Here is a 56,859-nt window from a genome sequence, read left to right as displayed (position 1 = left end):
AAGGTGCTGGCGACGGTGGCGAGGCCACCGCCCGCGACGATCCAGTGGAGGAGGCCGGGGGCCGTGCCGTCGGTCTTCACCGGGGCCTGGGTGCCGGACTCTTCGGGGGACTTGGTGAGGTCGGTCGTCATCACGATCACGCCCTGTCCGCGACGCGCTGCCCGATGAGACCTTGTGGTCTGAACAGGAGCACGAGGATGAGGAGGGAGAAGACCCAGATGTCCTTCCAGGCACCGCCGCCGAACTGCGCCATCCCGGGGATGTGCTCGACGTAGGCGATGGAGAGGGTTTCCGCGAGACCGAGGACCACGCCGCCGATCATGGCGCCGTAGATGTTGCCGATTCCGCCGAGGACGGCGGCGGTGAAGGCCTTGAGTCCGAGCAGGAAGCCCATCTCGAAGCGGATCTGGCCCTTGTCGAGGCCCTCCGCGACGGCGGCGACCGCGGCGAACGCGGCACCGATGGCGAAGGCCATCACGATGATGCGGTCGGTGTTGATGCCCATCAGCTTCGCGGTGTCCGGGTCCTGCGCCGTGGCCTGCATGGCGCGTCCGCTGCGGCTCTTCTGGACGAAGAGGCCGAGGGCGAGCATGCACGCGGGCGCGGCGACGAGCACGAAGGCGTCGGCGCGGGAGATGGCCAGGTTCTCGAAGATCTCGAAGCTTCCGCCCTTGAACTCGGGGAAGCTGACCGGGCTCTTGGCTCCGGGGTAGAAGCCCCAGACGAGCTGCTGGAGCACGATCGACAGGCCGATCGCCGTGATCAGGGGAGCGAGGCGTGGAGCGCCGCGCAGGGGACGGTAGGCGAAGCGTTCGGCAGCGGTGGCGACGGCCACGGAGACCACCGCGCCACCTATCAGCATCACGGGAATCGCGATCACGAGGGCGGTGCCCTCGGGCAGGATCGTGTACGCCGTGAGGGCGCCGAAGCCCCCGATCATGAAGATCTCGCCATGGGCGAAGTTGATGAGCTGGACGATGCCGTAGACCATCGTGTAACCGATGGCGATGAGGCCGTAAAGGGCCCCCAGGGCAAGGCCGTCGGCCAGCTGTTGCGGCAGTTCGTTCACCGCAGGGCCTCCGATGAGCGTGTCGGATATGACACCGCGCGAGGGCGCTGTTTGCGCCCTCGCGCGGCTTGGTTCATTTGGTGCAGGTGCGGGGCAGTGCGGGGGTCAGTCCTTGAAGGTCTCGGACTTCACGTCGACCCAGGCGCCGTTCTTGACCTGGTAGACGGTGAGCTGCTTGTTCGTGGTGTCGCCGTACTGGTCGAACGAGACCTTGCCGGTCACACCCTCGAAGGAGACGCTGGCCATGGCCTCGGTGACCTTGGCGCGGGCGTCGTCCGGCAGCTTGCCGTTGTTGGCGGCGACGACGGCCTTGACGGCCTGGATGATGGACCAGGCGGCGTCGTAGGAGTAGCCGCCGTAGGCCGCGTACGGGTCCTTGTAGCCGGCCGCGTTGTAGTCCGCGATGAACTTCTTGGCGGTCGGGAGCTTCTCGACCGGGAAGCCGACCGAGGTGGCCAGGTCACCGTCGTTGGCCTCGCCGGAGGCCTTGATGAACTGCGGGTCGTAGATGCCGTCGCCACCCATGGTGGGGATCTTGGCGCCGGCCTTCTTGACCTGGTCGGAGAGCAGACCGCCCTCGGGGTACTGACCGCCGAAGTAGACGGAGTCGGCGCCCGAGCCCTTGATCTTGTTGGCGGTGGAGGAGAAGTCGGTCTCCTTCACGGTGACGGAGTCCTGGCCGACGACGGTGCCGCCGAGGCGCTTGAACTCGTCCGAGAAGATCGCGGCGAGGCCGGCGCCGTAGGTCTGCTTGTCGTTGACGACGAAGACCTTGCGCTTGCCGGCGTCCTTGAAGAGGTAGTTCGCGGCGAACTTGCCCTGGACGACGTCCGTGGTGGCGGTACGGAAGTACGTCTTGAACGGACGCTTGAACTCGCCCTTGCCCCAGTTGTCACCCTGCGAGAGCGAGGGGTTCGTGTTGGCCGGGGAGACCTGGGTCAGGTTGGCCTTGTCGAAGTCCGCCTGCATGGACTGGGAGACGCCGGAGTTCAGCGGGCCGACGACGCCGAGGACGTCCTTGATGCCGACGAGCTTGGTGGCGTTGGCCTTGCCGGTGGCCGGGACGGCCTGGTCGTCGAGGGCCTCGATCTTGAAGGTGACGCCCGGGACCTCTTTGTTCTTGTTGGCGGTCTGGACCGCCAGGTCCACGGAGTTCTTGATGCCCTGGCCCAGCGCGGAGAGCGAACCGGTGAGCGGTGCGTCGACGCCGATGACGACGGTGGTGCCGCCGCCGGAGTTGTTGTCGCTGCCACCCTTGTCGTCGCGCGAACCGCAGGCGGTGAGCGTGAGTGCTCCCGTGGTGATCACGGTGGTGAGGATGAGCAAGGAACGGTGTCGCACGATGAATCCTTTCCCTGGCGCGGCCCCCTCGAGCTGAGGTGGTGCCGTGAAGCGTGGAGCTGGAGGTGCCGTTTGTGAATGCCGGGCCGTACTGGGGATGACTGGGTGATGCAGGGCCGTGCAGTGGACGCGCCCGGCGGCGCGGTGACTGGCGGTGACTCTAAGCGCAGGTGAGGGAGGTGGGGAGCGAGGAGGTCAGGATGTGACTGTCTTGTTATCGCGAAGGGGAGAGGAGGTGGACAGGGGGTGGGCAAATGGGGGCATATCGGTCAGCAACACGGTGTTCACATAGTGAGAACATGCAGTTCCGCTAAGGGGCTTGAGCAGATCACACTCCTGTCGGCCCACGGGTGAGGGTCTCCGGATATCGGACAGTCACCCAAACGTCAGCGGACGGAACGCTGAGTGCGCCGCTCCGCCTGTTCCTCGCTCGGCCGTCACGGAGTGTTACTGCGGCTGCTTCCAGTTCTCCGAACTCCCGGTCGCGCCGTTCGCCGACGCGCACCGTCTTCGGGTCTCCCGGTCGGCGAATGCCGACGCGGCCTCGCGGCTCTCGAGGCGCTCCTGGTCGCGCGCGCTCGCGAGGACCTCGTCGTGGATCTTCAACTGCTCGTTGGAGAGCCCCTTCTGCTCCCAGTCGAGCCCCGCCCACTTGCTTCCCTTGAGCGCTTCTTTCACCCAGTACGCGATGAGGTCGGTGCAGATGTCCACCGCTGTCCTGGCCTGCGGCGGCGGCGGGTCGCGGCGGTCGTCCGAGCAGCCGGGCAGGGTGGCCAGAACGCCGAAGGCCAGGACCGCGACGAGCGCGGTCCTGGCCGGAGCGTACGGCGGGAAGCCCATGCCCGGGACGCTAGGGGATCGCGTGCGCGGGCACAACAGGGGGGCTGGTTACGGCAGTTGGACGAACGGCGCGAGGAAGGAGCGGGCGCCGGGGGTGTCGAGCCGGTACACCACGTTCGTGGCGTAGCAGGGCGAGTCACCCGTGATCGTGGTGGCGACCAGGGTCCGCCGGCCGGCCAGCGTGGCGAAGTTCGGTCCGCCCGAATCGCCGTAGCAGGCACCGCCGTTGCCCTGTGGCGCGGTCATGGCGAGCCGGATCCACGCGTCGTTGAGCGCGTTGAACGTGACGGGTGCCTTGAGCCGGACGCCGCCGCCCGGGTGGGTGTGGCCCCCCGGCCCGCGGCGCGCCTCCTCGGTGCCGTATCCGGCGACGACGAAGGAGGTGTCGTTCAGCCCCTGCGGGCCGAGCGCGGAGAGCGCGCCGGCCGCGGGCAGGGACGCCGGCGTGAACGACCAGCGCTTCTTCATCGCGGCGCCGGGCAGCTCGATCACGGAGATGTCGTGGGTGTCGGAGGCCGGGCCGGGGTAGGTCGGGTGGTTGTGCGCGGTGCCCTCGACGGCCACGGCCTTCGCCACGGCGGTCGGGTCGCCCGGGTGCTCGGCGCCGGCCTTGTCCAGGCCGCCCTGCACGTCCTGGTCGAGGGAGACGTAGAACCGCACGTTCTCCGGCCAGTCGGTGGTGCAGTGCGCGGCGGTCAGGAAGGTGTCCGCGTCGATCATGGTGCCGGAACAGACCCAGTCGACCCGGTCGGGCGTGCCAGGGTCGCCGTCGTTGTCCCAGGTCGCGACCAGGGCGCCGACCTCGGTGCGCTCGGGCGCGGGGGTCGCGTTGTACGAGTTGATCGCTGCGGACGGGATCGCGGTGGCGAGAACGGCAGCGCAGGCCGCGGCGGTGAGTGCGGTCGCCACGGTCGTGGTGCGTACGGCGGTCACGAAGAACCCCTCGGTGTGTGAGTGGAACGGGTGTTCTCCTGTGGGGGAGGCTCGACAGTGAAGCGGGTGCCGGTCGCCGGGGCAAGAGGGCCTGAGGTGGCGGGTGGTGGGGGCTTGATCGCATGCCTGCTCAGGCGGCATTCTGCGTCCGCCGGCTGGGATCGCGCCCTGCGGTGCGCCGTTCGGAAGCCGACGTTCCGTCTCCGGAGACCGGTATTTGACGCCTGGGCCCGAGGCGGGGGCCGAGCGGGGGGATTCGTGCCGGTATCGACGCCCGCCCCCGGGCTCCGGACCCCGGTGTGGGGGCCCGCCGCCTGGGGCGCCGATGGTGACTCTGTGTATGTCACGGCACGGCGCGGCCCGGGACGGATCGCCGTCCCGGGCCGGATGTGGTGATGGGGTGGAGCCGCCTGCGATCAGGCCGCGCCGCCGGCCACGCCGGCGTCCGGGAGGTTCCCCGCGTCCTTGGCCGTGATCTCTCGGAGCATGCAGGTCAGCCGCGCCGAGCAGACTCGCTTGCCCTGCTCGTCGGTGATCACGATGTCGTACGTCGCCGTGGAGCGTCCACGGTGGACGGGCGTCGCGACGCCCGTCACCAGGCCGCTGCGGGCCCCGCGGTGGTGGGTGCAGTTCAGGTCCACGCCGACCGCGATCTTGGAGACTCCGCCGTGCAGCATCGAGCCGATCGAGCCGAGGGTCTCGGCGAGGACCGCGGAGGCGCCGCCGTGCAGCAGACCGTACGGCTGGGTGTTGCCCTCCACCGGCATCGTGCCGACGACCTTCTCCGCCGAGGCCTCGACGATCTGCACGCCCATGCGGTTGCCGAGATGCCCGGCCGAGAAGAGGGCGGGAAGATCGACACCGAGCGAGGCGTACTCGTCGATGACCTCCTGCGGGAACTTCACGTGCTGCTGCTCGCCCATCGGCCCGGCTCCGTTCGTCTTCGTACGGCTGCTGATCCAGTGATTCGGTGATCCACTGTGCTCTGATCCGCCTGAGCAAACGCTTAGGCGGACTGCGATTGTTCCAGACGCACGATGACGGACTTGCTGGCGGGGGTGTTGCTGACGTCCGCCGTGGACTCCAGGGGCACCAGGACGTTCGTCTCCGGGTAGTACGCCGCCGCGCAGCCCCGGGCCGTCGGATAGTGCACCACCCGGAAGCCGGGCGCCCGCCGCTCGCTGCCGTCCTTCCACTCGCTGACCAGATCCGTGTACGACCCGTCGGCGAGCCCGAGGGCCGCCGCGTCCTCCGGATTGACCAGGACGACCCGGCGGCCTCCCTTGATGCCGCGGTAGCGGTCGTCGAGGCCGTAGATCGTGGTGTTGTACTGGTCGTGCGAGCGCAGGGTCTGCAGCAGCAGCCGGCCCTCCGGCACCGTCGGGTACTCGACGGGCGCGGCGGTGAAGTTGGCCTTGCCCGTCGCGGTGGGGAAGCGGCGCTCGTCGCGCGGGGCGTGCGGGAGCGCGAAGCCGCCCGGGTCCGCGGCGAGACGGGCGTTGAAGTTCTCGAAGCCGGGCACCACGCGCGCGATGCGGTCACGGATCGTGGCGTAGTCCTTCTCGAACTCCTCCCACGGGGTGGCGGAGGCGGCACCGAGCACGGCCCGCGCCATCCGGGCCACGATCGCCGGCTCGGAGAGCAGATGCGGGCTCGCGGGCGGCAGATTGCCGCGCGAGGCGTGCACGAGGCTCATGGAGTCCTCGACCGTCACGAACTGCTTGCCGCTCGCCTGCACGTCCTTGTCGGTGCGGCCGAGCGTCGGGAGGATCAGCGCACGCGTGCCGGTGACCGCGTGCGAGCGGTTCAGCTTCGTCGACACGTGGACCGTCAGCCGGGCCCGGCGCATCGCGGCCTCGGTGACCTCCGTGTCCGGGGTGGCCCCGACGAAGTTGCCGCCCATGGCGAAGAAGACCTTCGCCTCTCCGTCGCGCAGCGCCTGGATCGACCGCACCACGTCGAAGCCGTGGTGGCGCGGCGAGACGATCCCGAACTCCTTGTCCAGGGCGTCCAGGAAGGCGGGCGCGGGCCGCTCGAAGATGCCCATGGTGCGGTCGCCCTGCACGTTCGAGTGGCCGCGGACCGGGCAGACACCCGCGCCCGGCCGGCCGATGTTGCCGCGCAGGAGAAGGAAGTTGACCACTTCGCGGATGGTCGGCACGGAGTGCTTGTGCTGGGTGAGGCCCATCGCCCAGCAGACGATGGTCCGCTCGGAGGCGAGGACCATCTCCAGGGCGCGCTCGATCTCGGCGCGGGTCAGCCCGGTCGCCGCGAGGGTCTCGTCCCAGTCCGCCGCGCGGGCGGCCGCGGCGAACTCCTCGTACCCGTGCGTGTGCTCCCGTACGAACTCCTCGTCGACCGCTCCGTCCGTCTCGAGGACCAGCTTGTTGAGGAGGCGGAAGAGCGCCTGGTCGCCGCCGATGCGGATCTGGAGGAAGAGGTCGTTGAGCGCGGCGCCCCTGAGCATGCCCTGCGGGGTCTGCGGGTTCTTGAACCGCTCCAGGCCGGCCTCCGGCAGTGGGTTCACCGAGATGATCTTCGCGCCCGCGGTCTTGGCCTTCTCCAGGGCGGAGAGCATCCGGGGGTGGTTCGTCCCCGGGTTCTGGCCCGCGACGACGATCAGGTCCGCCTGGTGAAGATCGTCCAGGGAGACGCTGCCCTTGCCGATCCCGATGGTCTCGTTGAGCGCCGAACCGGACGACTCGTGGCACATGTTGGAGCAGTCCGGCAGGTTGTTCGTGCCGAACTCGCGGGCGAAGAGCTGGAGCAGGAACGCGGCCTCGTTGCTCGTCCGCCCCGAGGTGTAGAAGAGCGCCTCGTCGGGGGAGGAGAGGGCGGTCAGCTCCTCGGCGATGATCGAGAACGCCCGCTCCCAGGTCACCGCCTCGTACCGCTCCGCGCCTTCGGGCAGATACATCGGCTGCGTGATGCGGCCCTGCTGTCCCAGCCAGTACCCGCTGCGGGTCGCCAGGTCCGCCACCGGGTGGGCGGCGAAGAAGTCGGGCGTCACCCGGCGCAGCGTCGCCTCCTCGGCGACCGCCTTCGCCCCGTTCTCGCAGAACTCCGCCACATGCCGCTTGTCGGCCTCCGGCCAGGCACAGCCCGGGCAGTCGAAGCCGTCTTTCTGATTGACCTTGAGCAGGGTCTGCGCGGTGCGCCGCACGCCCATCTGCGCCTGGGCGATCTTGAGGGTGTGCGCGACGGCGGGGAGCCCGGCGGCGGCGTGCTGGGGCGGCGCGACCTGCGGTGCGTCCTGGACCGGGTCGCCTGCGGGGGGCTTGCTGACCATCGCGCTCTCCCTTGAGCGGTCATCGTGTGTCGTACACCTCCGATCCTGTCACGCGTCACGGACAGTCCGTCCCGTCGGTCTCCGTGGGAGGGAATGTCAGTGGTCCGTGGCAGGATCGTCCCCGTGGCTGAGACAGCATCGAAGAAGACCCAAGACAACCGTCCGCGCCTGCTCCTCATGGACGGGCACTCACTGGCGTACCGGGCGTTCTTCGCGCTGCCCGCGGAGAACTTCACGACCGCGACCGGTCAGCCGACCAACGCCATCTACGGCTTCGCGTCGATGCTGGCGAACACGCTCCGCGACGAGGCGCCCACGCACTTCGCCGTCGCGTTCGACGTGTCCCGCAAGACCTGGCGCTCCGAGGAGTTCCCCGAGTACAAGGCGAACCGCTCCAAGACCCCGGACGAGTTCAAGGGGCAGGTGGAGCTGATCGGCGAGCTGCTGGACGCGATGCACGCGCAGCGGTTCGCGATCGACGGCTTCGAGGCCGACGACGTCATCGCCACGCTCGCCACCCAGGCCGAGGCCGAGGGCTTCGAGGTCCTGATCGTCACCGGCGACCGCGACTCCTTCCAGCTGATCACCGACCACGTGACCGTGCTGTACCCGACCAAGGGTGTCTCCGAGCTGACCCGCTTCACGCCGGAGAAGGTCGAGGAGAAGTACGGCCTCACCCCGCAGCAGTACCCGGACTTCGCCGCGCTGCGCGGCGACCCGTCGGACAACCTGCCCGGCATCCCCGGCGTCGGCGAGAAGACCGCGGCGAAGTGGATCAACCAGTTCGGCTCGTTCGCCGAGCTGGTGGAGCGCGTCGACGAGGTCAAGGGCAAGGCCGGCCAGAACCTCCGCGACCACCTGGAGTCGGTCAAGCTCAACCGCGTCCTCACCGAGATGGTGCGGGACGTCGAGCTGCCGAGGACCGTCCAGGACCTGGAGCGCGCGCCGTACGACCGCACGGCCGTCGCGCTGGTCCTCGACACCCTGGAGATCCGCAACCCCTCGCTGCGCGAGCGGCTCCTCGCCGTCGACCCGGGCGCCGGAGAGGAGCAGGCCCCCGCCCCCGCCGCCGGCGTGGAGCTGGACGGCACCGTCCTCGGCGCCGGCGAGCTCGCGCCCTGGCTCGCCGAGCACGGCACCCAGCCGCTGGGCGTGGCCACGGTCGACAGCTGGGCCCTGGGCACCGGCAGCGTCAGTGAGGTCGCGCTGGCCGCCGCCGGAGGCGCCGCGGCCTGGTTCGACACCACCCAGCTCGACGAGGCCGACGAGCAGGCCTTCGCCGCCTGGATCGCGGACCCGGACCGGCCCAAGGTCCTGCACAACGCCAAGGGCGCGATGCGGGTCTTCCCCGAGCACGGCTGGAGCGTCGCCGGCGTCACCATGGACACCGCGCTCGCCGCCTATCTGGTCAAGCCGGGCCGCCGCTCCTTCGCGCTCGACGCGCTCTCCGTCGAGTACCTCCACCGTGAGCTCGCCCCGGCGGCCGCCGCCGACGGGCAGCTCGCCTTCGGTGCCGACGACACCGCCGAGGCCGAGGCCCTGATGACCCAGGCCCGGGCGGTGCTCGACCTCGGCGCCGCCTTCGAGGAGAAGCTCGGCGAGGTCGGCGCCCGCGACCTCCTGCACCAGGTGGAGCTGCCGACGTCCGTGCTCCTCGCCCGCCTCGAGCGGCACGGCATCGCTGCCGACCGGGCCCATCTGGAGGCCATGGAGCAGCAGTTCGCCGGAGCCGTGCAGCAGGCGGTGAAGGAGGCGCACGCCTCGGTGGGCCACGAGTTCAACCTCGGCTCGCCCAAGCAGCTCCAGGAGGTGTTCTTCGGTGAGCTGAACCTGCCGAAGACGAAGAAGACCAAGACCGGGTACACGACGGACGCGGACGCGCTGGCCTGGCTGGCCGCCCAGACCGAGCACGAGCTGCCGGTGATCATGCTCCGCCACCGCGAGCAGGCCCGGCTGCGCTCCACGGTCGAGGGTCTGATCAAGACGATCGCCGCGGACGGCCGCATCCACACCACCTTCAGCCAGACGGTGGCCGCGACGGGACGGCTCTCGTCCACCGACCCGAACCTGCAGAACGTGCCGGTGCGCACCGACGAGGGACGGGCGATCCGGCACGGCTTCGTCGTCGGCGAGGGCTTCGAGGCCCTGATGACGGCGGACTACAGCCAGATCGAGCTGCGGGTCATGGCCCACCTGTCCGAGGACGAGGGCCTCATCGAGGCGTTCACCTCCGGAGAGGACCTGCACACCACGGTCGCCTCGCAGGTCTTCGGCGTCGAGCGGTCCGCCGTCGACGCCGAGATGCGGCGCAAGATCAAGGCCATGTCGTACGGCCTGGCGTACGGGCTCTCGGCCTTCGGCCTCTCCCAGCAGCTGAACATCGAGGCGGGTGAGGCGCGTGCCCTGATGGACACGTACTTCGAGCGCTTCGGCGGGGTGCGCGACTATCTCCGCCGGGTCGTCGACGAGGCGCGCGCCACGGGGTACACGGAGACGATGCTGGGCCGCCGCCGCTACCTCCCGGACCTGAACAGCGACAACCGCCAGCGCCGTGAGGCCGCCGAGCGGATGGCGCTCAACGCCCCGATCCAGGGCACCGCGGCGGACATCGTGAAGGTCGCGATGCTCAACGTCGACCGGGCGCTGACGGAGGCGGGTCTCGCCTCCCGGATGCTCCTGCAGGTCCACGACGAAATCGTCCTGGAGCTGGCCCCCGGCGAGCGTGAGCAGGTCGAGTCCCTGGTCCGCCGCGAGATGTCCACGGCGGTCACCCTCCGCGCCCCGCTCGACGTCTCGGTCGGCGTGGGCCCGGACTGGGAGTCCGCGGCGCACTGACATCCCCACGCCCCCACGGTCACGACCGTGGGGGCCGACCGCGGGTCGGCGGCCGGACTACCGGCTCGCGCCGGCCCGCGTCGATGTCTCCGCCGTCGCCAGGGGCGGCGGAGGCGTCCTGCGCAGCCGCATCCCCGCCCCGTACAGCACCAGGCCGACGGCGAGGCCCGCGCCGCCCCCGAAGCAGGCCGTCGGAATGATGTCCAGGGGCGTCTCGATCCGGCCCCAGTACGCGTACCAGCGCACGCAGCGGTGCACCACTCCGGCCAGGACGCACACGCCGAGTAGCCCGCCCGCGAGCAGGCGCCCGCGCCGGCCGAGGACGGGTACGGCCGGGGGCGGCGCCGTGTCCCCGGAGGTCGCGCGCAGCGCCCGTACCGTGAACCACACCAGCAGGACGAGCGCGAGGGCCGAACCCCCGTACTGGAGATAGAGATAGACCGGGAAGCCGGCCACGATCTCGGCGAGGAACGGAATCGCCCGCGTCCCCCACCGGTCGAGATGGGTGAAGGCGTCCCACACCACATGGGTCGTGGCGCCGAGCGCCGCCGACAGCAGGAACCACGCGGCCAGCGGCACCATCGGCCGTCCCCGCCAGGAGCGGCCGCGGACGAACCCGTACACCCGCCCCCGCCATCGCTCCGGCAGCAGCGCCACCAGCGGCTCACGCACCATCAGCCACACCGCCACCAGCGCGGCGGTGATCAGCACATCGACCGTCACGATGCCCGGTGCGGAGTGCGTGACGTCGCCGAAGACCATCGCGTCGGGGATCGCGGTTGCCGCGAAGTAGGTCATGTCGGGCGAGAACGAGCCCGCCACCAGTGCGGACGCGACCAGCGGTCCGCGTGCGGTGCCGTCGCGGCGGATGCCCGGCAGCACCGCGGCGGCATGACTCAGCGTGAACGGCATCGGAACATCCCCCTCAGGATCCGTGCCGGCCACCGGGCGTCCCCTCGGCCGGCGGTCGGCGATCACGCCCAGTATGCGGGAGCGATCGTGAAGAGATGATGGACGGCCAAGAGGTGACGAAAGCGTGAAACACGGTCAGGGCTCGGTGTGCCGGGGCCCGTAGGTGTCATAGGGTCTCCTGAGTCCACGCGCGGGGAGCGCGGTGCAGTCGAGGGGGAGGGACCAGAACGTATGGCAGCGCAATTCGGCCGCCGGCTGCGCAGGGGAGCCACCAGTGGTGCCGTCGTGGCCGCGGCGGTGGCGGCGCTGGCCGCCTCGCAGGCGCCCGGCGTGACCCCACCGCCCTCGGACAACGCGAGCGGCGACCGGCCCGTCGGCACCGGTGAGACACCGGCGTCGCCCGACGGCACGGCGACCGGCGATTCCCCGTACTACACCGACCTGCCGCCGCTGAACACGCCCAACAAGCCCGGCACCTCCATAGACCTGCCCGTCATCACCGGTCCCGCCGAGGCGGGCATCCCCGCCTCCGTGCTCGCCGCCTACAAGCGGGCGGAGGAGTCGATACGGTCCAGCGACCCCGCCTGCAACCTTCCGTGGCAACTGCTCGCAGGCATCGGCAAGGTCGAGTCGGGACAGGCGCGCGGCGGCCGTGTCGACGCCAACGGCACCACGAACTCGCCGATTCTCGGCCCGGTCCTCAACGGTGTCGGCTTCGCCAACATCTCGGACACCGACAACGGTGCCTTCGACGGCGACTCGACGCACGACCGCGCGGTCGGCCCGATGCAGTTCATCCCCTCCACCTGGGCGACCTGGGGTCAGGACGCCAACGGCGACGGCCGCAAGGACCCCAACAACATCTACGACGCCGCCCAGGCCGCCGGTCTCTACCTCTGCGCCAACAACCGCGACCTCGCGGTCAAGGCCGACCTGGACCGGGCGATCCTCAGCTACAACCGCTCGACCGAGTACCTGCACACGGTGCTCTCCTGGTTCGAGTACTACAAGCGCGGGACCCACCAGGTGCCGGACGGCACCGGGCAGTTGCCGACGGACCGCAGCGACACCCCCCGCACCACCACGCCCCGGCCGACGCAGACGCCGAACGCGCCGGTCACCCCCTCGCCGTCCCCTTCGACGGGCACGCCCCGGCCGACCCCGTCCAAGCCCGGCACCACGACGCCGGCCAAGCCGCCCGTCGACCCCCCGGCGAGCGCGAAGGTGACGCGGATCAAGGACGCCGGCACGGGCGCCCTGACGGCCACCGCCGGCGGCGTCTTCGCCGTCCGACCGGGCGTCCTCGCGCTCGACTCGGCCGGCAAGCCGGTCGCGGGGCTCGGCGTGCGGTTCGAGATCGTCGGCTCCACGGACGCCAACCTCGGCGGAGTGGCCAAGAGCGTGACCGTGACCACCGACGCGTCGGGCAAGGCCGTCGCGCCGCCCGTCCGGGCCGGCGAGCAGCCGGGCACGTTCACGGTCCGGGCCACAGTCGTGGGCCGCACCCTGGCACCCGTCGAGTTCTCCGCGACCGTCACCGAGCGGAAGGCCGACACCCTGGTCCGCGGCGACGCCGAGGAGTTGACCACCACCGCCGGTGAGCAGTTCGCCGACCGCGTCCTGGTGAAGGCCACCCTCGACGGCGCCGCCGCCTCCTCCGTCGCACTCACCGCCACCATGATCACCTCGGCGGACGACCCGCAGACGAACACGAAGGGCCCGTACTTCAAGGACGCCGACGGCAACCCGCTGCGCACGCTCACGGGCCTGAAGACGGACGCGAACGGTCTGCTCACGCTCCCCGACATCTACGCGGACGGCGAGGCCGGCACCTTCCTGCTGCGCCTGACCGCGCCCGGAGGCGGCACCGTGACCATCGAACTCAAGGTCACCGCCCCGGCCCCCGAGCCGACCCCGACGCCGTCGCCGAGCGGCTCGACCGAGGCCACGCCGACGCCCTGACCCGGCATCGGCCGCCGATCCCGCACGACCCCGCCGCCCCACCGTCCGCCCGGACGGTGGGGCGGCGCTCTGTGTTCTGAGTGCAACGTGTTCTCATCTCGCGGTCGCGTTGCTACGGTGCCCCAGCCCTGACGCCGCATCAGATCGAGCACCGGGAGGCCGACCATGCGCGCCCTCGTAGCCGCCGCCATAGGGCTGGTCCCAGTCCTCCTCGTCATCCTCCTCGTCTCGGTGCTCGACCTGCCGCCCGACGGACCCACCTCGCCCAAGCCCCTCCTCACCGCCGACCCCGGCCCCAAGAAGTAGGAGGAGCCAGTCCATGCGCCGCCGAGCCAGCCTCGTCCTGCTCTCCTTCGCCGTCTTCCTCGCCGCGATGGCGCCCACCCTGCGGTGGTACGTCTTCCCCCGCGTGGTGAAGATCCCGCCGAACCAGTACCAGGAGGTGGTGCTGGAGGCGAAGCCCGCCACCCTCGTCGACTACTCCACCCTCACGGCCAAGGAGGTCGAGAAACTCACGATCATCCAGACCCTCAAGGGCAACGTGGAGGAGTCGAAGCGGATCGAGCGCGACGCCGGCCGGGACGTCGTCGTGTGGGACGCGCTCAGCTACATCACCGGCCCCGACGGCAAGATGGTCTCCCAGATCCCCGAGCGCTACATCTTCGACGCCCACACCCAGGACCCGGTCAACGCCACCGGCTCGATGGTCGACGGCGACGCCGTCCGGCGCGAGGGCATCGAGTTCAAGTGGCCCTTCCTCACCGAGAAGCGGGACTACCAGTACTACGACGCCCGGTCCCGCACCTCGGCACCCATCCACTACAAGGGCACCCGTACCTTCCGCGGGATGGAGGTCTACTACTTCGAGCAGACCATCCCCTGGACCAAGGTCCCCATGCCCAAGACGATGCCCGTCAAGGGCATCACCCCCGAGATGATCGCCCAGTCGGGCATGTCCATCTGGTACACCACCAAGCGGATGTTCTGGGTCGAACCCGTCACCGGCGCTCCCATCAATGGCGAGGAGATCCACAAGGAGGAGCTCCGCAACGACAAGACCGCATGGAAGGTCACCGCCTTCGCCGGTCATGTGAAGATGCGCGAGGACTACATCCGGTCCACCGTCGAACTCGTCAAGACCAACCGGACGATGGTCCTGCTCGTCACCTCCTATCTGCCGTGGACCTTCGTCACCCTGGCCCTCGCCCTGCTCGCCCTCGCCCTCTGGCTGGAGGCCCGCGGCCGGCGCCCGGCCCCCGCTGCCGCTACCCCTCCCTCCTGAGCCGCGCGCTGGTGTGCCGGGTCGGCTCCGCCGTGGCGGGGTCCTCCGGCCACGGGTGCTTGGGATAGCGCCCGCGCAGCTCCGCCCGCACCGAGCGGTAGCCGTCCCGCCAGAACGAGGCCAGATCGGCGGTGACGGCCGCCGGGCGACCGGCGGGGGAGAGAAGATGGACCACGACCGGGGTGCCCGCCACCTCCGGCGTCTCGGCCAGACCGAACATCTCCTGCAACTTCACCGCGAGGACCGGCTGTTCGCCGCCGTAGTCGACCCGTATCCGGGAGCCGCTCGGGACCTCGATCCGCTCGGGCGCCAGCTCGCCGAGCCGGCCCGCCTCGCCCGTCGCCCAGGGCAGCAGCCGCTGCAGCGCCTGGCCCGCGTCGATCCTGCCCAGATCGGCCCGTCGCCGCGCCCGGGACAACTCCGGCTCCAGCCACTCCTCGGCCCGGTCGAGCAGGGACTCCTCCGTCACCTGCGGCCACGGGTCGCCCAGAACCCGGTGCAGAAAGCCGAGACGCTGCCTCAGCTCCTCCGACTCCCGGCTCCACCGCAGCAGCCCGAGCCCCTCGCGCCGCAGCCCGTCGAGCAGCGCCTCCCGTACGAGCGCGGGGTCGGCGCCGTCCCTGAGGGGTCGCGCGGTGAGCTCGACGGCGCCGAGTCGGGACACGGACCGGGCGACCACGTCCCCGTCCTCCCAGTGGACCTCCTCGCCCGCCTCCAGCAGATGCCCGGCGGCGGCCCGCGCCACGCCCTCGTCCACGACGGCCGCCAGCCGCACCCGGGCCGTGGCGCTCCGCACCGGCCGGTCCGCCACGGCCACGGCCACCCACGGAGCGCTGCGCAGCCCCGACCCCTCGGCGAACTCGGCGCCCGTCCCCGACACCATCAGGAACCCACCGCCCTCCCGGGCCCTGGCCACCCGCTCGGGGAACGCGAGCGCCGTCACCAGACCGGCCACCGCGTCGTCCCCGCCGCCCGTCAGGGCCCCGCCGACGCCGGGGCCCGGCCCACCCGGTGCTTCCTCGGCGGCCGACCGCTCCAGCCGCCGGGCCTCCGCCTTCCACCGCGCCCCGTACGCGTCACCGCCCCGCCGCGCCGCACGCCAGGCCGCCGCCAGATCGTCGCCGTACTCCCGGGGCGGCTCCTCGCTCAGCAGCGCCACCACCTCGGCCGCCCGCCGGACGCCCACCTCGGGCGCACCGTCAAGGAGCGCCCGGGCCAGTCGCGGATGGACCCCGAGCCGTGACATCCGTATGCCCCGCTCCGTGGCCCGGCCCTCGTCGTCCACCGCTCCGGCCGCCGTCAGCGCGGCGCGGGCCGCCGCCATCGCCCCGGCCGGCGGGGCGTCCAGGAGGGCGAGCCCCTGCGCCGTCGGATCGCCCCAGCACGCCGTCCGCAGGGCGAACGAGGCCAGATCCGCGATCTCGATCTCGGGGGAGGGAAAGCGCGAGCGGCGCCCGTCGTCCGCCTCCGCCCAACAGCGGTACACGATGCCGAACGCCTCCCGGCCGGACCGCCCGGAGCGCTGCGTGGCACCCGCGATCGACACCGGCACCGTGGCGAGAGACCCGAGCCCCCGGGCGTGGTCCATCCGCGGCTCCCGGGCCAGGCCCGAGTCCACGACGACGCGTACCCCCGGCACGGTGAGGCTCGACTCCGCCACCGAGGTCGCGAGAATCACCCTCCGTCGCCCGCCTGGCTCCGCCCCACGCAGCACCGCGTCCTGCACCGCCGCCGGGGCCCGCCCGTGCAGCTGGAGCACCTCGGCGTCGAGGTCCGCCAGCATCCCCGCCGTCCGGGCGATCTCTCCCGTGCCGGGCAGGAAGCAGAGGACATCGCCCTCGTGGCGCTCACAGGCCAGCCGGGCCGTCGCCGCCACATGACGCAGCAGGGACGGGTCCACCCAGGTGCCGTGCGCCGGACGGATCCCGGCCGGCGGTGCGGCGAAATGGACGCGGTACCCGTGTCCCTCTCCCTTTCCCCGGACGATCGGCGCCGGACCACCGCCGTCCAGGACCGTGAGGAGCTGCGCCCATGCCTCGGCGTCACTGGTGGCGGAGGCGGCGATCACCTTCAGCTCCGGCCGCAGCGTCGCCCGGACGTCCACCAGGAACGCCATCGCCGTGTCCGCGTCCAGATGGCGCTCGTGGCACTCGTCGAGCAGCACCACGTCCACGCCCGCCAGCTCCGGATCACGCTGGAGCCGCTGGAGCAGCACGCCCGTGGTCACCACCTCGACGCGGGTCGCGGGGCCGGCCCTGCGCTCGCCGCGGACCGAGAAGCCGACGGCCTCGCCGACCTCCTGGCCCAGCAGCCACGCCATCCGCCGCGCCGCCGCCCGGACCGCCATACGGCGCGGCTCGGCCACCAGCACCCGCCGCCGCGGGCCGTCCCCTATGAGCCCCGCGAGCGTGAGGGGCACCAGCGTCGTCTTGCCGGTGCCGGGAGGCGCGTACAGCACCGCCGTGCCGCGCTCCTCGAGCGCGGTCAGCAGCTCGGGGACAGCATGGCGGACGGGGAGACGGTCGAGTGCGTCGTGTCGGATCACGCACTCAGTTTCGTACGTCGTCCCCGGTGGCGTGCCCGGCCGTCCACAGCCCCCGTCCTTTCATATGACTAACGGGCCGCTCGGGCGAGGGGTTGCTCGACCGATGGGCCGCTCGACCGACGGGCTGCTCGACCGGCGGGCCGCTCGCGCCGTCAGTCCCTCTCGCACACGAAGATCGCCGTGCCCGGGATCAGATTCCCCCGCAGCGGAGACCAGCCGCCCCACTCCTGGCTGTTCCAGGCCGGCCACTCCGGCTCCACCAGATCCACCAGCCGGAAGCCGCCGGCCACCACGTCCCTCACCCGGTCGCCGATCGTCCGGTGGTGCTCCACGTAGACGGCCCGCCCCTGCTCGTCCTGCTCCACATAAGGAGTGCGGTCGAAATAGGAGGACGCGACCGACAGTCCCTCCGGGCCGGGCTCGTCCGGGAACGCCCAGCGGATCGGATGCGAGACCGAGAAGACCCACCGGCCACCGGGCCGCAGCACCCGGCGCACCTCCCGGAACACCCTCACCGGGTCCGCCACGAACGGCACCGCCCCGTACGCCGAGCACGCCAGGTCGAAGGAGCCGTCCAGGAACGGCAGCGCTCCCGCGTCCGCCTCGACCAGGGGCACGCCCTCGCCGATCCGCAGCGCGTGCTGGAGCTGCCGGTGCGAGAGGTCGAGCGCCACCGGGCGCGCCCCCTGCGCGGCCAGCCAGCGCGAGCACTGCGCGGCCCCCGCGCCGATCTCCAGGACGTCCAGTCCCTTCAGCGATCCCGCCGGTCCGAGCAGACCGGCCTCGGCCTCGTCGAGGCCCTCCGGACCCCATACGAACCGGTCGTCCCCGAGGAAGGCGCCGTGCTCGTTCTGGTACTCGTCCGCGTTCCGGTCCCACCATCCGCGGCTCGCCCGGCTGCTCTCCGCGTCGTCGGCGTCACGCCGGGTCGCCTCCGGCTCTTCGTCGAGTCCGTCTTCCTGTTCGTACTCTTGGTTCATCTCGCCCGTCGATGTAGTTTGCGCTCAGCGCGACTGCGCTGCCCCCGCGCCGGATGGCCTGGGGGGACGTGAGTTGTGCCGGTTATGCGGTGATCCGCCCCGGGTGCGCGCTTCGCGCATTGACCCTGTCCGGCTGCCCCCGTATGCTAAAGGTTGCGCTGCGGGCCTGCGCGCCTCAGACGGAGCAGGCCGCGCTCGCACGGTTGTATGTCCCCTCGGTTCTCGAGGCGCCCCACCGTTCAGTCGGGAAAGGCGCTTCATTGGCTGTCCGGCTTCTTCGGTGCGATACGGGCTCTCGGCGTAGCAGTACCTACGACTTTCTGTCCGTAACCGGAGCCCTTTCCCACATGACGAGCAGCACCGAGACCACCGCCACCACCCCGCAGGTTGCGGTCAACGACATCGGTAACGAGGAAGCCTTCCTCGCCGCGATCGACGAGACGATCAAGTACTTCAACGACGGCGACATCGTCGACGGCGTCATCGTGAAGGTCGACCGGGACGAGGTCCTGCTCGACATCGGTTACAAGACCGAAGGTGTCATCCCGAGCCGCGAGCTCTCGATCAAGCACGACGTCGACCCGAACGAGGTCGTCAAGGTCGGCGACGAGATCGAGGCCCTGGTTCTCCAGAAGGAGGACAAGGAAGGCCGCCTGATCCTCTCGAAGAAGCGTGCCCAGTACGAGCGCGCCTGGGGCACCATCGAGAAGATCAAGGAAGAGGACGGCATCGTCACCGGTACCGTCATCGAGGTCGTCAAGGGTGGTCTCATCCTCGACATCGGCCTCCGTGGCTTCCTCCCGGCCTCCCTGGTCGAGATGCGCCGCGTCCGCGACCTCCAGCCCTACGTGGGCAAGGAGCTCGAGGCGAAGATCATCGAGCTGGACAAGAACCGCAACAACGTGGTCCTGTCCCGCCGTGCCTGGCTGGAGCAGACCCAGTCCGAGGTTCGCCAGACCTTCCTCACGACCCTCCAGAAGGGTCAGGTCCGCTCCGGCGTCGTGTCCTCGATCGTCAACTTCGGTGCCTTCGTGGACCTGGGTGGCGTCGACGGTCTCGTGCACGTCTCCGAGCTGTCCTGGAAGCACATCGACCACCCGTCCGAGGTTGTCGAGGTCGGCCAGGAGGTCACCGTCGAGGTTCTCGACGTGGACATGGACCGCGAGCGTGTCTCCCTGTCGCTGAAGGCGACGCAGGAGGACCCGTGGCAGCAGTTCGCCCGTACGCACCAGATCGGTCAGGTCGTCCCGGGCAAGGTCACCAAGCTGGTTCCGTTCGGTGCGTTCGTCCGCGTGGACGAGGGCATCGAGGGTCTGGTCCACATCTCCGAGCTGGCCGAGCGCCACGTGGAGATCCCGGAGCAGGTCGTCCAGGTCAACGACGAGATCTTCGTCAAGGTCATCGACATCGACCTCGAGCGTCGCCGGATCTCGCTGTCCCTGAAGCAGGCCAACGAGTCCTTCGGTGCCGACCCGGCGTCGGTCGAGTTCGACCCGACCCTGTACGGCATGGCCGCGTCCTACGACGACCAGGGCAACTACATCTACCCCGAGGGCTTCGACCCCGAGACCAACGACTGGCTCGAGGGCTACGAGACCCAGCGCGAGGCCTGGGAGACCCAGTACGCCGAGGCGCAGCAGCGCTTCGAGCAGCACCAGGCTCAGGTCATCAAGTCCCGCGAGGCCGACGAGGCCGCCGCTGCCGAGGGTGGCGCCGCCGCTCCGGCCGGTGCCCCGGCGGGCGTCTCGGGTGGCTCCTACTCCTCGGAGTCGGACGACAACTCCGGCGCCCTGGCGTCGGACGAGGCCCTGGCTGCCCTGCGCGAGAAGCTGGCCGGCGGCCAGAGCTGAATCGGCTCTGCTGCTAGGCACTAGCTAGCCAACGATCGAGGCCCGCTCCCCTTCGGGGGAGCGGGCCTCAGTCGTTCCCTGGAGCCGTAGCACCCGCCACGCGCGCGTGCCCACCCGCTGACACTCCGTTCACGAAAACCGATGCCGGGGGAATGACCGTGCCCCGGAGGGCGTTCCTTTCTACGAACGCGAGGAGGAGCGGTAATCGTGCTTGATCCCCAGGATTTGTACGAATGGGACCAGAAGGGCCTGGCCGTGGTGGACGTGGCCCTGGCGCAGGAGTCGGCCGGGCTGGTCATGCTCTACCACTTCGACGGCTACATCGACGCGGGCGAGACCGGTGAGCAGATCGTCGACCGCCTGCTCGACACGCTGCCGCACCAGGTGGTGGCCCGCTTCGACCACGACCGGCTCGTCGACTACCGGGCCCGCCGGCCGCTGCTCACCTTCCGGCGCGACCGCTGGACGGCGTACGAGACGCCCGCCATCGAGGTCCGGCTCGTCCAGGACGCCACCGGCGCGCCCTTCCTGCTGCTCTCCGGCCCCGAGCCGGACGTCGAGTGGGAGCGCTTCTCCGCCGCCGTGCGCCAGATCGTCGAGCGCCTCGGCGTGCGTCTGTCCGTGAACTTCCACGGCATCCCCATGGGTGTCCCGCACACCCGCCCCGTCGGCCTCACCCCGCACGGCAACCGTACGGACCTCATGCCCGGCCACCGCAGCCCCTTCGACGAGGCCCAGGTGCCCGGCAGCGCCGAGTCGCTCGTCGAGTTCCGGCTCATGGAGTCCGGGCACGACACGCTCGGCGTCGCGGCCCATGTTCCGCACTACGTGGCCCGCTCCTCCTACCCCGACGCCGCACTGACCGCTCTGGAGGCCATCACGGCCGCCACCGGGCTCGTCCTGCCCGGCGTCGCGCACGCACTCCGTACGGAGGCCCGTCGCACCCAGACCGAGATCGAGCGCCAAATCGGCGAGGGCGACGACGAGCTGACGGCCCTCGTGCAGGGCCTTGAGCACCAGTACGACGCGGTGGCCGGGGCCGAGACCCGGGGCAGCCTGGTCGCGGAGCCCGTGGACCTGCCGTCCGCGGACGAGCTGGGCCGCGAGTTCGAGCGCTTCCTCGCCGAGCGGGAGGGCGACGCGTAGCGCCGCGACCGGTAGCGCCGAGACAAGCAGGCCGCGGCCCGTAGCGCCGAGACAAGTAGCGCCCGCCTCGCAACCGCACGGCGCGTGATGCCGCGACGCCCGGCCCCAGCGGGGCGCGGGAAGCGCGAGGGTCCTAAGCTGCCGCTCATGCTGAAGGTGGGCCTGACCGGCGGTATCGGCGCCGGCAAGAGTGAAGTGTCGCGGCTCCTCGTCTCGTACGGGGCCGTGCTGATCGACGCCGACAAGATCGCACGCGAGGTCGTCGAGCCCGGGACGCCCGGGCTCGCGGCCGTCGTGGCGGCGTTCGGGGCGGAGGTCCTGACCGACGAGGGAGCTCTGGACCGGCCGAAGCTCGGTTCGATCGTGTTCGCCGACGCCGACCGTCTCGCCACCCTGAACGCCATCGTCCATCCCCTCGTCGGAGCCCGCTCCGCCGAGCTGGAGAGCGCGGCGGGGCCGGACGATGTCGTCGTCCACGACGTGCCCCTCCTCACCGAGAACGCCCTGGCTCCGCTCTACGACCTGGTCGTCGTCGTGGACGCGTCCCCCGAGACCCAGCTCGACCGGCTCGTACGGCTGCGCGGCATGGCCGAGTCCGAGGCGCGGGCCCGCATGGCGGCCCAGGCCACGCGCGACGCGCGGCGGGCGGTCGCGGACCTCGTCATCGACAACGACGGGCCGCTGGAGGCACTGGAACCGCAGGTCCGGAAGGTCTGGGCGGAGCTGACGCAGCGGGCGGCCGCCAAGGGACGGTAGGAGGCGGCCGGGCCCGGGCCGATCGGTCGTGCCTCCGGCTGGGTAGGGATGTCGGGGTGCGGCGGTTGTCGGATCGTATTCCGGTACGGAATACCGCTGCCGTTCCCGATGTTGAACCGCCGGAGCAAGGGGAAGGACGCAACCGTGGCCGAGACAAGCCCGGAGACCCACGTCATCGACTTCCGTGCGGCCGAGCAACTGCTCGAGGCCCGGGACCCACGGGGTGCGATCAAGCTGCTCGACTCGGTCATCGCCGCCCACCCGGAGAGCAGAGCGGCCCGCCTGCTGCGGGCCCGCGCCTACTTCGCCGCTGCCCAACTGCGGGCGGCGGAGCGCGAGTTCCAGCACATCGTGGACCACGAGCCGGACAACGCATTCGCGCACTTCGCCTTGGCCCGCACCTTCCAGCGCTCCGGCCGCCCCGACCAGGCGACCAGGCACTTCCGCCTCGCCGCCGCACTGGACCCGAAGCCGGAGTACCTCCAGGCGGCCCGCTTCGACGTCGAGGAGTGACCGGGTCGCGGCGGGCGCCCCTGGGCGTCAGCGGCGGCCCGTGCCGCCGTGGTCGGGCTCGTAGGGCGGGATGTCCCGCCCCGGCTGCCAGTGCGCCCCCTGGCGGATGTGGTGCAGCACCATCGACATGTCGACCGCGGCCACCAGGAACAGCACCCCACACGCCGCCGCCCAGCCCGGCCTGCCGATCAGGGCGAACACCGTCGTACCGAAGACGGCCCAGGCCAGCCCCCACAGGCTCAGCCAGAACCGCATCCGCAGGGCACTGCGTGCGGTCGCGGGCTCACTCCCAGTACGCATGACGGTCGCATCTCCTACCGAGAACCCCTGACGGTCCTACTGAAGGTCTACCCCGGAGGGGGCGGGGTGAACGGGCCCGCCGCGGGAACGGCCGGGCGGCGCCCCTCGTTCTCCGGGGCATGAGCGGACTGATGCGTGAGGGACACCAAGGAACGGGGCCCGGAGCCATCACCCCGGACGGATGCGCGGTCGACGTCTACCGTCGCCTCGGGGTCGGGAACGAGCCCGATGTGATCGAGGCCGCCGTGCCGGCCGGTGCCTCGCTGCTCGAACTGGGCTGCGGGGCAGGGCGGGTGACGGGGCCTCTGATCGAGCGGGGCTTCGCCGTGACGGCGGTGGACGAGTCCGCCGAGATGCTCGACGCGGTCCGGGAACGCGTGCCCGGTGCGGAGACGGTACGGAGCCCGATCGAATTGCTGGAGCTGGACCGGCGGTTCGACGTGGTGATGCTCGCCTCGTACCTGGTGCACACGGCTGAACACCGCACCAGGCAGGCGTTTCTGGAGACCTGCAGACGCCATGTGCGGGACGACGGCTGCGTCCTGATCCAGCGCGAGGGCGAACGATGGCATCTGGAGGTGCCGCGTGAGCGCGAGGACCCGGGCGGCTGCACGGTACGGATCGTGTCGGCGGACCCGGTCGGGGACGGAGTCAACTCGGTCCTCGCCGAGTATGTGTTCCCGGATCTGCGCTGGACCCAGACCTTCCGTGCGCGGCCCCTGAGCAAGGAGGACTTCGAACGGTATCTGGGCGAGGCGGGGCTCACGGTGGACGCCTATCTGACGGACGACGGCACGTGGGTCAGGGCCCGCCCCAAGTCCCGCTGAAAAGGATCGAGTCGGGCGCCGCAGCGGCGATGAGTTTCCGGCGCCCGGCCCGTCTATCCCTGTGAAAAGCGCACGCGACGCCGACACCAGGGAGACCACCATGACCACCGACATCACCGCCACGACCGCAGCCTCCGCGACCGCAGCCTCCGCGACCGCAGCCTCCGCGACCACGGCGCGCACCGGCCGGCTGAGCCGCCGCGCCGACATCACCGTGCGCGTGTTCCAGATCCTGCTCGCGCTCGCCTTCGCGATCCCGAGCGCCGCACCGAAGCTCGTCGGCCACTGGTCGGCCGCCGAGTCCTTCGACAGGATCGGCTGGGGCGACTGGCTGATGTACACCGTCGGCGCCCTGGAGCTGGCAGGAGCGGTCGCGCTGGTGATCCCGGTCCTGTCCAGCGCCGCGGCCACGGCGCTCACCGGCCTGATGGTCGGGGCCTTCGTCACCCAGCTGACCGTCTTCGACGGCCAGTACGCCCTGACGCCGGTCCTCTTCGCCGTGCCCCTGGTCGTGATCGCCTGGACGCGTCGTCACCACAACAAGGAGCTCCTCGCGCTGGTCCTGCGGCGCCGGGTGTGAGGCGGCGCGCGACGGGGGATCCGACCTCCGACGGGGGAGGCGGGGATGGACCGGAAAGTCCGCGGCATCGACGAGTTGCTCCGCAGTGAGGCCGTACGCGAACGGCGCGGAGCGCTCTGCCGGCGGATCGAGACCGCCGGGATCATCGTCCAGGACATCCTCTGCTGCGAGGACCGGACCGCGTTCGTCGGGCCCGGGTACGCGGACGGGCACACCGTCGTCCTCGCCCGCTCCGGCGGATATCTGCGGCGGATCGCGGGCGAGGAGTTCTTCGTCGACCCGACCGGCGGCTATCTCACCCGCCCCGGCGACGAACACCGGGTGGCCCATCCCGTCGGTCCGGGGGACCGGTCCACGGAGATCCGTATCGGCGAGCAGCTCTTCGCGGACCGCTTCGACGGCCGGCCCGGCATCCGCAGGTTCACCGTCACCGGCGCCACCGACCTGCATCACCGCGCGCTCCTGGCCGCAGCCCGGCGCGGCGCCGAACCCTTCGAACTGGCCGAGCGGCTCCACCGGTTACTGGACCGGATCGCCGTCTCCGCCGGCCACTGGCGCTCCGACACCACCGCCCGCCCCTCCACCGCGCGCGTGCACGGTGATCTGGTCCGCGACACCTGCGCCGCCCTGGCCGCCGGCCCCGCCGCGCTCCGCCTCTCCCTGGAGGAACTGGCCCGCGTCGTCGGGGTCTCCCCGCACCACCTGAGCCGGGTCTTCCACGCGGTCACCGGGACGACCCTCACGCGCTACCGCAACGAACTGCGTGTCCGTGGCGTCCTGCACGCCCTGGAAGAGGGCGAGGACACCCTGAGGACCCTTGCGTACGCCTACGGATTCGCCGACCAGGCCCATCTGACCCGGATGTGCCGTAGCCACACGGGCCAGGTTCCCAGCGCCGTACGGAGTCTTCTCGCGGATCGCGCATGAATCTTCAACGCCCGCATGGCGCGCCGCACGCAGGATGGCGGCGGCCGGAATCCCGGCCGGTGCCGTGACAGACGGCATCACGTCTTCCGAGCGGGGGAACGACGATGACCTTACTGGCCAGAGCCGGCATGACCATGGCGGCCGTCCTGACGGCCGCCGCGTGCCTCGGCTCAGCCCCGGGCAGCGCCGTCGGCGCCTCACCCACGGCGGCACCGGCCGCGGACGTACCCGGGCTCACCGGCCACCGGCCCTGCCCCGGACAGCCCGACGTGACCTGCGCCGATCTCACCGTGCCCCTGGACCGCCGCGGAGCCGTTCCCGGCACCCTGAAGCTCCAGACCGCCGTCCTGGGCAAGGCCGACGCACCGCGCGGGACGCTCCTCTTCCTCACCGGAGGCCCCGGCCAACCGGGCGTCCCCTTCGTCGCGAGGATCCGAGCCCGCCTCCCCGAGGCGCTCGCCGAGTACCGGCTGGTCATGATCGACCAGCGGGGGACCGGCGGCGGGGCCGTCGACTGCCCGGCGCTCCAGAAGGAGGTCGGCAGCAGCGACACCGTCGCTCCCACGCCCGGCGCCGTCGCCGCATGCGCCGAAAGCCTCGGCCGGAACCGGAACTTCTACACCACGGCGGACACCGTGGCCGACCTGGAGGACCTGCGACGCGCGCTGCGCGTGCCGTCCTGGACGGTCGACGGGGTGTCGTACGGCACGTTCACCGGCGCCCAGTACGCGCTCACCCACCCGAAGCGGGTGCGCCGGCTCGTCCTGGACTCCGTGGTTCCGCCCGACGGCGCCGGAGTGCTGTACGAGGACGCGCTCGGCCACTCCGGGCAGGTGCTCCGTACGGCCTGCCGGGAGCAGCGCTGCGGTTTCGACCCGGCGCGTGACCTCGCGAAGGTGGTGCGCCGCGACGGCAACGGGGTCGGCGTCTTCAACCTGCTGGTGATCGCCAGCATCATCGACCCGAAGCTCGACGACCCGCGCTTCGGCATCCTGAACGCCCTCCACGCCTCCGCGGGCGGCGACCGCACGCGGCTCGACGCGCTCGTCGCCGGCTTCTCCGGACCGTCCGACGAGACCCCGGCCGACTTCAGCTCCGGCCTGCACGCCGCCACGCTCTGCGCGGACTCGCGCTGGCCCTGGGGCGACGCTGCCGCACCCGTCGAAGGACGGGAGCGCGCCCTGGAGCGGGCCGTGCACCGGATCAGGCCGGCGGACGTCTGGCCCTTCGAGCGGGAGACGGCGGGCGGCCAGGGCATCCCGCAGACCTGCCTGCCCTGGCCGGCCTCCCGCCCCAACCCGGCGGCGCCGGGACGGACGCTGACCATGCCGGTCCTGCTCCTGGCAGGAGACCGGGACCTGTCCACGCCGGTGCGGTGGGCCCGCGACGTCGCCGCGGCCAATCCCCGGGCCGAACTGGTCGTCCTCGAGGGCGTCGGTCACTCCACCCAGAGCCGCAGCGACGCGGGCGCGCGGGCCGCCACGGAGTTCCTGCTTCGGTAGACCCGTCGGCACCCGCGCACGACGGCGCGCCACGCCCGGGACGGGGGTCCGGGCGTGGCGCGCCGTGCGCCGGTCGTCTAGTGGACGACGCTGTAGCTGCGCCAGGGGGGCGTCGCGGGCGCGATCGTGTCGCTGGTGTTGGTGGGGACGTAGATGGGTTCCGTGCCCCGGCAGTCCCGGGTCGGATACATGATGATGTCGTTCAGCGTGCGGTTCTCGACCCTGGTCACGCCGGAGGGCGCGAGCCGGTGACAGCCGGTGACGGACGGGCTGGTCACGGTGATCACGAGCTCGCGCTCGGTCTCGTAGCTGAGGGTGCCGACAGCGGTGCGGCCGAGGCCGGAACAGCCCGCGACGGTGAGAGTCAGGAGCGCGGCCCCGGCGGCGGTGCCGAGACGCCGGTGAACGGACATGGCGGGTCCTCGTCTGTCGGGCGGAGGCGGCAGAAGGCCTGTTTCCCGTCACCCTGCCGCCTGCCGGGCGGGCTGTCACCCGCTACTGGGCCGCCCGGGCGAAGCGGCACGAGGCCCCGTTGTCAGACCCCACCCGTAAGGTCGGAGATCCAGTCGGATTCCGTCGCGGACGGGGAGGTGAGCAGCGTCGTGACCCACACCTGGCAGACCAGCGCCGCCGTCTTCCTGCCCGCCGCCCTGCCCCGCGACGGCCGGGTCGCCTTCTGGGCCCCTGACGGCGAGGGGCTGCCCGTGCCGCCACCCGCCGACCGAAGCCCGGTGACACCCCCCGGCGGCGGAGGCCAGGAGGCTCGGGTCGCCGAGCTCACCGTCGTACGCCGCCACGGCGCCGGAGTCCGCAGCCGCACGGTCCCCGCCGTGATCCTCGGCGTCGCCGAGGCGCTGCCCCATCTGGTCGCCGCCCGTCACCACCCGGCCGCCCACCCTGCCACCGCCTGCTGGGGCGCCGCCGCCCTGCACGCCCTGCAGCTCGTCGCGCGGGGACGCCTGCTGCCCGGGCTCACCGCCGACGACCTGGACGCCTGGCGGGCCGGCCCGCTGGACGCCGACGACATCGCCCACCTGCGGGCCGTCGCCGCGGCCATGCCCCACGAAGCCCACGCCGTGCCCGTCCCCGGCCGCAACCCGCTCCAGCTGCCCGAGCCCGAGGCACTGGTGCGGGCCTTCCTCGACGCGGTCGCCGACACCCTGCCCCGTACACCCGCCGCGGCCCACGCGGCCGGCGCGCCGTTCGCCGCGCAGGCCGCGCAGCACCTGCCCCGCGCGCGTGGCTGGGCGGCCGAGGCTGCCGCCGGTATGGACGCCGGGGTCCGGGTCTCGCTCCGCCTCGACCTCGCCGGATACGAACTCTTCGACATCGCCGAGGAGGGCGGAGACGAGCGGCAGGCCGCGGCGGCCCTCCTCCAGATCCACAGCCTCGCCGACCCCACGCTCGTCATCGACGCGGCCGCCCTCTGGGCCGGCGACGGCGACGAACTCTTCGGGCCGCGCGCCCGGATCGACGCCGTGCTCGCGCTGCGCCGCGCCGCCCGCGTCTGGCAGCCGCTCGGCAGGCTCCTGGAGCGCGACGTCCCCGACGTCCTCGCCGTCACCGAGGACGAGCTGTACGAGCTGCTCGGCCCCGCCGCGGCCCGCCTCGCCGACGCCGGGGTCGCCGTGCACTGGCCCCGCGAGCTGGCCCGGTCGCTCAGCGCCTCCGCCGTGGTGCGGCCGGCGCTCTCCGCCCCCGGCTCCGCCACGGACGGCACGGCCTTCTTCGACAGCCAGGAACTGCTCCGCTTCAACTGGCAGCTCGCCCTCGACGGAGACCCGCTCACCGAGCGGGAGATGGACGCCCTCGCCGAGTCCCACCGGCCCATCGTGCGCCTGCGCGACCAGTGGGTCGTCATCGACCCCGACCTGGTCCGCAAGGCCCGCAAGCGGGAACTCGGCCTCCTGGAGCCCGTCGACGCCCTCGCCGTCGCCCTCAGCGGCACCGCGGAGGTCGACGGCGAGACGGTCCAGGCCGTCCCCGTGGGAGCCCTCGCGACCCTCCGGGACCGGCTCGTCGCCGGACCCGAGGAGATCTCCGCGCCCGCCGGCCTGGACGCCACCCTGCGCGACTACCAGCTCCGCGGACTCGCCTGGCTGGACCTGATGACCTCGCTCGGGCTCGGCGGCTGCCTCGCCGACGACATGGGCCTCGGCAAGACCGTCACCCTCATCGCCCTCCATCTGCGCCGTGCCCGCCGCGCGCCCACCCTGGTCGTCTGCCCCGCCTCCCTGCTCGGCAACTGGCAGCGGGAGATCCAGCGCTTCGCCCCCGGCGTCCCCGTGCGCCGCTTCCACGGCACCGACCGTTCCCTGGACGGGCTCGACGCGGGCTCCGGCACCGCCGGATTCGTCCTCACCACCTACGGCACCCTGCGCACCAGCGCCCCCCAACTGGCCGGACAGGAATGGGGGATGGTCGTCGCCGACGAGGCCCAGCACGTCAAGAACCCCTTCTCCGCCACGGCCAAGGCGCTGCGCACGATCCCGACACCGGCCAGGGTCGCCCTCACCGGCACCCCCGTGGAGAACAACCTCTCCGAGCTGTGGGCCCTGCTCGACTGGACCACCCCCGGCCTCCTGGGCCCCCTCAAGGCCTTCCGCTCCCGCCACGCCCGCGCCGTGGAGAACAGCGAGGAGATCGAGAACGAGGAGGCCGTGGAGCGCCTCGCCCGCCTCGTCCGGCCCTTCCTGCTGCGCCGCCGCAAGTCCGACCCCGGCATCGTCCCCGAGCTGCCGCCCAAGACCGAGTCCGACCACCCCGTGGCGCTCACCCGCGAACAGGCCTCGCTCTACGAGGCGGTGGTGCGCGAGACCATGGCGCAGATCGAGGGCTCCGAGGGCATCGCCCGCCGTGGGCTCATCATGAAGCTGCTGACCTCCCTCAAGCAGATCTGCAACCACCCCGCCCAGTACCTCAAGGAACAGACGGCCAAGGGCGGCGGCACGGCCCGGCTCGCCGGCCGCTCGGGCAAGCTCGCCCTCCTCGACGAACTCCTCGACACGATCCTCGCCGAGGACGGCTCGGTGCTCGTCTTCACGCAGTACGTCTCCATGGCCCGGCTCCTCGCCGACCACCTGGCCTCCCGGGCGATCCCGGCCCAACTGCTGCACGGGGGCACGCCCGTGGCCGAGCGCGAGCGGATGGTGGACCGCTTCCAGTCCGGCGAGGTGCCCGTCTTCCTGCTCTCGCTGAAGGCGGCCGGCACCGGGCTCAATCTCACCCGGGCCGCACACGTCGTCCACTTCGACCGCTGGTGGAACCCGGCCGTCGAGGAACAGGCCACCGACCGGGCCTACCGCATCGGACAGACCCAGCCGGTCCAGGTCCACCGGCTGATCGCCGAGGGCACCGTGGAGGACAGCATCGCCGAGATGCTGCGCGCCAAGCGGGCCCTCGCCGATGCCGTCCTCGGCTCCGGGGAGGCCGCGCTGACCGAACTGACCGACCGCGAACTGGCGGACCTGGTCTCGCTGAGGAGGCCGTCGTGAACCCCCGACCCCGGGCCGCGCGGTTCGCCGGCCCGCGCCACGACGACCGGCGCCGGACGTTCCCCGCGCTCGCCCCGCGCGAGGCGCCGGACGGTCGCTTCGCCGCCACCTGGTGGGGCAACGCCTGGGTCGAGGCCCTGGAGGACACCGCCCTCGACCCCGCCCGCCTCGCCCGCGGCAAGGCATACGCCGGGCGCGGTCACGTCGACGCCATCACCGTCACCCCAGGCCGGGTCGTCGCCTACGTCCACGGCACCCGCCCCCGCCCGTACCGCACCGAGATCCGGCTGCGCACGCTCGGCGACGACGGCTGGGAGCGATTCCTGGACGAGGTGGCCGCACGGCCCGACCACATCGCCGCCCTGCTCGACAAGGACGTACCGCACGCCGTCGAGGCCGTCACCGGGCTGCTGCCCGCGCCGGGAGACCTCATCCCCGACTGCTCCTGCCCGGACGACGGCTTCCCCTGCAAGCACGCCGCCGCCCTCTGCTACCAGTCGGCACGGCTCCTCGACGAGGACCCGTTCGTCCTCTTCCTCATGCGGGGACGCGGCGAACAGGAGATCCTCGCCGCCCTCACCCAGCGCAACGCGGCCCGCTCCGCCGCCGAGAAGACCGCGTCCGCGCCGCCGATGGCCACGATCCCCGCCCGCACCGCCCTCGCCCCGCACCCCGGCCACGCTCTGCCGCCGCTGCCCCCGCCGCTCCCCGCCCCCGCGCACCCCGGCCGGCCGCCTGCCTACCCCCCGGACCCCGACGCCCCGGACCCCCTCGCCCTGGACCTGCTCGCGACGGAGGCGGCCGCCCGCGCCCACGCCTTCCTGGCCACCGGACACGACCCCGTCGCCGCGCTCACCCCCTGGCAGGACGCCGTCCGGCTGGCCGCCGCGCACCCCGGCTCCGGTCTCACCGCCTCCACCCGCGCGCTGTACCGCGACCTCGCGTACGCCCTCGACCGCACGCCCACCGACCTGGCCCGCGCCGTCGCCGCCTGGCGCCAGGGCGGCCTCGCCGGGCTCACCGTCCTGGAAGAGCCCTGGGACCCGCCCGCCGGACCCTTCGACCGGGCCCGACCCGCCCTGCTCGCCGCCGACTTCCCCGCCTTCCGCCCCTGGCGCAACCGGCTCTCGACGCGATCCCTCCAGCTCCGCTTCGGACGCGACGGACTCTGGTACGGGTACGAGTCGGATGCCGACCGCGAGGACTGGTGGCCGCGCGGCACCCCCGACCCCGACCCCGTCGGCGCACTCACCGATCTGCTCGGGCGCTGACGGACAGGCCGGCGGAACGCGTCGAACGCCCGACGCCATCAGAGGCACGGCCTCGTCGAGCGGAGCCGATAATTCCCCGTACGTTCGAGGTCACACCCACTCGATGGGGTGAAACCCACCAACGGCCTGATCCAGCCGGGTCCGGATCGCGTTAGTTGCGATACGGGCGAATGCCCGTGAAGAACTCCGGAAGGCAGGAAGCCATGAGGCAGATTCGCCGAAGTGGTCTGGCCACACTGATGGTCACGGGTGGAGCGCTCGCGCTCTCGGCGGGCGCCGCGCACGCCGACTCCGGCGCCCAGGGCGCCGCGGTCGGTTCGCCGGGCGTGATCTCCGGCAACGCGGTTCAGCTGCCGGTACACGTCCCGGTCAATGTCTGCGGGAACACCGTCAATGTCGTCGGACTGCTCAACCCGGCCGTCGGCAACCGCTGCGCGAACACCAGCGCGTCCGACGGCTACGGCTCGGACGCGGACGGTGGTGGTCGTTCGCACAAGGATGTTCCCGGTACGCCGCGCGGCGGTGAGTGGGGTGGCGGACACAACGGCGGCCACAACGGCGGACCCGGCGGCCACAACGGCGGACACGGCGGCCACGGTGGAGGCGGTTCCTCCAACGGCGGGGGCGCCCACGCCGAAGGCCATGCCCACGGTTCTCCCGGGGTGCTGTCCGGCAATGGCATCCAGCTGCCGATCGACCTCCCCGTGAACGTCAGCGGCAACTCGGTCAACGTCGTCGGCATCGGCAACCCCGTCTTCGGCAACACCTCGGTCAACGGCCCCGCTCAGCCCGAGCGGCCCGGCTGGGAGCCGAAGCCGCACGGGCCGGGCAAGCCGTCGCCCACCACGATCACCGACACGGACGAGCCCGCCCCGGCACCCGGCCCGCAGACCAGCTCGGTCGCGCTCGCCAGCACCGGCTCGGAGCTGGTCGGTTACGCCGCCCCGGCCGGCGCGGCGCTCCTGCTCGGCGGCGCCCTGGTCTACCGCCGGGCCCGCCGCATGGGCGCGCAGGTCTGAGGCCCGCGCCGGGCCCTCATGCCCGGCGCCAGGCCCGGAGTACCGCATCGATGGCCGGTGCGACCCTCGTCCGGGCCTGGTGGCGGGGAACTCCCCGCATGAGCAGCGTGTCGTACTCGGTGTCGACATGGCGTACGGCCGCCCGCACGGCGGCGGTGACCGCACCCCGGTCAAGTGCCCGCCCGGCCGCCGTACGCCCCACCCGGCCGCTGCCCTTCTGCGAGGCGTGGGCCGCGATCTCCGCGGCCCGGTCGACCGGGCAGTACGGAAAGAGCCGCAGGATCTCGGCCTCCAGAGTCGCCGTGACCTCCGCGTCCCGCTCCGAGCGGCGCGCCGCGTCACGGGACCGCCGCCGCGCCCGTGCCTCCGCGTCGGCCAGGCAGGCCGCTTCCGCCCGGGTGAGCGCGGCTTCCTCGACGAGCAGCCCCTGACGCTCGTACCGCGTACGGCGTCGGTTGTGCCGTACGACCACCGCCCACAGCGAACTGCCCTCGCGGGCCCGGCGGGTGAGGGCTGTGTCCCCGCGGCGCAGGAACACCAGATGGCCGAGGTCGGCGCAGTCCAGGCAGACCGGTGCGTTGAACTCGAGGATCATCCGCTCCAGCGGCCCCTGGTGGCACTCCGAGCAGCGGCGGCGCTTGAGCGGTTCGACGACGACGGGCGCGACCAGGTCCACGGGCGGCCTCCTTCGGTTCAGCCGGTCAGCGGACGCCGGGAGCGGCCGCGGCGATGAACTGGTCGAGGATCTCCTTCGCCTGGTGGGAGCGGTGCGCGCGGTCCTCCTCGCCGGTCGACTCGTGCATGCGGTTGGTCATCTCGAAGGCCGATTCGGCCAGTTGGCGGGTGCCCGCGTCGTCGCACACCAGCTGGACACGGAAGAGGGCCTGACGGGTGGCGGTGCGCTGGCGGTACGAGGCGTAGCGCGACTCCTCGGCCGCCTCCGAATCGGGGTCCTGGGCGGCCCGGAACCAGCGGTCGTTCTGGCTGCGCCGGTAGTCGACGACCGCGCCGGCGAAGGCGCTGTAGGCAGCGATGCGCTCCTGGCGCAGCTGCTCGTTGCGGGCCAGTACCGCGGTACGTTCGGCGGCCCGGCCCTGGAACCAGTGCGTGGCGACGACACCCAGCAGGGTTCCCACCACGGCGATCAGCGCCGTCTCCATGACCGGTTGCTCCCTCAGCGCGCTCAAGTGGCGTCAATAATCGTTCGATCCGCCACCCGGCCCCGGCTAGGGTCCGTCACGTGGCAACGAAACTCAATCAGATCATCGCAGTGGAGAAGGGCGTCAAGTCCAGGGCGCATCAGGACCTCACGGCGGCGCACCACGGGCTGCAGAAGCCGGCGCTGCTCGCCGGCATCTCCCGTACGTACCAGCCGAAGGACGAGGAGGGCGAACAGCTTCCGCCCGAGTCGACGCTGGTGCAGGTGAAGGCCGAGGACGTGCTGCGCGACACCGCGCGGGCGCTGACCAGGCTGTTCGATGTCACCGCCACCAAGGACTGGGCCAACTGCGAGGCGCGCGCCGACATCACCGTCGACGGGCGCGTGCTGGTGAGCCAGGTGCCTGTCGCCTACCTCCTCTTCCTGGAGAAGCAGCTGACGGACATCAACACGTTCGTCCGCAAGCTGCCCGTCCTCGACGCGGCCGAATCCTGGACGCAGGACCCGTCGACCGATGCGTGGAAGACCGAGGTCGTCCGCACGGTGCGGACGAAGAAGGTGCCGCGCAACCACGTCAAGGCGGAGGCGACGGACAAGCACCCGGCGCAGGTCGAGGTGTACTACGAGGACGTGCCGGTGGGTTACTGGACCACCGTCAAGTTCTCCGGCGCCCTGCCGGCCCGGCGGGTGAACGAGCTTCTGGAGCGGGTGGAGAAGCTCCAGCAGGCGGTGAAGTTCGCCCGTGAGGAGGCGAACAGCGCCGAGGTCACCGACCAGCGCGTCGGGGACGCCGTCTTCGGCTACCTCTTCGGGTAGCGGGGACACCCACAGACTCCCCGGCCACAGAACACGGCCGGGGTGCGCGAGGAGCGCAAAGCTGAAGCTGAGCCTTGTCGTGAAATCCGCGGTTCCAGTGGAGGTTCGAGTCCTCCTCCCGGCACTCTCGTTCCATGCCGGGATAGCCCAACCAGGCAGAGGCAGACCGCGATCAATCTCAGACTATTGCTCCAGATTCAGCATTCGCCGCTCATCGCCGGATCGACCGGGCCCGGGCCCTGGTGCGTCGAAATGCCAGTTCGAATCTGGTCCGCCGAGCTCGATCGGCGGTGGTCCAATGGCAGGACGCGACGCAATGACGACTGACCCGGGTTCTCAAGTGTGCCGGCGTGTGATCGTGAGCGGCATCGACAGGGTCCGGGGGCAGGCTACGCCCTCGGACCCGCTCCTGTTTCCCTCCGCTACTGCCGGTATCCGCTCAGGAAACGGCCGATGCGGCTGATCGCCGCGTCGAGGTCGTCGGCGTACGGCAGCGTCAGAATGCGGAAGTGGTCCGGCCGCGGCCAGTTGAAGCCGGTGCCCTGCACCACCTGGATCTTCTCGCGCAGCAGCAGGTCGAGGACGAACTTCTCGTCGTCGTGGATCTTGTGCACCTTCGGGTCCAGGCGCGGGAAGGCGTAGAGCGCGCCCTTCGGCTTCACACAGGAGACGCCGGGGATCTCGTTGAGCTTCTCCCACGCCTTGTCGCGCTGCTCGTGGAGCCTGCCGCCCGGGGCGGTGAGCTCGTGGATCGACTGCCGGCCGCCGAGCGCGGCCTGGATGGCGTACTGGGCGGGGGCGTTCGGGCACAGCCGCATGGAGGCGAGCATGGTCAGCCCCTCCAGATAGCTCTTCGCGTGCTGCTGGGGGCCGCTGACGACCAGCCAGCCCGAGCGGAAGCCCGCCACCCGGTACGTCTTCGACAGGCCGCCGAAGGTGAGGACGACCAGGTCGGGGGCGAGGGAGGCGGCCGGGTAGTGGACGGCCTCGTCGTAGACGATCTGGTCGTAGATCTCGTCGGCGAAGACCATCAGGCCGTGGCGGCGGGCGAGATCGAGGATGCCCTCGACGATCTCGCGCGGATACACCGCGCCCGTGGGGTTGTTGGGGTTGATGATCACGACGGCGCGGGTGCGGTCGGTGATCTTCGCGGCCATGTCGTCGAGGTCCGGGTACCAGTCGGCCGACTCGTCGCACAGGTAGTGCACGGCCTTGCCGCCCGCGAGGGTGGTCGCCGCCGTCCAGAGGGGGAAGTCGGGGGCGGGGATCAGGACCTCGTCGCCGTCCTCCAGGAGCGCCTGGACGGCCATGGAGACCAGCTCGGAGACGCCGTTGCCGAGGAAGATGTCGTCGACGCCGACCTCCGGCAGGCCCATGGCCTGGTAGCGCTGGGCCACGGCGCGGCGGGCGGAGAGGATGCCGCGGGAGTCGGTGTAGCCGTGCGCCTTCGGGAGCATCCGGATCATGTCCTGGACGATCTCCTCCGGCGCCTCGAAGCCGAAGAGCGCGGGGTTGCCGGTGTTGAGGCGCAGGACGCTGTGACCCGCCTCCTCCAGGGCGTTGGCGTGCTCGATGACCGGGCCGCGAATCTCGTAGCAGACCTCGCTCAGCTTGCTCGACTGCCGGAACTCCATGCGACGACCTCCCCAGAAGTATTGATGCTTGGTTTTACCAAGTTCGAGCTTGGAAAGTCCAACAACTTGTCTAGACTGCGTCGCATGCCACGTCGCCGAAGCTATGACCAGTACTGCGCCGCCGCTCGCGCCCTCGACGCCGTCGGCGACCGCTGGACGCTGCTGATCGTCCGTGAACTCCTCGCCGGGCCGCGCCGTTACACGGATCTGCACGCCGATCTGCCCGGAGTCAGCACGGACATGCTGGCCGGCCGCCTGAAGGACATGGAGGGCGCCGAACTCGTCACGCGGCGCCGCATGCCGCCGCCCGTGTCGGCGTACGTGTACGAACTCACCCGGCGCGGCCGCGACCTCCTGCCGGTCCTGCGGGCCCTGGCGGAGTGGGGCACGCCCGCCCTGGAGGAGCCGCGGCCGACCGACGCCGTGCGCGCCCATTGGTTCGCGATCCCGCTGCTGCCCGCGCTGGAGGGCGAGGTGGCGGGACTGGTTCATGTCACCCTGGACGAGGGGGAGTTCCATGTACGGATCGGGGGCGACGGTCCGCCCGAGTACGGGGACGGGCCGCCGGCCGAAGCCGCCGACGTGCGCCTGCGGACGGACTCCGCGACCTGCCGGGCCCTGGCGGCCGGCGGGTTGACTCTCTCCCAGGCGGTGCAGGACGGGAAGGTCGAGGTGACGGCGGACGGTGGTCCCGCCGGTGAACTGCGGGCGCGGCTCGCACCACTGACGGTGAACTGATCGTCAATCCCCGTCCGAGTCATCACCCTTACGAGTAGCGTATGGCTGTTTGGCGGCCATGAACCGATGGGTCGCGAGGGGAAGTGGGAGGGCCGCTCCATGGGGATCGACGTCTGCACCGACCGGGGCGTGCACCCCGGTGAGACCCTGGTGGCCGAGCGGGCGGCCACGCCGGACACCGGGGCCCGGCGGGGCACGCTGGCCATGGGCACCTCGGGCGGCACGCTGCGGATCAAGCCGCCCAAGGGTCGAACGGATGTCGTCTTCCGTACCGTCACGCTCGCCCCCGGCGACTCCACGGGCTGGCACCACCACCCCGGCCAGATCATCGCCGTCGTCCAGTCGGGCACGCTGACCCGCATCCTGCACGACTGCTCGGTGGAGACGATCTCCGCGGGCGAGGCGTTCGTCGAACCCGCGGGCCGAAGGAACCGGCACATCGGGCACAACCTCGGCTCCGAGCCCGTCGTCCTCTACATGACCTGCCTGCTGCCCCAGGACGCACCGCTCTCGATCGAGGCGGAAGCGCCGGACTGCGCGCTCTGTCTCACCTAGCCGTTCACGCCTCCACGCCCTCCAGGGCGGCGGCCAGCCGGTCCCGGGCCGCGGTCTGCGCGGCGATCCGCGCCTCCAGGACGGCCAGCCGCTCGCGGGCGATCTCCAGCCCGCGGGGCGACGGCGGCGTGGCCGGCATGTCGCCGTCGAGGCAGGCGCTGAACGCGGTCACATCATCCAGCGTGAGCCCGGCGTCCAGCAGATACCGGATATTGGATACACGAGCCACGGCGGCCGTGTCGTACATCCGGTATCCGTTCGCCGCCCGGACCGACGTGATCAGCCCCGCCTGCTCGTAGTGGCGGAGCGCCCGGGCCGTCGTCCCCGTCCTCCGGGCCAGTTCACCGATGCGCAAGGACCCCACCTCCTCGCGCAGTCGTATCACGCGACCAGTGCACCCCCATCGACGGGAAGGACCGTCCCGGTCAGGAACGCGGCCTCGGGCGAGGCGAGCCGGGTGATCGCCCACGCCACCTCCTCCGGAAGGCCCACCCGCCCCAGGGGGGTGTGGGCGAGCTGCCACGCCCGTACCGCCGCGCGTCGCTCCGGAGACAGCCCGATGTGGTCCGCGATCGGCGTCTCGATCGCGCCCGGCGCGACCGCGACCACCCGGATGCCGCGCGGGGCGAGCTCCACGGCCCAGCACCGGGTGAGCGTCTCCAGCGCGCTCTTGGTGGCCGGATAGACGGAGTTGTTCGGCCAGCCGCGCTGACCGACCGTCGTCGTGACGTTGACGACCACACCACCGGCGGCCTCCAGGGCGGGCAGGGCGGCCTGGGTCAGCAGGACCGGGGCGACGAGATTGGTCTCCACGAGCGGGCCGATGACCGTGCGGTCGAGCGTGCCGAGGGCCCCGCCGGTGGCGATGCCCGCGTTGTTGACGAGGACGTCCAGCCGCCCGTGGGTGTCGACCGCCGCGCTGACGATTTCCTCGGCCGCACCCTCGGCCGTGACGTCCGCGATCAGCGGCCGGATTCCGGGATGCCCGTCGGCGGTCTCCTCCAGCGGACCCGGCCTGCGGCCGACGGCGACGACGGTGGCGCCGCCGGCGGCGAACGCCCGGGCGGTGGCCCGGCCGATGCCGGTGCCGGCTCCGGTGACGACAATGACCCTGTGTGGCGCTGTGCTGTTCATAGACTCGATGCTCGAACCCTGACGCCAATGACAAGGTCAAGTCCGTGCGATTCGAAGCGATCACCTGGGAGCGGCTGTCCGAGGCCCTGGCCGGGCACGTCGACGGGATGGCGCCCGGGGACGGCGGCGACTGGCTCAAGGTCGGCATCGACGGTGCGCCCGCGGCGCCGACCGGCGAGACCGCCGAGCGGATCGCCGAGGCGCTGCGGCTGCGCGGCCGGTCCGTGCTCGTCGTCGGCACCGAAGGGTTCCTGCGGCCCGCGTCGCTCCGCTACGAGTACGGGAAGCAGGACCCCGACTCGTACTACAGCGGCTGGTACGACACCGGGGCGCTGTGGCGCGAGGTGTTCGGGCCGCTGGAGGCGGGAGGCGGCGGGCGCGTGCTGCCCGACCTCTGGGACCCCGTCAGCGACCGGGCCACCCGGAGCCCGTACGTAGAAGTGCCGCCCGGGGGCGTGCTCGTGGTGCACGGCCCGTTCCTCCTCGGGCACTGGTTCCCGTTCGACATGACCGTTCATCTGCGGCTCTCGCCGGGCGCCCTCGCCCGCCGCACCGAGGAGTCCTGGACCCTGCCCGCCTTCGCACGGTACGAGAACGAGGTCGGCCCGTCCGATGTCGCGGACGTCGTCGTCCGCGCCGACGATCCACGCCACCCGGCCTGGACCGGGCTCAGCGCCCCGGACACCCCCTAGAGCAGGTCCGGCGGATCAGGGTCGGACAGGCCCCAGGGCCTGAGGCCCGGAAGCCGGCGTCAGGACGCCGCTCCGGCAGGCCGGCCTCCCACCACCGTCACCGCCTCCGCGCCCGCCCGGCATCCCGCCGCGGCCGACACCATCGCGTCCGCGCCCGCGAGCCGGGCCGCCAGGAACGCCCCGGTGAACGCGTCGCCCGCCCCCGTCGAGTCCACCGCACGCACCGCCGGCGCCCTGACCCGGCCGGTCACCGAGCCCGCCTCGGCGACCAGCGCACCCGCCGCGCCCAGCGTGACCACGACCAGCGGGAACGTACGGCTCAACACCTCCGCCGCCTTCTCCGGTTCGGCGCCCCCGGTCAGCAGGCGGGCCTCGTCGGCGTTGGGGAACAGCACCTGCGCCCCCTGTGCCGCGGTCAGGAACCGGTCCACACCGAGCTGCTCCAGAAACCCCGCCGAGGCCGGATCCACGCTCACCGGGACCCCCGCCTCCCGCGCGCCCCGCATGGCCCGCAGCGCGGCCGCACGGCTCGACTCGGCGAAGAAGAGGTACCCGGACAGATGCAGATGGGCCACGCCGTCGAGGAACGCGTCGGACCAGTCGGCGGGGGAGAGGCGCAGCGCCGCCCCGCTGTCGGTCAGGAACGTGCGCTCGGTGCTCGCGTCGACCAGCGCGATCACCGTCGCCGTGGCGGCGTGCGCGTCCGCGACCAGCATCGCCCGCACACCGGCCCGGCGCAGTGCCCTCTCGTGCCAGTCGGCCGCCTCGGTCCCGACCCGAGCGAGCAGACGCACCTCGTCACACCCCGAACGCGCCGCCCAACATGCCGCGTTGGCTCCGGCGCCACCCGGCAGCGTGCGGATCTCCGCCGCCGTGTCGGTGGCGGCCGCGAGCGGGGTCCGGTGCCGGGCCACGACGTCCGTGACCACGTCGCCGACGACCAGCAGGCCGCTCACGCGCCGCCCTCGGCGTACGCCGTCGCGATCCGTGCGGCGAGCCTCACATTGCCCCGTACCGCCGCGAGGTTCGCCTCCAGCGAGGCGCCCTCGGTGTGCACCGTCAGGTACTCCAGCAGGAACGGTGTCACGGCCTGCCCCGTGATCCCCTTCTCCTTCGCCGCCGCGAGTCCCTGCGCGAGGACACGGTCGTGCAGCCCCGGATCCAACTGGTCCGCCACCGGCACCGGGTTGGCCACGATCAGCGCCGCGTACGGCTCGCCCAGGTCGTCCTGGGCTCGTATCACGCCCGCCACCTCCTCGGGCGTCCGCAGCGTCCAGTCCACCGGCTCTCCCGACGAGGCCAGATAGAAGCCGGGGAAGTGCTCCGTCCCGTACCCCACCACCGTCACGCCCAGCGTCTCCAGGCGCTGCAGCGTCGCAGGGACGTCGAGGATCGACTTCACCCCCGCGCACACCACCGTCACCCCGACCCTGGACAGCAGCCGCAGGTCCGCCGACTCGTCCTGCGTCTCGCTCCACTCCCGGTGCACCCCGCCGAGCCCGCCGGTCGCGAAGACCCGTATGCCGACCGAGTCCGCCAGCCACGCCGTCGCGGAGACCGTCGTGGCCCCCGTCGCCCCGGTCGCGAGCGCGGGCGCCAGGTCGCGGTGGCCCAGCTTCCGTACCGCCGGGTCCTCCGCGATCCGCGTCAACCCGTCCTGGTCGAGGCCGACATGGGCCGTGCCGTCGATCACGGCGATCGTGGCGGGCACGGCCCCGCCATCCCGTACGAGCGCCTCCAGCTCCCGCGCCACGGCGAGATTGCGCGGGCGCGGCAGACCGTGGGCGATGATCGTGGACTCCAGCGCGACGACGGGACGGCCCTCGTGGAGCGCCTCCCGCACTTCTTCGGACACCTGTGTGGACATGTCCCATCTCTGGCGCAACCGCGAACCACTCAAACCTCGGTGGCGAGCATCAGCCACAGCCCGGCAGGCCGGGCAGCCGGCCCGTGTCCACCACCTGGATCACCGGCCGGGAGCCGGACGTCTTGGCGTTGCCCACGCTGTACGCCACCGCCAGCGCACCGCCCCTGGCCTGCGCGTACCCGTACGCCGGAGTGATCCGCGCGTACGAGCCGGAGCCGAGGTCCAGGGCGTAGGAGGTCTCCGGGGTGCGCCAGGTGACCAGACGGCCGCTGATCCGCAGCTGGTCCATGCCGTCGACGGCCGGGGACGTCGTCACGACCGCCGCCGGCCGCGCGTCGCCCGTCCGCCACACCATCAGCCGGGGCTCCGTCTCGCCCTCCACCCAGGCCCAGGTCCTGCCGTCGGAGACCACGGACCGGATGTCTCGCAGCGCGGTCAATGGGCCGGGCAGCGCGGCGGGGCGCGCGCCGCTGAGGGAGACGGCGGCCAGCCGGGTCCCGGAGCCCACCGATTCGCGCCATACCAACAGGTCGCCGGCGGCGAAGGGAGCGTCCATCACGCCCGTGCGCAGGGCACGGGGGGCGCCGCCCCCGGCCGCGGCCGCGTACACGGTGGCCTTGCCGCCGCCGACGCCCTGCGCCCAGTGGACGGTGCCGTCGCGGACGACGGGCTGGGGCAGCGGGCCCGGCCGGTCCGCGCGGGCGAGCCGCCGGGACGCGCCCGTCGTGGCGTCCCAGACGTACAGGCTCCACGGGCTGTCCAGCGTGCGCCCCTCGAGGACTGCGAACGCGGCCCACCGCCGGCCGTCGAAGTCGGCCGCGAGCAGCTGGTGTTCGACGGGGTCGGCGAGGGTGAGGAGGGTACGGGGCGCGTCGGTGCCGCGCACCAGGGCGGCTCGCCGCTGCCCGCTGCCCGTGAGCTGGACCGCGGTCCAGCCGGGGCCGGTGTCGGTGAGCACCGCCCGCTCGCCGGCCGGTGCCCGCAGCTCGCCGGCTTCGAGCGCGGAGCTCCAGGCGGCGGGCAGCCGGACCTCGCAGGCGGCGGCGAGCGCGGTCGGCCGCGGTGCCGGGGCGGACGATCCGCGGGGTGTCGGATCCGGGGTGGGCCGCGCCGACGAGCATCCCGCCACCAGGATGCCCGCCAGCAGCAGGGGCAGGGCCGCACGGGCGCCGACCGGGGAGGTGGACCTACCAGACGTACCCACGGCCGCCCATGATGGTGGTGATGGTGTCGGACGAGATGTGCGCCGACTTGGGGACGGATCCCGCCCAGGAGATCACGCTCGTGCTCACCCCGCCCACCGGGTCCAGGTAGTTGACCTGCGCGGCTGCGGTGTCCGTGTTGTAGCCGTCGATCGCGACCCAGTGGAATATCTCGATGTTGGGGTGGCCGACGAGATGCGGTCCGCCCGGCACCTCCCAGGCGTTGCCCGCTATGGCGTAGTCGTTGTCGGTGTTGTGCGTGATGTGCTGCTTGAAGTTCGCCTTGTCGGTGGCGGTCGGGGTGTACGGCAGCGCCTTGGGTACGTAACCGGCCCCGGGCAGCCGGTGGTTCAAGGCGTCGACCATCGGGTAGCCCGTGGGGCTGGGGACGTTGATGTTGATGCCGTACCAGGCGGTGCCGTTGGAGTTCGTCTTGAGGAGGGTCGCGGCGTCCTGCTGCGACCGGCCCGCGACCTCGTCGCGGGCGGACTGGGTGATCACGAGGGCGGCGGGGCCGCACCAGTAGGACGTCTTCTGCGACTGGTGGAGGCCGCCGGAGAGCTTGTATCCGGCCAGCACGGCGCGGGTGCGCAGACCGTCGTACGCGCGCGAGGCCTCCGCCTGCTTGGCGGCGGCGAGTCTCTGCTGGGCCGGGGTGAGGCGTTGCGGGCCGAGGGTGTCGTACGCGGCCTTGTAGTCGGCCCCGGGGGCGACGGGCTCGGTCGCCAGGGCCGCGGGGGAGGCCAGGCCGACCGCGAGCAGCGCGGCTGCGGTGACGGCCGTGGTCAGGGCGGCGGTGCGCGGAAGGAAGGCTGACGCGTGCATCGCACTCTCCTGTCGGAGGTGGGGGAGGCGTTCAGGGGGAGTTTGACGCGCGCACGCCAGGCTTGACAGGGGGCTCGGCGGATTGCCCCCGACCAACATTGGGCGCACCAAAGGCGCTGCTCGTGACCAGCGGCGACACCGGCCGGCAACCCGCCCGGCCGGCCCGGTTTTCGGCCGTGCGACGCCATCGCGCCGTGCTCCGCGGTGCGCGCGTATGAGCGATTTCGTCCCTGAGGGGGCCGATATGTTCATTCGTCACTTCTACGACGGTCTCGCGGTCGACCACGACCTGATTACGCCGACTGGGGGGCGGGTGTGACGCACGTGCGGAATCGGTACCCCTTCGCTCGGCCCACCCGTCCGTGGGTCCTCCGTCGAGGCCGTCCGCGCCGCGCGACCTCCGGGGCTCTGTCCCGAAGTCGTTCTTCGGATTTCGTCGCCGCCGCCGCATGCGGGGAACTCGCCTGGTAGGAGGCGAAACGGAGCAAGTGATTCCAGCCCGTCCCGGCAGCGGAACGGTCCTGGGGCCCGGCTACAGTCACCGCCCATGACGACACATGACCAGCCCTCCTTCGCCGTCCACATCCCCGATGCGGAGCTGGAGCCGGAGCCGCTCGACCCGGACCAGATCGCCTCCGGGACGCCCGAGGTGACCGGCAAGGTCCTCTGGGAGTCCGCCGACGGGAAGCAGGTGCGCGGCCTCTGGCAGATCACGCCCGGAGTGGTGACCGACACCGAGGCCGACGAGCTCTTCGTCGTCGTCAGCGGTCGCGCCACCGTCGCCGTCGAAGGCGGCGCCACGCTGGAGATCGGGCCCGGCGACGCCTGTGTGCTGCGCGAGGGGGACCGGACCACCTGGACGGTCCACGAGACGCTGCGCAAGGCGTACCACATCAGCCTCTAGGCCAGGGGGCGTTGGAGGTCTGGTAGGAAACCTTCCTACCGGCTACCATCCCGGGCAGCGGCTTGGCGCGGCGCCCGACCCCGTAGGCGTGACGCGCTCAGCGAGAGCTCTGACCCGGCCGCCGTGCACCGCCGCGCCCTTCGCCGGGCGATGTGCGGTGCTCCGCGCCGGTGTCCAGCTCTCGCCACCCCTCAGGCCAGGGAGCCCAGGTATGCGCCTGTACGCCTCCGCCCCACCACGTCGCACCACGACCCTCCTCCTCACCGCCGTCCTGCTGCTGATCGGCGGCCTCCTGCTCGCCTACCCCGGCCGGGCCGGAGCCGCCGCCGACCCGCTCATCTCCCGTGGCAGGCCCGCCACTTCCTCCTCCGTCGAGGACTCCACCTTCGGCCCGGCCAAGGCGTTCGACGGCGACCCGGCCACCCGCTGGGCCAGCGCCGAGGGCTCCGATCCGCAGTGGATCAAGGTCGACCTCGGCGCCACCGCCACCGTCTCGCGTGTGCGGCTCTCCTGGGAGGCCGCCTACGCCAAGGCCTACCGCGTGGAGGTCTCCACCGACGGTGCCACCTGGACCCGTCTCGCCACCGAGACCGCCGGCAACGGGGCCACCGACGACTGGACCGGACTCAGCGGCAAGGGCCGCTTCCTGCGCGTCTACGGGACCGCCCGCGGCACCTCCTACGGCTACTCCCTCTACGAAGTAGAGGTCTACGGCGCTCTCGACAGCGGGCCTCCGCCCACCGGCGCGTTCACCGTCGTCGCGGCCGGCGACATCGCCGCCCAGTGCACGGCCTCCAGCAGTTCCTGCGCGCACCCCAGGACCGCCGCGCAGGCCCAGCGGATCAACCCGAAGTTCTATCTGACGATGGGCGACAACCAGTACGACGACGCCCTGCTCTCCGACTTCCGCGCCTACTACGACAAGACCTGGGGCGCCTTCAAGGACAGGACCCGGCCGGTCCCCGGCAACCACGAGACCTACGACCCGGCCGGCCCGCTCGCCGGCTACAAGGCGTACTTCGGAGCCATCGCCTACCCCCAGGGCAAGCCGTACTACAGCTACGACGAGGGCAACTGGCACTTCGTCGCGCTCGACTCCAACTCCTTCGACGACCCCGCCCAGATCCAGTGGCTCAAGGACGACCTCGCCCGGAACACCAAGGGCTGCGTCGCCGCCTACTTCCACCACCCGCTCTACTCCTCCGGTGGCCACGGCAACGACCCCGTCTCCAAGCCCGTCTGGCAGATCCTCTACGGGGCCAGGGCCGATCTGGTCCTCAACGGGCACGACCACCACTACGAGCGGTTCGCGCCCCAGGACCCGTCCGGACGGGCCACCGCCGACGGCATCGTCGAGATCGTCGGCGGCATGGGAGGCGCGGAGCCCTACCCGATCGAGACGGTCCAGCCCAACAGCCAGAAGCGGATCAGCGGTCCGTACGGCGTCCTGAAGCTGGACTTCACCGACACGACGTACACCTGGCAGTACGTCGGCACCGACGGCCAGGTCAAGGACTCCGGCCCGACCTACACCTGCCACTGATGTACCTGGCGACCACCGGTCGCCCGGACGCGCCGCCGCCCCGCACCGGGGCACGGCGGCGCGTCCCCGGCACCGTCCTCGCGCTGGGCACGGTCAGCCTGGTCACCGACGTCTCCTCCGAGATGGTGACGGCCGTGCTGCCTCTCTACCTCGTCCTCGGACTCGGCCTCACCCCGCTCCAGTTCGGCTTCCTGGACGGCCTGTTCAACGGCGCCACCGCACTCGTCCGGCTCCTCGGCGGACACGCGGCCGACCGCGGCGGGCGCCACAAGCGCGTCGCCGGGCTCGGCTACGCCCTCTCCGCGTGCTCCCGCCTCGGCCTGCTCCTCGCGGGCGCCTCGACGGGCTGGATCGCGGCGGCCCTCGCGGGCGACCGGCTCGGCAAGGGCATCCGTACCGCCCCGCGCGACGCCCTGATCACCCTCGGCACCCCGGCCGAGGACCTGGGCCGCGCCTTCGGCGTCCACAGGGCGATGGACACGACCGGCGCCCTGCTGGGCCCGTTGGCGGCGTTCGCCCTGCTGTGGGCGACGGCGGACGCGTACGACGCGGTGTTCGTCGTGAGCTTCTGCACCGGGGTGCTCGGCCTGCTCCTCCTGGTGGTGCTGGTGCCGGGCGGCCGGGCGAGCACCGAGGCGGCCGGTGCCCCACGTCCTCGGACGCGCACACTGCTCGCCCCCCTGCGCTCGGCCGCGTACCGGCGGATCCTCGGCGCCACCGCGCTGCTCGGGGCCGTCACCGTCGGGGACGCGTTCGTCTATCTGCTGCTCCAGCGACGGCTCGACCTGGCCGTCACCTGGTTCCCGTTCCTGCCGCTGGGCGCCGCGGCCGGCTATCTGCTGCTGGCCGTTCCCGCCGGACGGCTCGCCGACCGGATCGGACGCCGCAGGCCGTTCCTGTACGGGCACTGTGCGCTGCTCCTCGCGTACGCCCTGCTCCTCGCCCCCGGCCCCGGACCGCTCCTGCTCGGGCTCGTCCTCGGACTGCTCGGGGTCTTCTACGCCGCCACGGACGGGGTCCTGATGGCGCTGACCGGCCCCCTGCTGCCGGCCGGGCGGCGCGCGAGCGGACTCGCCCTCGTCCAGACCGTCCAGGCCCTGGCCCGCATGGCCGCGGCCACCGGATTCGGGGCCGCCTGGACGCTGTGGGGTCCGACGGCCGCTCTCGTCCTGGCGCTCGCGGGGCTCACGGCGGCCCTGGGCTGCGCATGGCGTCTGCTGCCCGACACCCCCACTCCCGAAGGGTCCCCGACATGACCACGCGTGCCCGCCTCTGGGTGCTCGTCCTCGCCGTCCTCCTGCTCGGCGGCGGAGCCACCGCCTACACGCTCCGCGCGGCGGAACGGACCGTCACCTCGGGCGGCGACCCGGGGCTCACCCTCGACGGCGGCCCGGGCCGGCTCTACGTCCGCGACACCGCGAGCGGCCGCGTCGGCCGCCAGGACCTGGGCTCGCCGGACGCCCGTACCGTCGGCGGGCCGCTCTGCGACCGCTTCCACGCCGCCGGTCCCACCGCGCTCTGCCTCCAGCGACGGCCGGGCGTGCCCGCCCGCTCGTACGCGATCGTGCTCGACCGGCGGCTGCGCGAACTGCGCCGGGTCGCGCTGCCCGGCATCCCCGATCGGGCCCGGGTCTCCGGCTCGGGGCGGATGCTCTCCTGGACGATGTTCGCGACGGGCGACTCGTACGCCGCCTCCGCGTTCTCGACCCGGACCTCGATCCTCGACCTGCGCACCGGCTATCTCGTGAAGAACATGGAGCAGATCCCGCTCACGCTCCACGGCCGCCGCCATCACGCCCCCGACGTCAATTACTGGGGCGTCACCTTCGCCCGGGACGACAACCGCTTCTACGCCACCGTCGCGACGAAGGGCCGCACGTATCTGGTCGAGGGCGACATGAAGAGATGGTCGGCGAAGGCTCTGCGGGAGAACGTCGAGTGCCCGTCGCTGTCACCGGACAACACCCGGATCGCCTTCAAGAAGAAGGTCTCCGACGATCCGAAGGCTCCCTGGCGGCTGTACGTCCTCGATCTCCGCACCCTGCGCGAGCACCCGGTCGCCGAGGGCCGGAGCGTCGACGACCAGGTGCTCTGGACCGACGACGCGACACTCGCCTACGCCCACGGAGGGGCGGTGTGGAGCGTTCCCGCCGACGGCACGGGCGAGGCACGGCTCCTGGCGTCCCGGGCCACGTCCCCGACGGTCCTGCGCTGAACGAGCGGTCGGACATCGGACCCTGGAGGTTGGATCCCATGTCCGGGATCCGTCAGACGCGCCGCACGGCTCCCCGCACCGCCAGCGCCGCCATCGGCAGCAGCAGGCACGCCGCCACGAGGTTCAGCGGGCCGTAGCCCGCCTGGGAGACGATCAGTCCCGCCGCCAGCCCGCCCACGCCGGCCGCGGTGTTCATGATGAAGTCCGACAGGCCCTGGACGGCCGCCCTGGCTGCCTGCGGCACCGAGTCCGTGAGCAGGGCGGAGCCCGACACCAGGCCCGCCGACCAGCCGAGCCCCAGCACGAAGAGGCCGGCCGCGGTCTGCCCGTGGCTCGGCCCCGCCGTACCCGCGAGCAGCGCCGCGACCGACAGCAGCCCGACCGCGAGCCCGATCACCGAGAGCCGGCCGAGCCGGTCCGACAGCCAGCCCATGACGGGGGAGAAGGCGTACATGCCGGCGATGTGCCCGCTGATGACCAGGCCGATGAGCTGGATGCCCGCTCCGTGGTGGCTCAGCGCGACCGGGGTCATCGACATGATCGAGACCATCGCGGTGTGGGACACGGCCACGGTCACCAGCGCGAGGCGGGCCCGCGAGGACTCCCGCACCGCCCGCATCCCCGCCCGCAGCGAGCGCCCCTCGGCCTCCTCGCTCTCCTCCGGGCCCGACAGGGCACGGGCCGTCAGCAGCGGGTCGGGGCGCAGCAGCAGCGCCACCATGGCGGACGCGACCAGGAACACCCCGGCCGCCCAGACGAACGGTCCGGCCGCCGCGGGGATGCCGAGACCCGCCACGCTCTCCCCGGCCGGAGCGGCGACATTCGGCCCGAGGACCGCGCCGATGGTCGTCGCCCACACCACCGTGGAGATGGCCCGGCCTCGACGGTCGGGTTCGGCGAGGTCCGCGGCCGCGAACCGGGCCGCGAGGTTGGCGGAGGAGCCGGCGCCGAAGCCGACCAGACCCGCGAGAAGCAGGGGGAAGTTGTCGACGACCGCCCCGAGGACCACGACCCCGGCACCGAGCGCCCCCACCAGATAGGCGAGCACGAGCCCGGGCCGCCGCCCGCGGGAGCCCATCAGGGAGGCCAGCGGCATGGCGAGCAGCGCGGGACCGGCGACCGAGGCCGTCGAGGCGAGACCCGACAGCGCCTCCGTGCCGCTGACCTCCTTGGCCAGGACCGCGGCGAGAGCGACGCCGATGGCGATCCCGAGACCGCCGAGGATCTGGCTGGCGATCAGCACGGCCTGGATCCGTCGCCGGAGCGCCGGAAGCTCGGCGGCCGTGACAGGGGCGGATATCTCCGCCGGAACGGTGGCGTCAGGGGCGCTAGGGGTGTTGGTCACTTACGTGAGTGTGCCAGCCGCCCCACCCGATGGGAACGTCACCCCCCACATACCCCCGGGGGGCAACCGGGCTCAGAACAGCGGCTCAGAACAGCGGCTCAGGCAGCACGCCCTCCAGCGCCAGCAGTGTCCGCTTGGTCTCCAGGCCGCCGCCGAATCCGCCGATCCCGCCGTCGCTCTCCACCACGCGATGGCACGGCACGACCACCGGCAGCGGATTGGCGCCCATCGCCGCCCCCACCGCCTGGGCCGCGCCCGGCTGCCCCACCCGCCTGGCCAGGTCGCCGTACCCCACGACCGACCCGAACGGCACCCCCTCCGCCAGCTCGCGCAGCACCTGGCGATTGAACCCGGTCGTCAGAGTCCAGTCGAGGGCGAGATCGAACGTCCGACGCCCGCCGGCGAAGTACTCCCCGAGCTGCCGTATCGGCTCGGCGAGCCGGCCCGACTCGCTCCGCACCGGCTCCGCGCCGAGCTGATCCGCCAGCCGCCCGAGCGCCGCGTCCCGCACCGCCTCGTCGGCGTGGAAGACCACGCTCACCAGGCCGCGATCGGTCGCCGCGAGCAGCAGCGGGCCGATGTCGCTCGCCACGACCGTCCATTCCACCGTGGTGTCCATGGAGATCACGGTACGACCGCCCACCGACATCGCCGTCGTCACGGCCCGGTCTCGTCCAGGTCTCGCCGCAGCCAAATCCCGGACCACATGGTCGAGCGCCCCGCCGCGCGCCATAATCTCCCCCCGATAGGACTACTCAGCGGTACCGACTGTTTTCGGACGACGTAGCACCACGGGTGGAGGGCGCGCGCTCATGCAGGGCACGGTCGACGGATTCAGCTACGGCCTCGTGACACCGGTCGCCGCCTACCTCATGGCCTGCCTCGGCGGGGCCCTGGGCCTGCGCTGCACCATCAGATCGCTGCGCCACCGCGACACCTTCAAGGCCGGCTGGCTGGCCCTGGGAGCGACCTCGATAGGTACGGGCATCTGGACGATGCACTTCATCGCGATGATGGGCTTCTCCGTCCGTCAGGCCCCCATCAGCTACGACCGGCCCATCACCTTCGCCAGCCTGGGCGTCGCCGTCGTGATGGTCGGCATCGGCATCTTCATCGTCGGATACCGCGGGGCGACCCCGCTCGCCCTGGTCACCGGCGGCACCATCACCGGCCTCGGCATCGCCACCATGCACTACCTCGGCATGGCGGGCATGCGTCTCCAGGGGCGCATCGAGTACGACACCCTCACCGTCGCCCTCTCCGTCGTGATCGCCGTCGTCGCGGCCACGACCGCCCTCTGGGCGGCCGTCTCGGTGCACGGATTTCTGGCCAGCCTCGGCGCGAGCCTGGTGATGGGCCTCGCCGTCAGTGGTATGCACTACACCGCCATGGCGGCCGTCAACGTCCATCTGCACGGCGACGGCGGCGTCGTGGGCACCGGCGACTCCGCCACCTCACTGCTCCTGCCCATGCTGATCGGGCCCGCCGTCTTCCTTCTCCTCGCCGCGGTCGTCGTCATGTTCGACCCGCTGCTCGTGATGGGCGACCCGGACTGGCAGCGCCCGGCCGCCCAGAGCACACACCGCCCCGGGGTCCCCGCGCCCCGCCGGGCCCCCGCCTACGGCGAGCCCGCGAACTGGTCGGCCCGGCAGCCCTCCGGCCGGGGCGCCCGGAAGGGGGCGGGCCGGGGCGGCCACCGCTCCCAGGACTGGTGAGAAGCGGACCGCCGGACGCTCCGTGAGCCGTTCACGGCCCGACTGTCAGTGGGGGGTCGTACGGTGGTCACATGCGGCCCGTTTCCCAGATCGAACGTACGGTGGCGCCTTTCGAGGTCGTCAGCCCCTACCAGCCCAGCGGTGACCAGCCGACGGCCATCGCCGACCTCGAGCGGCGCATCCGCGGGGGCGAGAAGGACGTCGTCCTGCTCGGTGCCACCGGCACGGGCAAGTCGGCGACCACCGCCTGGATGATCGAGAAGCTGCAGCGCCCCACGCTGGTGATGGCGCCGAACAAGACGCTGGCCGCCCAGCTGGCGAACGAGTTCCGCGAGCTCCTGCCGAACAACGCCGTCGAGTACTTCGTCTCGTACTACGACTACTACCAGCCCGAGGCGTACGTCCCGCAGTCGGACACCTACATCGAGAAGGACTCCTCGATCAACGAGGAGGTCGAGCGGCTGCGCCACTCCGCGACGAACTCCCTGCTCACCCGCCGGGACGTCGTCGTGGTCGCCTCCGTCTCCTGCATCTACGGCCTCGGCACGCCCCAGGAGTACGTGGACCGGATGGTCCCGCTCAAGGTCGGCGAGGAGATCGACCGCGACCAGCTGCTGCGCCGCTTCGTTGACATCCAGTACACGCGCAACGACGTGGCGTTCGCCCGGGGTACGTTCCGGGTCCGCGGCGACACGATCGAGATCTTCCCGGTCTACGAGGAGCTCGCGGTCCGCATCGAGATGTTCGGCGACGAGATCGAGGCGCTCTCCACGCTCCACCCGCTCACCGGCGAGGTCATCAGCGAGGACCGCGAGCTGTACGTCTTCCCCGCCAGTCACTACGTGGCGGGCCCCGAGCGCATGGAGAAGGCGATCAACGGCATCGAGCGCGAGCTCGAGAGCCGGCTCGCCGAGCTGGACAAGCAGGGCAAGATGCTGGAGTCCCAGCGCCTGCGGATGCGCACCACGTACGACATCGAGATGATGCGCCAGATCGGCTCCTGCTCCGGCATCGAGAACTACTCGATGCACTTCGACGACCGCGAGCCGGGCTCCGCCCCCAACACGCTCCTCGACTACTTCCCCGAGGACTTCCTGCTCGTCATCGACGAGTCGCACGTCACCGTTCCGCAGATCGGTGCGATGTACGAGGGCGACGCCTCCCGCAAGCGCACCCTGGTCGAGCACGGCTTCCGGCTGCCCTCCGCGCTCGACAACCGCCCGCTGAAGTGGGAGGAGTTCCAGAAGCGGATCGGCCAGACCGTCTACCTCTCGGCCACCCCCGGCACGTACGAGCTGTCGCGCGGCGACGGCTTCGTCGAGCAGATCATCCGCCCCACCGGCCTGGTCGACCCCGAGGTCGTCGTCAAGCCCACCGAGGGGCAGATCGACGACCTGGTCCACGAGATCCGGCTGCGCACCGAGAAGGACGAGCGTGTGCTGGTCACCACGCTCACCAAGAAGATGGCCGAGGACCTCACCGACTACTTCCTGGAGCTCGGCATCCAGGTCCGCTATCTGCACAGCGACGTCGACACCCTGCGCCGGATCGAGCTGCTGCGCGAGCTGCGGGCCGGCGAGTACGACGTCCTGGTCGGCATCAACCTGCTCCGTGAGGGTCTCGACCTGCCCGAGGTCTCGCTCGTCGCCATCCTCGACGCCGACAAGCAGGGCTTCCTGCGCTCCGGCACCTCGCTGATCCAGACCATCGGCCGCGCGGCGCGCAACGTCTCCGGACAGGTCCACATGTACGCGGACACGGTCACGCCGGCGATGGAGAAGGCCATCGACGAGACGAACCGGCGCCGCGAGAAGCAGATCGCGTACAACACGGCCAACGGCATCGACCCGCAGCCGCTGCGCAAGAAGATCAACGACATCGTCGCCACCATCGCGCGCGAGGAGGTCGACACCGAGCAGCTGCTCGGCACCGGCTACCGCCAGTCGAAGGACGGCAAGGGCGCCAAGGCGCCCGTGCCCTCCCTCGCCGCGCACTCCACGAAGGCCAAGGGCAAGGCCGGCAAGGCGGGTTCGACGGTCGAGCTCGGCGACCGCCCGGCCGCCGAACTGGCCGCGATCATCGAGGAGATGACCGACCGGATGCGGGCCGCGGCGGCGGAGCTGCAGTTCGAGGTGGCCGCCCGGCTGCGCGACGAAGTGGGCGAACTGAAGAAGGAGCTGCGCCAGATGAGGGAGGCGGGACTCGCCTGACGCCCGGGGCGCCCTGGGCGCGCCGGTGTGTTGCAAGACCGACACAAAACGCGATCCTGTCTGCTGCGTTGTCACTGCCCCTGCGTAGGGTGCTGGACAACCGCACGCACAGCAGAGTCGGTCGCGGGGATCGCAACGAGAGGGGACAGCGCGTGACGGTCAACATGACCAAGGGTCAGGCCATCAGCCTGGAGAAGCAGGGCGGGGGAAGCCTCACCTCGGTACGGATGGGGCTCGGCTGGCAGGCGGCGCCGCGCCGCGGTCTGTTCGGTTCGCGGACCCGTGAGATCGACCTGGACGCCTCCGCGGTGCTCTTCGCCGACAAGCAGCCGGTGGACGTGGTCTTCTTCCGTCACCTCGTCAGTGACGACGGCTCGGTCCGGCACACCGGTGACAACCTGGTCGGCGGCGCAGGCCAGGGCGGCGACGACGAGTCGATCCTGGTCGACCTCCAGCGCGTTCCCGTCCACATCGACCAGATCGTCTTCACGGTGAACTCCTTCACCGGGCAGACGTTCCAGGAGGTGCAGAACGCGTTCTGCCGGATCGTCGACGAGACCAACGGCCAGGAGCTCGCGCGCTACACCCTGGACGGCGGCGGCCAGTACACCGCGCAGATCATGGCGAAGGTGCACCGGGCCGGCTCCGGCTGGCAGATGACCGCACTGGGCAACCCGGCCAACGGCCGGACGTTCCAGGACCTCATGCCCGCGATCCTGCCGCACCTGTAGGCCGGTACCGCAGGCGCACCCACAGCTCCCGGAGGCAGCAGGCCGCCGGGAGCTGTCCCACATGATCCGCCATGATCCGCCCGTAATTCGCACGGAACGAAGCCGAGGGGACAGAGTCGATGACGGCCGAGCTGGTCCGGGGGCAGAACCACCCCCTGCCCGACACCCGACTGGAGATCCGGGTCTCGGCCGGCCATCCGGTCGTCGCCGGTGCCACCCTCGGCGACGAACGGGGCACGGTCCCCGGCGTCGAGTGGATCGCCCACCCGGGCTCGCATTCGCTGCCCGGCGTCGAGGTCTCCCAGCAGGCCGCCGCGGACCACCGCCTCGCCGTGGACCTGGAAGCGCTCCCGGACGCCGTGCACCGCGTCTCGGTCCTTCTGGCGCTCCCCGTCGGCGTCGGCGGCCCGGCCCGCTTCGGCGCCGTCGCGGCCCCGTTCGTCGCCGTCACCGGCCTCGACGGCACCGAGATCGCCACCTACACGATCACCGGACTCGACAGCGAATCGGCCGTCGTCGCCCTGGAGCTGTACCGCCGCCAGGGCGCCTGGAAGGTCCGCGCCATGGGCCAGGGGTACGAAGGCGGCCTGGCCGCGATGCTCGGCGACCAGGGTCTCGAGCGCCCCGCCGACCTGGCCGCGTCCATCCTGGAGGCCGTGGCCCGGGGCCTGGCCCGCTCGGTCTCCGCCCCGCCCCCGCGCGTCCCCGAGGCGGAGCGCGTGCGCCACACGGCGCCGACGACCGCGGCGGACACCGCCCCGACCGCCGACACCGCCCCGACCATGCCGGTGACGCCGCCGCCCACCCCGACGACCGGCGCGGCCGGCCCCATCAGCTACGCCCACCCCCGCCGGGCGTCCGCCCCCGCCCCCGAGCCCCAGCCGGCTCCGCCCGTCCCCGTCGCCGGGGACGCCAGTGGCTGGTCCATGGACGAGCGGCTCTACAACCAGGTGTGGGGCATGTTCGAGGACCTGGCGCGCAGCACCGCCGCGTACCGCAGCGCCTGCGACTTCGCCGAGTCCCGCCTCGACCAGGAGCTCGACCGCGCGCTCTCCGACCCGCGCAGCCGCATCGGCGGGGCGGGGGACGCCGCCCGCGAGGCCGCCCGTGCCAAGCACGACGAGCTCACCGCCCGCGCCCAGGAGGCCCTCGACCGCGACCTCGCCCAGCTCGCCGCCGAGTCCGAGGTCGTCGAACCGGCGCTGCCCGCCGCCTTCGCCCGCTGGGACAACCCCGTCTGGCAGGCCTACCGCGTCCCCATGGAGGTGCCGATGGCCGTCCGCCTGGGCGACCTCCATCTTCCCGAGCGCACCGACCTGCGCATCCCGATGCTGGTCCGGCTCCCGCTGGAGCGCGGCCTGTGGGTGGACAGCGGGCGCGGTCACTCCGAGGCGGCGGGACTCCTCGACGAGGCCGAGCTGCGCCGGCTCGCGATGGACACGGCGGTCGCACACGCGGCCCGGCTGCTCGCCGTGTATCCGTCCGGTGAGTTCGCCGTCCATGTCATCGACCCGGCGGGCTCCGGAGCCGCCGCGCTCGCCCCGCTCGTGGAGGCGGGCGTCCTGGCCGGGCCGCCGGCCGCCGGTGCGGCCGGGGTGTCCGAAGTCCTCGCGAAGCTGACCGAGCGCGTCGACCTGGTCCAGATGGCGCTGCGGGCGGGCGCCCCGGACGCCCTGCCGCCCGGTATGGACACCGCGGAGCAGCTTCTGATCGTCCACGACTTCCCGCACGGCTTCGACGACCGGGCGGTCACCCAGCTCCGTTACCTCGCGGACGAGGGCCCGGCCGTCGGCGTGCATCTCCTGATGGTCGCGGACCGCGAGGACGCCTCCGCGTACGGTCCGGTGCTCGACCCGCTGTGGCGTTCGCTGCTGCGGATCACGCCCGTGGCCGACGACCACCTCGCCGATCCGTGGGTCGGCCATGCCTGGACGTACGAGCCGCCCGTCTTCCCGCCCGGCAGCGGGGTGCTCCGGCACGTCCTCGCCCAGGTCGCCGACGCCCGCCGCCAATGGGGCCGCTGACCTGCCTTCTTGGCATCTCTTTACCCTGCCCTTTACCTTCTCTTGGTTCTTCGGGTAGTCTTCTCGGCGCGGAGGGGAGTACTCCCCAAGCGCGGCGTTCCCGTCAATACGGACGGACCCTGAGCGGTCTGATCCCGGGGCGTCGGCCCGGCTCGTCACGTACATGGCCGGGTGGAAGAGACCTCCGGCAGCGACGACGCTGATCAGTAGCCGTACGACGCCGGAGGCGCAGTGGACGTTTCAATGACCATGTGGGTGCTGACCATTCTCGGTCTGTCAGCCCTGATCGCGATCGACTTCTTCATCGGGCGCAAGCCCCACGACGTGTCGGTCAAGGAAGCCGGAATCTGGACCATCGTCTGGATCGTCCTGGCCGCCCTCTTCGGCGTGGGGCTGCTGATCTTCGGCAACACTCAGGCGTCGGGCGAGTTCTTCGCCGGCTTCATCACCGAGAAGTCGCTCAGCGTCGACAACCTCTTCGTCTTCGTCCTGATCATGGCGAAGTTCGCGGTGCCCTCTCACCTCCAGCAGCGCGTGCTGCTCGTGGGTGTGCTGATCGCCCTGGTCCTGCGCGCGATCTTCATCGCCGCCGGCGCCACGATCATCGCCAGCTTCTCCTGGGTCTTCTACCTCTTCGGCGCGTTCCTGATCTACACCGCCTGGAAGCTCATCCAGGAGGCACGCGCCGACGAGGGAGAGGACGACTGGGAGGAGAACCGTCTCCTCAAGTCGGTCGAGAAGAAGTTCGGCGTCGCGGACAAGTACCACGGCACGAAGCTCTTCATCAAGGTCAACGGCAAGCGCGTGCTGACGCCGCTGATGGTCGTCATGCTCGCCATCGGCACGACCGACGTGCTCTTCGCCCTCGACTCGATCCCGGCGATCTTCGGCCTCACGCAGGACCCGTACATCGTCTTCACCGCCAACGCCTTCGCCCTGATGGGTCTGCGGCAGCTGTACTTCCTGATCGGCGGCCTGCTCAAGAAGCTGGTCCACCTCAGCTACGGCCTGTCGGTGATCCTCGGCTTCATCGGTGTGAAGCTGGTGCTGCACGCCCTGCACGAGTCCGGGGTCCACGTCCCCGAGATCTCCATCCCGGTCTCGCTCGCGGTCATCGGTGGTGTCCTGATCGTCACCACGATCACCAGCCTCATCGCCTCCAAGAAGCAGGCCGAGCGCGAGGCGGCGGAGGCCCCGGCCGCCGAGCGCCCCGCGACGGAGGCCGGCGAGCCCGAGAAGGACAGCATCGACGCCTGACCGGACTCCGGCACCAGAACGCACCGCGCACGATCCCCACGTCGACGCCGTGGCTGCGGTGATAGGCCATCGTGACGGCTTCCGCGTAGCGCTTGGCCTCGTCGTAGACGCTGCGGGGGC

At 71.9% G+C, this 56,859-nt stretch carries 51 protein-coding genes and 1 pseudogene (1 of these 52 only partly in view); 28 read left to right on the top strand and 24 right to left on the bottom strand.

The genetic code is table 11. The features are described 5' to 3' along the window. The 7 genes from ABZ939_RS21325 to ABZ939_RS21295 all read right to left on the bottom strand — a co-directional run. Positions 1-131: the beginning of a branched-chain amino acid ABC transporter permease gene (locus ABZ939_RS21325; protein WP_361857587.1), read on the bottom strand. Its footprint begins 1,633 nt before the window's first position; 131 of the gene's 1,764 nt are visible here — the first part of the coding sequence; it begins with the start codon at positions 129-131; its stop codon lies off the left edge, out of view. Between the two features lie 5 nt (positions 132-136). Then, the gene (locus ABZ939_RS21320; RefSeq protein WP_361857266.1) at positions 137-1,069 is read right to left on the bottom strand and encodes a branched-chain amino acid ABC transporter permease; all 933 of its coding nucleotides are present in this window, start codon (positions 1,067-1,069) and stop codon (positions 137-139) included. A gap of 105 nt (positions 1,070-1,174) precedes the next feature. Continuing rightward, positions 1,175-2,410: a branched-chain amino acid ABC transporter substrate-binding protein gene (locus ABZ939_RS21315; protein ID WP_361857263.1), complete on the bottom strand. Its 1,236-nt coding sequence runs from the start codon at positions 2,408-2,410 to the stop codon at positions 1,175-1,177. A 447-nt stretch (positions 2,411-2,857) separates the two neighbouring features. Continuing rightward, positions 2,858-3,250 (bottom strand): hypothetical protein, encoded by a 393-nt coding sequence (locus ABZ939_RS21310; protein ID WP_361857260.1) that lies wholly within the window; start codon positions 3,248-3,250, stop codon positions 2,858-2,860. Between the two features lie 48 nt (positions 3,251-3,298). Then, positions 3,299-4,183 carry a trypsin-like serine protease gene (locus ABZ939_RS21305; RefSeq protein WP_361857257.1) on the bottom strand — a complete coding sequence of 295 codons (885 nt, stop codon included), beginning with the start codon at positions 4,181-4,183 and terminating at the stop codon, positions 3,299-3,301. A 416-nt stretch (positions 4,184-4,599) separates the two neighbouring features. Continuing rightward, entirely contained in the window at positions 4,600-5,106 is a 507-nt protein-coding gene (locus tag ABZ939_RS21300) for a hotdog fold thioesterase (protein WP_361857254.1), read from the bottom strand. 83 nt (positions 5,107-5,189) lie between these two features. Next, positions 5,190-7,472 (bottom strand): FdhF/YdeP family oxidoreductase, encoded by a 2,283-nt coding sequence (locus tag ABZ939_RS21295; RefSeq protein ID WP_361857251.1) that lies wholly within the window; start codon positions 7,470-7,472, stop codon positions 5,190-5,192. 123 nt (positions 7,473-7,595) lie between these two features. Here ABZ939_RS21295 and polA point away from each other — a divergent pair, with 123 nt between their 5' ends. Further along, positions 7,596-10,307 (top strand): DNA polymerase I, encoded by a 2,712-nt coding sequence (gene polA / locus ABZ939_RS21290; protein ID WP_361857248.1) that lies wholly within the window; start codon positions 7,596-7,598, stop codon positions 10,305-10,307. A 57-nt stretch (positions 10,308-10,364) separates the two neighbouring features. On the opposite strand, the gene ABZ939_RS21285 is transcribed toward polA, so the two are convergent. Then, a complete protein-coding gene (locus ABZ939_RS21285; RefSeq protein ID WP_361857245.1) occupies positions 10,365-11,219 on the bottom strand; it encodes a DUF4184 family protein in 855 nt (284 codons plus the stop codon). Between the two features lie 231 nt (positions 11,220-11,450). On the opposite strand from ABZ939_RS21285, the gene ABZ939_RS21280 reads away from it, so the two are divergent. The 3 genes from ABZ939_RS21280 to ABZ939_RS21270 all read left to right on the top strand — a co-directional run bounded on the left by ABZ939_RS21280 (position 11,451) and on the right by ABZ939_RS21270 (position 14,463). Next, entirely contained in the window at positions 11,451-13,181 is a 1,731-nt protein-coding gene (locus tag ABZ939_RS21280; protein WP_361857242.1) for a lytic murein transglycosylase, read from the top strand. A 165-nt stretch (positions 13,182-13,346) separates the two neighbouring features. Next, the gene (locus ABZ939_RS21275) at positions 13,347-13,487 is read left to right on the top strand and encodes an SPW_0924 family protein (RefSeq protein ID WP_361857240.1); all 141 of its coding nucleotides are present in this window, start codon (positions 13,347-13,349) and stop codon (positions 13,485-13,487) included. A gap of 13 nt (positions 13,488-13,500) precedes the next feature. Beyond that, positions 13,501-14,463, top strand: a complete 963-nt coding sequence (locus ABZ939_RS21270) for a DUF3068 domain-containing protein (protein WP_361857238.1) — start codon at positions 13,501-13,503, stop codon at positions 14,461-14,463. On the opposite strand, the gene hrpB is transcribed toward ABZ939_RS21270, so the two are convergent. Both hrpB and ABZ939_RS21260 read right to left on the bottom strand, forming a co-directional pair. After that, complete coding sequence (gene hrpB, locus ABZ939_RS21265) at positions 14,447-17,008, bottom strand: ATP-dependent helicase HrpB (RefSeq protein WP_361857235.1); 2,562 nt, start codon at positions 17,006-17,008, stop codon at positions 14,447-14,449. The two genes, ABZ939_RS21270 and hrpB, sit on opposite strands and share 17 nt — an antisense overlap. 152 nt (positions 17,009-17,160) lie before the next feature. Further along, the gene (locus ABZ939_RS21260; protein ID WP_361857232.1) at positions 17,161-17,988 is read right to left on the bottom strand and encodes a methyltransferase domain-containing protein; all 828 of its coding nucleotides are present in this window, start codon (positions 17,986-17,988) and stop codon (positions 17,161-17,163) included. Between the two features lie 347 nt (positions 17,989-18,335). On the opposite strand from ABZ939_RS21260, the gene rpsA reads away from it, so the two are divergent. The 4 genes from rpsA (at position 18,336) to ABZ939_RS21240 (ending at position 22,253) form a co-directional block, all read left to right on the top strand. Then, positions 18,336-19,838, top strand: a complete 1,503-nt coding sequence (gene rpsA, locus ABZ939_RS21255) for a 30S ribosomal protein S1 (protein WP_019885395.1) — start codon at positions 18,336-18,338, stop codon at positions 19,836-19,838. Positions 19,839-20,045: 207 nt separating this feature from the next. Further along, positions 20,046-20,984, top strand: a complete 939-nt coding sequence (locus tag ABZ939_RS21250; protein WP_361857229.1) for a PAC2 family protein — start codon at positions 20,046-20,048, stop codon at positions 20,982-20,984. A 147-nt stretch (positions 20,985-21,131) separates the two neighbouring features. Next, positions 21,132-21,740, top strand: a complete 609-nt coding sequence (gene coaE, locus ABZ939_RS21245; RefSeq protein ID WP_361857226.1) for a dephospho-CoA kinase — start codon at positions 21,132-21,134, stop codon at positions 21,738-21,740. A 144-nt stretch (positions 21,741-21,884) separates the two neighbouring features. Then, a complete protein-coding gene (locus tag ABZ939_RS21240) occupies positions 21,885-22,253 on the top strand; it encodes a tetratricopeptide repeat protein (protein WP_361857224.1) in 369 nt (122 codons plus the stop codon). A gap of 27 nt (positions 22,254-22,280) precedes the next feature. Here ABZ939_RS21240 and ABZ939_RS21235 read toward each other — a convergent pair whose 3' ends face one another. After that, positions 22,281-22,553: a DUF6343 family protein gene (locus ABZ939_RS21235; RefSeq protein WP_361857221.1), complete on the bottom strand. Its 273-nt coding sequence runs from the start codon at positions 22,551-22,553 to the stop codon at positions 22,281-22,283. 119 nt (positions 22,554-22,672) lie between these two features. Between ABZ939_RS21235 and ABZ939_RS21230 the strand changes: the two genes are divergently transcribed. The 4 genes from ABZ939_RS21230 to ABZ939_RS21215 all read left to right on the top strand — a co-directional run bounded on the left by ABZ939_RS21230 (position 22,673) and on the right by ABZ939_RS21215 (position 26,389). Continuing rightward, positions 22,673-23,380: a class I SAM-dependent methyltransferase gene (locus ABZ939_RS21230; RefSeq protein WP_361857219.1), complete on the top strand. Its 708-nt coding sequence runs from the start codon at positions 22,673-22,675 to the stop codon at positions 23,378-23,380. Positions 23,381-23,480: 100 nt separating this feature from the next. Continuing rightward, on the top strand, positions 23,481-23,960 hold the full coding sequence (locus tag ABZ939_RS21225) for a DoxX family protein (protein WP_361857216.1): 480 nt from the start codon (positions 23,481-23,483) through the stop codon (positions 23,958-23,960). Between the two features lie 45 nt (positions 23,961-24,005). Beyond that, positions 24,006-24,887, top strand: a complete 882-nt coding sequence (locus ABZ939_RS21220; RefSeq protein WP_361857213.1) for an AraC family transcriptional regulator — start codon at positions 24,006-24,008, stop codon at positions 24,885-24,887. A gap of 104 nt (positions 24,888-24,991) precedes the next feature. Further along, positions 24,992-26,389, top strand: a complete 1,398-nt coding sequence (locus tag ABZ939_RS21215) for an alpha/beta hydrolase (RefSeq protein WP_361857210.1) — start codon at positions 24,992-24,994, stop codon at positions 26,387-26,389. A 77-nt stretch (positions 26,390-26,466) separates the two neighbouring features. Here ABZ939_RS21215 and ABZ939_RS21210 read toward each other — a convergent pair whose 3' ends face one another. Further along, positions 26,467-26,802: a hypothetical protein gene (locus tag ABZ939_RS21210; protein WP_361857207.1), complete on the bottom strand. Its 336-nt coding sequence runs from the start codon at positions 26,800-26,802 to the stop codon at positions 26,467-26,469. 177 nt (positions 26,803-26,979) lie between these two features. Between ABZ939_RS21210 and ABZ939_RS21205 the strand changes: the two genes are divergently transcribed. The 3 genes from ABZ939_RS21205 to ABZ939_RS21195 all read left to right on the top strand — a co-directional run bounded on the left by ABZ939_RS21205 (position 26,980) and on the right by ABZ939_RS21195 (position 32,173). Next, the gene (locus ABZ939_RS21205) at positions 26,980-29,883 is read left to right on the top strand and encodes a DEAD/DEAH box helicase (protein ID WP_361857205.1); all 2,904 of its coding nucleotides are present in this window, start codon (positions 26,980-26,982) and stop codon (positions 29,881-29,883) included. Then, entirely contained in the window at positions 29,880-31,154 is a 1,275-nt protein-coding gene (locus ABZ939_RS21200; protein WP_361857202.1) for an SWIM zinc finger family protein, read from the top strand. Before ABZ939_RS21205 ends, ABZ939_RS21200 begins: the two co-directional genes overlap by 4 nt. Before the next feature lie 203 nt (positions 31,155-31,357). Next, on the top strand, positions 31,358-32,173 hold the full coding sequence (locus tag ABZ939_RS21195; RefSeq protein WP_361857199.1) for a chaplin: 816 nt from the start codon (positions 31,358-31,360) through the stop codon (positions 32,171-32,173). Between the two features lie 16 nt (positions 32,174-32,189). Here the strand turns inward: ABZ939_RS21195 and ABZ939_RS21190 are convergent, their stop codons facing one another. Both ABZ939_RS21190 and ABZ939_RS21185 read right to left on the bottom strand, forming a co-directional pair. After that, entirely contained in the window at positions 32,190-32,849 is a 660-nt protein-coding gene (locus ABZ939_RS21190; RefSeq protein ID WP_361857197.1) for a DUF2293 domain-containing protein, read from the bottom strand. 25 nt (positions 32,850-32,874) lie between these two features. Further along, positions 32,875-33,333 (bottom strand): hypothetical protein, encoded by a 459-nt coding sequence (locus ABZ939_RS21185; RefSeq protein WP_361857194.1) that lies wholly within the window; start codon positions 33,331-33,333, stop codon positions 32,875-32,877. An 80-nt stretch (positions 33,334-33,413) separates the two neighbouring features. Between ABZ939_RS21185 and ABZ939_RS21180 the strand changes: the two genes are divergently transcribed. Beyond that, positions 33,414-34,148, top strand: a complete 735-nt coding sequence (locus ABZ939_RS21180) for a hypothetical protein (protein ID WP_137990054.1) — start codon at positions 33,414-33,416, stop codon at positions 34,146-34,148. 422 nt (positions 34,149-34,570) lie between these two features. Here the strand turns inward: ABZ939_RS21180 and ABZ939_RS21175 are convergent, their stop codons facing one another. After that, on the bottom strand, positions 34,571-35,782 hold the full coding sequence (locus ABZ939_RS21175) for a pyridoxal phosphate-dependent aminotransferase (protein WP_361857191.1): 1,212 nt from the start codon (positions 35,780-35,782) through the stop codon (positions 34,571-34,573). A gap of 84 nt (positions 35,783-35,866) precedes the next feature. Between ABZ939_RS21175 and ABZ939_RS21170 the strand changes: the two genes are divergently transcribed. Continuing rightward, the gene (locus ABZ939_RS21170) at positions 35,867-36,520 is read left to right on the top strand and encodes a winged helix-turn-helix transcriptional regulator (RefSeq protein WP_361857188.1); all 654 of its coding nucleotides are present in this window, start codon (positions 35,867-35,869) and stop codon (positions 36,518-36,520) included. Positions 36,521-36,619: 99 nt separating this feature from the next. Then, a complete protein-coding gene (locus ABZ939_RS21165; RefSeq protein WP_361857185.1) occupies positions 36,620-37,075 on the top strand; it encodes a cupin domain-containing protein in 456 nt (151 codons plus the stop codon). A 4-nt stretch (positions 37,076-37,079) separates the two neighbouring features. Here ABZ939_RS21165 and ABZ939_RS21160 read toward each other — a convergent pair whose 3' ends face one another. Then, positions 37,080-37,430, bottom strand: coding sequence for a MerR family transcriptional regulator (locus ABZ939_RS21160; protein WP_361857584.1), 351 nt, complete (start codon positions 37,428-37,430; stop codon positions 37,080-37,082). Positions 37,431-37,456: 26 nt separating this feature from the next. Continuing rightward, on the bottom strand, positions 37,457-38,209 hold the full coding sequence (locus ABZ939_RS21155; RefSeq protein ID WP_361857182.1) for an SDR family oxidoreductase: 753 nt from the start codon (positions 38,207-38,209) through the stop codon (positions 37,457-37,459). Between the two features lie 44 nt (positions 38,210-38,253). Between ABZ939_RS21155 and ABZ939_RS21150 the strand changes: the two genes are divergently transcribed. Next, positions 38,254-38,901 carry a uridine kinase gene (locus ABZ939_RS21150; protein WP_361857179.1) on the top strand — a complete coding sequence of 216 codons (648 nt, stop codon included), beginning with the start codon at positions 38,254-38,256 and terminating at the stop codon, positions 38,899-38,901. A gap of 59 nt (positions 38,902-38,960) precedes the next feature. On the opposite strand, the gene ABZ939_RS21145 is transcribed toward ABZ939_RS21150, so the two are convergent. From ABZ939_RS21145 to ABZ939_RS21130, 4 genes are read right to left on the bottom strand one after another with little or no spacing between them, the layout of a single operon-like run. Next, a complete protein-coding gene (locus ABZ939_RS21145) occupies positions 38,961-39,857 on the bottom strand; it encodes a PfkB family carbohydrate kinase (RefSeq protein ID WP_361857176.1) in 897 nt (298 codons plus the stop codon). Beyond that, on the bottom strand, positions 39,854-40,768 hold the full coding sequence (locus ABZ939_RS21140) for a pseudouridine-5'-phosphate glycosidase (protein ID WP_361857173.1): 915 nt from the start codon (positions 40,766-40,768) through the stop codon (positions 39,854-39,856). The genes ABZ939_RS21145 and ABZ939_RS21140 overlap by 4 nt, the downstream gene beginning before the upstream one ends. A gap of 49 nt (positions 40,769-40,817) precedes the next feature. Further along, positions 40,818-41,972, bottom strand: a complete 1,155-nt coding sequence (locus tag ABZ939_RS21135) for a hypothetical protein (protein WP_361857170.1) — start codon at positions 41,970-41,972, stop codon at positions 40,818-40,820. Then, entirely contained in the window at positions 41,956-42,795 is an 840-nt protein-coding gene (locus ABZ939_RS21130; protein ID WP_361857168.1) for a hypothetical protein, read from the bottom strand. The genes ABZ939_RS21135 and ABZ939_RS21130 overlap by 17 nt, the downstream gene beginning before the upstream one ends. A gap of 547 nt (positions 42,796-43,342) precedes the next feature. Between ABZ939_RS21130 and ABZ939_RS21125 the strand changes: the two genes are divergently transcribed. The 4 genes from ABZ939_RS21125 to ABZ939_RS21110 all read left to right on the top strand — a co-directional run bounded on the left by ABZ939_RS21125 (position 43,343) and on the right by ABZ939_RS21110 (position 47,457). Beyond that, positions 43,343-43,699 carry a cupin domain-containing protein gene (locus ABZ939_RS21125; RefSeq protein ID WP_361857165.1) on the top strand — a complete coding sequence of 119 codons (357 nt, stop codon included), beginning with the start codon at positions 43,343-43,345 and terminating at the stop codon, positions 43,697-43,699. Positions 43,700-43,910: 211 nt separating this feature from the next. Next, complete coding sequence (locus ABZ939_RS21120; RefSeq protein WP_361857162.1) at positions 43,911-45,242, top strand: discoidin domain-containing protein; 1,332 nt, start codon at positions 43,911-43,913, stop codon at positions 45,240-45,242. Further along, positions 45,242-46,498 carry an MFS transporter gene (locus tag ABZ939_RS21115; protein WP_361857160.1) on the top strand — a complete coding sequence of 419 codons (1,257 nt, stop codon included), beginning with the start codon at positions 45,242-45,244 and terminating at the stop codon, positions 46,496-46,498. The genes ABZ939_RS21120 and ABZ939_RS21115 overlap by 1 nt, the downstream gene beginning before the upstream one ends. Then, positions 46,495-47,457: a hypothetical protein gene (locus tag ABZ939_RS21110; protein ID WP_361857157.1), complete on the top strand. Its 963-nt coding sequence runs from the start codon at positions 46,495-46,497 to the stop codon at positions 47,455-47,457. The genes ABZ939_RS21115 and ABZ939_RS21110 overlap by 4 nt, the downstream gene beginning before the upstream one ends. A gap of 52 nt (positions 47,458-47,509) precedes the next feature. On the opposite strand, the gene ABZ939_RS21105 is transcribed toward ABZ939_RS21110, so the two are convergent. Both ABZ939_RS21105 and ABZ939_RS21100 read right to left on the bottom strand, forming a co-directional pair. Then, positions 47,510-48,802, bottom strand: coding sequence for an MFS transporter (locus ABZ939_RS21105; protein ID WP_361857154.1), 1,293 nt, complete (start codon positions 48,800-48,802; stop codon positions 47,510-47,512). Positions 48,803-48,887: 85 nt separating this feature from the next. Next, complete coding sequence (locus ABZ939_RS21100; RefSeq protein ID WP_361857151.1) at positions 48,888-49,421, bottom strand: methylated-DNA--[protein]-cysteine S-methyltransferase; 534 nt, start codon at positions 49,419-49,421, stop codon at positions 48,888-48,890. Positions 49,422-49,614: 193 nt separating this feature from the next. Between ABZ939_RS21100 and ABZ939_RS21095 the strand changes: the two genes are divergently transcribed. The 5 genes from ABZ939_RS21095 to ABZ939_RS21075 all read left to right on the top strand — a co-directional run bounded on the left by ABZ939_RS21095 (position 49,615) and on the right by ABZ939_RS21075 (position 56,739). Continuing rightward, positions 49,615-50,517: an MHYT domain-containing protein gene (locus tag ABZ939_RS21095; protein ID WP_361857148.1), complete on the top strand. Its 903-nt coding sequence runs from the start codon at positions 49,615-49,617 to the stop codon at positions 50,515-50,517. Positions 50,518-50,588: 71 nt separating this feature from the next. Then, a complete protein-coding gene (gene uvrB / locus ABZ939_RS21090; RefSeq protein WP_361857145.1) occupies positions 50,589-52,727 on the top strand; it encodes an excinuclease ABC subunit UvrB in 2,139 nt (712 codons plus the stop codon). Between the two features lie 152 nt (positions 52,728-52,879). After that, entirely contained in the window at positions 52,880-53,458 is a 579-nt protein-coding gene (locus ABZ939_RS21085) for a TerD family protein (protein WP_361857142.1), read from the top strand. Between the two features lie 119 nt (positions 53,459-53,577). After that, positions 53,578-55,482 carry a TerD family protein gene (locus tag ABZ939_RS21080; protein ID WP_361857140.1) on the top strand — a complete coding sequence of 635 codons (1,905 nt, stop codon included), beginning with the start codon at positions 53,578-53,580 and terminating at the stop codon, positions 55,480-55,482. A gap of 231 nt (positions 55,483-55,713) precedes the next feature. Beyond that, positions 55,714-56,739 carry a TerC family protein gene (locus tag ABZ939_RS21075; RefSeq protein WP_361857137.1) on the top strand — a complete coding sequence of 342 codons (1,026 nt, stop codon included), beginning with the start codon at positions 55,714-55,716 and terminating at the stop codon, positions 56,737-56,739. 25 nt (positions 56,740-56,764) lie between these two features. On the opposite strand, the pseudogene ABZ939_RS21070 reads toward ABZ939_RS21075, so the two are convergent. Beyond that, a pseudogene (locus tag ABZ939_RS21070) lies at positions 56,765-56,859 on the bottom strand (UDP-glucose 4-epimerase); the annotation flags it as partial.

The sequence above is a fragment of the Streptomyces sp. NPDC046712 genome, from assembly GCF_040645695.1.
Taxonomy (GTDB): domain Bacteria; phylum Actinomycetota; class Actinomycetes; order Streptomycetales; family Streptomycetaceae; genus Streptomyces.
Note: the sequence above shows the minus strand (reverse complement) of the source record. Positions and strands in the feature narration are given on the sequence as shown.

Excerpts from the sequence above, each read along its gene's own strand:
- ABZ939_RS21310 (WP_361857260.1), bottom strand. The coding sequence starts at position 3,250 with ATGGGCTTCCCGCCGTACGCTCCGGCCAGGACCGCGCTCGTCGCGGTC.
- ABZ939_RS21300 (WP_361857254.1), bottom strand. The coding sequence starts at position 5,106 with ATGGGCGAGCAGCAGCACGTGAAGTTCCCGCAGGAGGTCATCGACGAG.
- ABZ939_RS21295 (WP_361857251.1), bottom strand. The coding sequence starts at position 7,472 with ATGGTCAGCAAGCCCCCCGCAGGCGACCCGGTCCAGGACGCACCGCAG.
- ABZ939_RS21285 (WP_361857245.1), bottom strand. The coding sequence starts at position 11,219 with ATGCCGTTCACGCTGAGTCATGCCGCCGCGGTGCTGCCGGGCATCCGC.
- ABZ939_RS21280 (WP_361857242.1), top strand. The coding sequence starts at position 11,451 with ATGGCAGCGCAATTCGGCCGCCGGCTGCGCAGGGGAGCCACCAGTGGT.
- ABZ939_RS21275 (WP_361857240.1), top strand. The coding sequence starts at position 13,347 with ATGCGCGCCCTCGTAGCCGCCGCCATAGGGCTGGTCCCAGTCCTCCTC.
- ABZ939_RS21270 (WP_361857238.1), top strand. The coding sequence starts at position 13,501 with ATGCGCCGCCGAGCCAGCCTCGTCCTGCTCTCCTTCGCCGTCTTCCTC.
- ABZ939_RS21260 (WP_361857232.1), bottom strand. The coding sequence starts at position 17,988 with ATGAACCAAGAGTACGAACAGGAAGACGGACTCGACGAAGAGCCGGAG.
- rpsA (WP_019885395.1), top strand. The coding sequence starts at position 18,336 with ATGACGAGCAGCACCGAGACCACCGCCACCACCCCGCAGGTTGCGGTC.
- coaE (WP_361857226.1), top strand. The coding sequence starts at position 21,132 with ATGCTGAAGGTGGGCCTGACCGGCGGTATCGGCGCCGGCAAGAGTGAA.
- ABZ939_RS21235 (WP_361857221.1), bottom strand. The coding sequence starts at position 22,553 with ATGCGTACTGGGAGTGAGCCCGCGACCGCACGCAGTGCCCTGCGGATG.
- ABZ939_RS21230 (WP_361857219.1), top strand. The coding sequence starts at position 22,673 with ATGAGCGGACTGATGCGTGAGGGACACCAAGGAACGGGGCCCGGAGCC.
- ABZ939_RS21225 (WP_361857216.1), top strand. The coding sequence starts at position 23,481 with ATGACCACCGACATCACCGCCACGACCGCAGCCTCCGCGACCGCAGCC.
- ABZ939_RS21220 (WP_361857213.1), top strand. The coding sequence starts at position 24,006 with ATGGACCGGAAAGTCCGCGGCATCGACGAGTTGCTCCGCAGTGAGGCC.
- ABZ939_RS21215 (WP_361857210.1), top strand. The coding sequence starts at position 24,992 with ATGACCTTACTGGCCAGAGCCGGCATGACCATGGCGGCCGTCCTGACG.
- ABZ939_RS21210 (WP_361857207.1), bottom strand. The coding sequence starts at position 26,802 with ATGTCCGTTCACCGGCGTCTCGGCACCGCCGCCGGGGCCGCGCTCCTG.
- ABZ939_RS21195 (WP_361857199.1), top strand. The coding sequence starts at position 31,358 with ATGAGGCAGATTCGCCGAAGTGGTCTGGCCACACTGATGGTCACGGGT.
- ABZ939_RS21185 (WP_361857194.1), bottom strand. The coding sequence starts at position 33,333 with ATGGAGACGGCGCTGATCGCCGTGGTGGGAACCCTGCTGGGTGTCGTC.
- ABZ939_RS21175 (WP_361857191.1), bottom strand. The coding sequence starts at position 35,782 with ATGGAGTTCCGGCAGTCGAGCAAGCTGAGCGAGGTCTGCTACGAGATT.
- ABZ939_RS21170 (WP_361857188.1), top strand. The coding sequence starts at position 35,867 with ATGCCACGTCGCCGAAGCTATGACCAGTACTGCGCCGCCGCTCGCGCC.
- ABZ939_RS21165 (WP_361857185.1), top strand. The coding sequence starts at position 36,620 with ATGGGGATCGACGTCTGCACCGACCGGGGCGTGCACCCCGGTGAGACC.
- ABZ939_RS21155 (WP_361857182.1), bottom strand. The coding sequence starts at position 38,209 with ATGAACAGCACAGCGCCACACAGGGTCATTGTCGTCACCGGAGCCGGC.
- ABZ939_RS21140 (WP_361857173.1), bottom strand. The coding sequence starts at position 40,768 with ATGTCCACACAGGTGTCCGAAGAAGTGCGGGAGGCGCTCCACGAGGGC.
- ABZ939_RS21130 (WP_361857168.1), bottom strand. The coding sequence starts at position 42,795 with ATGCACGCGTCAGCCTTCCTTCCGCGCACCGCCGCCCTGACCACGGCC.
- ABZ939_RS21125 (WP_361857165.1), top strand. The coding sequence starts at position 43,343 with ATGACGACACATGACCAGCCCTCCTTCGCCGTCCACATCCCCGATGCG.
- ABZ939_RS21120 (WP_361857162.1), top strand. The coding sequence starts at position 43,911 with ATGCGCCTGTACGCCTCCGCCCCACCACGTCGCACCACGACCCTCCTC.
- ABZ939_RS21115 (WP_361857160.1), top strand. The coding sequence starts at position 45,242 with ATGTACCTGGCGACCACCGGTCGCCCGGACGCGCCGCCGCCCCGCACC.
- ABZ939_RS21110 (WP_361857157.1), top strand. The coding sequence starts at position 46,495 with ATGACCACGCGTGCCCGCCTCTGGGTGCTCGTCCTCGCCGTCCTCCTG.
- ABZ939_RS21100 (WP_361857151.1), bottom strand. The coding sequence starts at position 49,421 with ATGGACACCACGGTGGAATGGACGGTCGTGGCGAGCGACATCGGCCCG.
- ABZ939_RS21095 (WP_361857148.1), top strand. The coding sequence starts at position 49,615 with ATGCAGGGCACGGTCGACGGATTCAGCTACGGCCTCGTGACACCGGTC.
- uvrB (WP_361857145.1), top strand. The coding sequence starts at position 50,589 with ATGCGGCCCGTTTCCCAGATCGAACGTACGGTGGCGCCTTTCGAGGTC.
- ABZ939_RS21080 (WP_361857140.1), top strand. The coding sequence starts at position 53,578 with ATGACGGCCGAGCTGGTCCGGGGGCAGAACCACCCCCTGCCCGACACC.